The sequence below is a fragment of the Betaproteobacteria bacterium genome (assembly GCA_016720065.1).
Lineage (GTDB): Bacteria > Pseudomonadota > Gammaproteobacteria > Burkholderiales > Rhodocyclaceae > SSSZ01.
The window spans coordinates 572,441-630,111 of record JADJXY010000001.1 but is presented as its reverse complement, the minus strand read 5'-3'; the positions used below and the strand labels follow the sequence as shown (position 1 = coordinate 630,111).

Annotated in this window: 49 protein-coding genes and 7 pseudogenes (2 of these 56 running past the window's edge); 32 read left to right on the top strand and 24 right to left on the bottom strand. The window is 64.5% G+C overall.

Going from position 1 to position 57,671, the window contains the following annotated elements; translation table 11 throughout:
- Positions 1–429, top strand: partial view of a hypothetical protein gene (locus IPM73_03040; protein ID MBK8917057.1) — the 3' portion only. Its footprint begins 201 nt before the window's first position; 429 of the gene's 630 nt are visible here — the last part of the coding sequence; its start codon lies beyond the left edge, outside the window; the stop codon is at positions 427–429.
- 62 nt (positions 430–491) lie between these two features.
- Positions 492–1,530 (top strand): annotated as a pseudogene (locus tag IPM73_03035) (RNA methyltransferase).
- 59 nt (positions 1,531–1,589) lie between these two features.
- On the opposite strand, the pseudogene IPM73_03030 reads toward IPM73_03035, so the two are convergent.
- The 3 genes and pseudogenes from IPM73_03030 to IPM73_03020 form a co-directional block, all read right to left on the bottom strand.
- Positions 1,590–2,289, bottom strand: a pseudogene (locus IPM73_03030) (fumarylacetoacetate hydrolase).
- Positions 2,290–2,423: 134 nt separating this feature from the next.
- Positions 2,424–2,798: an Hsp20/alpha crystallin family protein gene (locus tag IPM73_03025; GenBank protein ID MBK8917056.1), complete on the bottom strand. Its 375-nt coding sequence runs from the start codon at positions 2,796–2,798 to the stop codon at positions 2,424–2,426.
- Between the two features lie 16 nt (positions 2,799–2,814).
- A pseudogene (locus IPM73_03020) lies at positions 2,815–3,252 on the bottom strand (Hsp20/alpha crystallin family protein).
- 126 nt (positions 3,253–3,378) lie between these two features.
- Between IPM73_03020 and hda the strand changes: the two are divergent.
- The 9 genes and pseudogenes from hda (at position 3,379) to panB (ending at position 9,725) form a co-directional block, all read left to right on the top strand.
- Positions 3,379–4,033: pseudogene (gene hda, locus IPM73_03015) on the top strand (DnaA regulatory inactivator Hda).
- A gap of 86 nt (positions 4,034–4,119) precedes the next feature.
- Complete coding sequence (locus tag IPM73_03010) at positions 4,120–4,401, top strand: BrnT family toxin (GenBank protein MBK8917055.1); 282 nt, start codon at positions 4,120–4,122, stop codon at positions 4,399–4,401.
- 9 nt (positions 4,402–4,410) lie between these two features.
- Positions 4,411–4,620 (top strand): BrnA antitoxin family protein, encoded by a 210-nt coding sequence (locus IPM73_03005; protein ID MBK8917054.1) that lies wholly within the window; start codon positions 4,411–4,413, stop codon positions 4,618–4,620.
- 214 nt (positions 4,621–4,834) lie between these two features.
- Positions 4,835–5,498: pseudogene (locus IPM73_03000) on the top strand (HAD family hydrolase).
- Positions 5,499–5,613: 115 nt separating this feature from the next.
- Positions 5,614–6,888, top strand: a complete 1,275-nt coding sequence (pcnB, locus tag IPM73_02995; protein MBK8917053.1) for a polynucleotide adenylyltransferase PcnB — start codon at positions 5,614–5,616, stop codon at positions 6,886–6,888.
- A pseudogene (folK, locus tag IPM73_02990) lies at positions 6,885–7,362 on the top strand (2-amino-4-hydroxy-6-hydroxymethyldihydropteridine diphosphokinase). The gene pcnB and the pseudogene folK overlap by 4 nt, the downstream one beginning before the upstream one ends.
- Positions 7,359–7,706 carry a DMT family protein gene (locus IPM73_02985; GenBank protein ID MBK8917052.1) on the top strand — a complete coding sequence of 116 codons (348 nt, stop codon included), beginning with the start codon at positions 7,359–7,361 and terminating at the stop codon, positions 7,704–7,706. The pseudogene folK and the gene IPM73_02985 overlap by 4 nt, the downstream one beginning before the upstream one ends.
- Before the next feature lie 23 nt (positions 7,707–7,729).
- Positions 7,730–8,857 carry a CZB domain-containing protein gene (locus IPM73_02980; protein MBK8917051.1) on the top strand — a complete coding sequence of 376 codons (1,128 nt, stop codon included), beginning with the start codon at positions 7,730–7,732 and terminating at the stop codon, positions 8,855–8,857.
- A gap of 52 nt (positions 8,858–8,909) precedes the next feature.
- Positions 8,910–9,725, top strand: a complete 816-nt coding sequence (gene panB, locus IPM73_02975; protein MBK8917050.1) for a 3-methyl-2-oxobutanoate hydroxymethyltransferase — start codon at positions 8,910–8,912, stop codon at positions 9,723–9,725.
- A 516-nt stretch (positions 9,726–10,241) separates the two neighbouring features.
- Here panB and IPM73_02970 read toward each other — a convergent pair.
- A complete protein-coding gene (locus IPM73_02970; protein ID MBK8917049.1) occupies positions 10,242–11,279 on the bottom strand; it encodes an IS630 family transposase in 1,038 nt (345 codons plus the stop codon).
- A 16-nt stretch (positions 11,280–11,295) separates the two neighbouring features.
- Here IPM73_02970 and IPM73_02965 point away from each other — a divergent pair, with 16 nt between their 5' ends.
- The 4 genes from IPM73_02965 to IPM73_02950 all read left to right on the top strand — a co-directional run bounded on the left by IPM73_02965 (position 11,296) and on the right by IPM73_02950 (position 14,351).
- Positions 11,296–12,360: an IS630 family transposase gene (locus tag IPM73_02965; GenBank protein MBK8917048.1), complete on the top strand. Its 1,065-nt coding sequence runs from the start codon at positions 11,296–11,298 to the stop codon at positions 12,358–12,360.
- Positions 12,361–12,942, top strand: coding sequence for a PEP-CTERM sorting domain-containing protein (locus IPM73_02960; GenBank protein MBK8917047.1), 582 nt, complete (start codon positions 12,361–12,363; stop codon positions 12,940–12,942). It begins immediately after the preceding gene.
- A gap of 122 nt (positions 12,943–13,064) precedes the next feature.
- On the top strand, positions 13,065–13,889 hold the full coding sequence (locus IPM73_02955) for a pantoate--beta-alanine ligase (protein MBK8917046.1): 825 nt from the start codon (positions 13,065–13,067) through the stop codon (positions 13,887–13,889).
- 78 nt (positions 13,890–13,967) lie between these two features.
- Positions 13,968–14,351 carry an aspartate 1-decarboxylase gene (locus IPM73_02950; GenBank protein MBK8917045.1) on the top strand — a complete coding sequence of 128 codons (384 nt, stop codon included), beginning with the start codon at positions 13,968–13,970 and terminating at the stop codon, positions 14,349–14,351.
- A gap of 133 nt (positions 14,352–14,484) precedes the next feature.
- On the opposite strand, the gene IPM73_02945 is transcribed toward IPM73_02950, so the two are convergent.
- Positions 14,485–15,174: a GIY-YIG nuclease family protein gene (locus IPM73_02945; GenBank protein MBK8917044.1), complete on the bottom strand. Its 690-nt coding sequence runs from the start codon at positions 15,172–15,174 to the stop codon at positions 14,485–14,487.
- A gap of 503 nt (positions 15,175–15,677) precedes the next feature.
- Positions 15,678–16,508, bottom strand: a pseudogene (locus IPM73_02940) (NYN domain-containing protein).
- A 154-nt stretch (positions 16,509–16,662) separates the two neighbouring features.
- Between IPM73_02940 and IPM73_02935 the strand changes: the two are divergent.
- Together IPM73_02935 and IPM73_02930 are read left to right on the top strand one after the other, a co-directional pair.
- Positions 16,663–18,480, top strand: coding sequence for a trypsin-like peptidase domain-containing protein (locus IPM73_02935; GenBank protein MBK8917043.1), 1,818 nt, complete (start codon positions 16,663–16,665; stop codon positions 18,478–18,480).
- On the top strand, positions 18,477–20,774 hold the full coding sequence (locus tag IPM73_02930) for a tetratricopeptide repeat protein (protein MBK8917042.1): 2,298 nt from the start codon (positions 18,477–18,479) through the stop codon (positions 20,772–20,774). The genes IPM73_02935 and IPM73_02930 overlap by 4 nt, the downstream gene beginning before the upstream one ends.
- 98 nt (positions 20,775–20,872) lie before the next feature.
- Here the strand turns inward: IPM73_02930 and IPM73_02925 are convergent, their stop codons facing one another.
- A complete protein-coding gene (locus IPM73_02925; GenBank protein ID MBK8917041.1) occupies positions 20,873–21,493 on the bottom strand; it encodes a TetR family transcriptional regulator in 621 nt (206 codons plus the stop codon).
- Between the two features lie 158 nt (positions 21,494–21,651).
- On the opposite strand from IPM73_02925, the gene IPM73_02920 reads away from it, so the two are divergent.
- From IPM73_02920 to IPM73_02895, 6 genes are all read left to right on the top strand, one after another.
- Positions 21,652–22,917, top strand: a complete 1,266-nt coding sequence (locus IPM73_02920; protein MBK8917040.1) for an efflux RND transporter periplasmic adaptor subunit — start codon at positions 21,652–21,654, stop codon at positions 22,915–22,917.
- 6 nt (positions 22,918–22,923) lie between these two features.
- The gene (locus tag IPM73_02915) at positions 22,924–26,127 is read left to right on the top strand and encodes a multidrug efflux RND transporter permease subunit (protein MBK8917039.1); all 3,204 of its coding nucleotides are present in this window, start codon (positions 22,924–22,926) and stop codon (positions 26,125–26,127) included.
- Positions 26,117–27,784: an efflux transporter outer membrane subunit gene (locus IPM73_02910; protein MBK8917038.1), complete on the top strand. Its 1,668-nt coding sequence runs from the start codon at positions 26,117–26,119 to the stop codon at positions 27,782–27,784. The genes IPM73_02915 and IPM73_02910 overlap by 11 nt, the downstream gene beginning before the upstream one ends.
- 15 nt (positions 27,785–27,799) lie before the next feature.
- Entirely contained in the window at positions 27,800–27,949 is a 150-nt protein-coding gene (locus tag IPM73_02905) for a hypothetical protein (GenBank protein ID MBK8917037.1), read from the top strand.
- 177 nt (positions 27,950–28,126) lie between these two features.
- Complete coding sequence (locus tag IPM73_02900; GenBank protein ID MBK8917036.1) at positions 28,127–28,555, top strand: cytochrome c; 429 nt, start codon at positions 28,127–28,129, stop codon at positions 28,553–28,555.
- A gap of 18 nt (positions 28,556–28,573) precedes the next feature.
- Complete coding sequence (locus IPM73_02895; protein MBK8917035.1) at positions 28,574–29,947, top strand: cbb3-type cytochrome c oxidase subunit I; 1,374 nt, start codon at positions 28,574–28,576, stop codon at positions 29,945–29,947.
- A 109-nt stretch (positions 29,948–30,056) separates the two neighbouring features.
- Here IPM73_02895 and IPM73_02890 read toward each other — a convergent pair whose 3' ends face one another.
- Positions 30,057–30,668 (bottom strand): hypothetical protein, encoded by a 612-nt coding sequence (locus IPM73_02890; protein ID MBK8917034.1) that lies wholly within the window; start codon positions 30,666–30,668, stop codon positions 30,057–30,059.
- A 209-nt stretch (positions 30,669–30,877) separates the two neighbouring features.
- Between IPM73_02890 and IPM73_02885 the strand changes: the two genes are divergently transcribed.
- From IPM73_02885 to IPM73_02845, 9 genes are all read left to right on the top strand, one after another.
- Positions 30,878–31,453, top strand: a complete 576-nt coding sequence (locus IPM73_02885) for a cytochrome c oxidase subunit 3 family protein (GenBank protein ID MBK8917033.1) — start codon at positions 30,878–30,880, stop codon at positions 31,451–31,453.
- Positions 31,450–31,719 carry a cytochrome C oxidase subunit IV family protein gene (locus tag IPM73_02880; GenBank protein ID MBK8917032.1) on the top strand — a complete coding sequence of 90 codons (270 nt, stop codon included), beginning with the start codon at positions 31,450–31,452 and terminating at the stop codon, positions 31,717–31,719. The genes IPM73_02885 and IPM73_02880 overlap by 4 nt, the downstream gene beginning before the upstream one ends.
- A gap of 149 nt (positions 31,720–31,868) precedes the next feature.
- Positions 31,869–32,657: a CbbQ/NirQ/NorQ/GpvN family protein gene (locus IPM73_02875; GenBank protein ID MBK8917031.1), complete on the top strand. Its 789-nt coding sequence runs from the start codon at positions 31,869–31,871 to the stop codon at positions 32,655–32,657.
- Positions 32,638–33,045, top strand: coding sequence for a hypothetical protein (locus IPM73_02870; protein ID MBK8917030.1), 408 nt, complete (start codon positions 32,638–32,640; stop codon positions 33,043–33,045). Before IPM73_02875 ends, IPM73_02870 begins: the two co-directional genes overlap by 20 nt.
- Positions 33,038–34,048: a 4Fe-4S binding protein gene (locus IPM73_02865; GenBank protein ID MBK8917029.1), complete on the top strand. Its 1,011-nt coding sequence runs from the start codon at positions 33,038–33,040 to the stop codon at positions 34,046–34,048. Before IPM73_02870 ends, IPM73_02865 begins: the two co-directional genes overlap by 8 nt.
- Positions 34,049–34,413: 365 nt before the next feature.
- Positions 34,414–36,255 carry a VWA domain-containing protein gene (locus tag IPM73_02860; protein ID MBK8917028.1) on the top strand — a complete coding sequence of 614 codons (1,842 nt, stop codon included), beginning with the start codon at positions 34,414–34,416 and terminating at the stop codon, positions 36,253–36,255.
- A gap of 70 nt (positions 36,256–36,325) precedes the next feature.
- Positions 36,326–37,018: a Crp/Fnr family transcriptional regulator gene (locus IPM73_02855; protein MBK8917027.1), complete on the top strand. Its 693-nt coding sequence runs from the start codon at positions 36,326–36,328 to the stop codon at positions 37,016–37,018.
- Positions 37,019–37,031: 13 nt separating this feature from the next.
- Positions 37,032–38,504 (top strand): CHAD domain-containing protein, encoded by a 1,473-nt coding sequence (locus IPM73_02850; GenBank protein MBK8917026.1) that lies wholly within the window; start codon positions 37,032–37,034, stop codon positions 38,502–38,504.
- Between the two features lie 5 nt (positions 38,505–38,509).
- Entirely contained in the window at positions 38,510–38,986 is a 477-nt protein-coding gene (locus tag IPM73_02845; GenBank protein MBK8917025.1) for a histidine phosphatase family protein, read from the top strand.
- On the opposite strand, the gene IPM73_02840 is transcribed toward IPM73_02845, so the two are convergent.
- The 16 genes from IPM73_02840 to IPM73_02765 all read right to left on the bottom strand — a co-directional run.
- Positions 38,968–40,641, bottom strand: a complete 1,674-nt coding sequence (locus tag IPM73_02840) for a hypothetical protein (protein ID MBK8917024.1) — start codon at positions 40,639–40,641, stop codon at positions 38,968–38,970. The genes IPM73_02845 and IPM73_02840 overlap by 19 nt on opposite strands.
- A gap of 117 nt (positions 40,642–40,758) precedes the next feature.
- A complete protein-coding gene (locus IPM73_02835) occupies positions 40,759–41,958 on the bottom strand; it encodes a glycosyltransferase family 4 protein (GenBank protein MBK8917023.1) in 1,200 nt (399 codons plus the stop codon).
- Positions 41,959–42,110: 152 nt separating this feature from the next.
- Entirely contained in the window at positions 42,111–42,908 is a 798-nt protein-coding gene (locus IPM73_02830; GenBank protein MBK8917022.1) for a glycosyltransferase family 2 protein, read from the bottom strand.
- A 118-nt stretch (positions 42,909–43,026) separates the two neighbouring features.
- Positions 43,027–44,286 (bottom strand): glycosyltransferase, encoded by a 1,260-nt coding sequence (locus tag IPM73_02825; GenBank protein MBK8917021.1) that lies wholly within the window; start codon positions 44,284–44,286, stop codon positions 43,027–43,029.
- On the bottom strand, positions 44,283–45,338 hold the full coding sequence (locus tag IPM73_02820; GenBank protein ID MBK8917020.1) for a glycosyltransferase family 4 protein: 1,056 nt from the start codon (positions 45,336–45,338) through the stop codon (positions 44,283–44,285). Before IPM73_02820 ends, IPM73_02825 begins: the two co-directional genes overlap by 4 nt.
- Positions 45,331–46,140, bottom strand: a complete 810-nt coding sequence (locus IPM73_02815) for a class I SAM-dependent methyltransferase (protein ID MBK8917019.1) — start codon at positions 46,138–46,140, stop codon at positions 45,331–45,333. Before IPM73_02815 ends, IPM73_02820 begins: the two co-directional genes overlap by 8 nt.
- Positions 46,141–46,280: 140 nt before the next feature.
- The gene (locus tag IPM73_02810) at positions 46,281–47,540 is read right to left on the bottom strand and encodes a hypothetical protein (GenBank protein ID MBK8917018.1); all 1,260 of its coding nucleotides are present in this window, start codon (positions 47,538–47,540) and stop codon (positions 46,281–46,283) included.
- Between the two features lie 10 nt (positions 47,541–47,550).
- On the bottom strand, positions 47,551–48,471 hold the full coding sequence (locus IPM73_02805) for a glycosyltransferase (protein ID MBK8917017.1): 921 nt from the start codon (positions 48,469–48,471) through the stop codon (positions 47,551–47,553).
- Complete coding sequence (locus tag IPM73_02800) at positions 48,459–49,658, bottom strand: glycosyltransferase family 2 protein (protein MBK8917016.1); 1,200 nt, start codon at positions 49,656–49,658, stop codon at positions 48,459–48,461. Before IPM73_02800 ends, IPM73_02805 begins: the two co-directional genes overlap by 13 nt.
- A complete protein-coding gene (locus tag IPM73_02795) occupies positions 49,651–51,237 on the bottom strand; it encodes an NAD(P)/FAD-dependent oxidoreductase (protein MBK8917015.1) in 1,587 nt (528 codons plus the stop codon). Before IPM73_02795 ends, IPM73_02800 begins: the two co-directional genes overlap by 8 nt.
- 35 nt (positions 51,238–51,272) lie before the next feature.
- The gene (locus IPM73_02790; GenBank protein MBK8917014.1) at positions 51,273–51,719 is read right to left on the bottom strand and encodes a GtrA family protein; all 447 of its coding nucleotides are present in this window, start codon (positions 51,717–51,719) and stop codon (positions 51,273–51,275) included.
- Complete coding sequence (locus IPM73_02785) at positions 51,703–53,583, bottom strand: hypothetical protein (protein ID MBK8917013.1); 1,881 nt, start codon at positions 53,581–53,583, stop codon at positions 51,703–51,705. Before IPM73_02785 ends, IPM73_02790 begins: the two co-directional genes overlap by 17 nt.
- Before the next feature lie 198 nt (positions 53,584–53,781).
- Complete coding sequence (locus IPM73_02780) at positions 53,782–54,684, bottom strand: ABC transporter ATP-binding protein (GenBank protein MBK8917012.1); 903 nt, start codon at positions 54,682–54,684, stop codon at positions 53,782–53,784.
- A complete protein-coding gene (locus IPM73_02775; GenBank protein ID MBK8917011.1) occupies positions 54,677–56,584 on the bottom strand; it encodes a glycosyltransferase in 1,908 nt (635 codons plus the stop codon). Before IPM73_02775 ends, IPM73_02780 begins: the two co-directional genes overlap by 8 nt.
- A gap of 56 nt (positions 56,585–56,640) precedes the next feature.
- Complete coding sequence (locus IPM73_02770) at positions 56,641–57,483, bottom strand: hypothetical protein (GenBank protein MBK8917010.1); 843 nt, start codon at positions 57,481–57,483, stop codon at positions 56,641–56,643.
- Positions 57,480–57,671 carry the 3' portion of a hypothetical protein gene (locus IPM73_02765; GenBank protein MBK8917009.1) on the bottom strand. Its footprint extends 612 nt past the window's final position, so the window shows 192 of its 804 coding nt (coding positions 613–804); the start codon falls outside the window, past its right edge — the gene reads right to left on this strand; the stop codon is at positions 57,480–57,482. Before IPM73_02765 ends, IPM73_02770 begins: the two co-directional genes overlap by 4 nt.

Sequence of the window (57,671 nt, the reverse complement as noted above, 5' to 3'; positions counted from 1 at the left end):
CTGGTCTCCTACGACCCGGACCAGATTTACCGCGCCATCCTGGGCGCCGCCCGGGCCTGGAAGCCGGCACCATCGCCCCGGACGCCCCAGCCGCCAGCCGGGAGCGCCTGGGCGACTTCTTCGAGCGCCGGGCAGCAGCAGGAGGGGCCGCTTCCGGCGGGGCGGGAATCTGGTAAATTGTGGCCATTCCCTTTGCCGCGCCATCGGCGCCAGCGCTTCATGCACCGGGTCGTCACCAAATACAAGGACCGCAACCGCAACGTGGTCATCGAGCATGGCCCCTGGCATCCCACCCGCCAGGAAGCCCAGCGCTGGGCCGACCTGCTGGCGCAGTCCGGCTACCGGGTGGATATCGAAAGCCGGGGCGCCGAGGAAGGCGGCGGCAGCAGCAACGCCGATCTGGCCCAGGCCCTGGCCAGCATGGCCTGATCCTTCCTCCGCGCCCGTCTTTCTCCCGCGGGTCGCCCCGCCCCGCTGCAGCCCGTTTCCCCATGCGCCTCACCCAGCTTCGTCAGCGCCTTGCCGACCTCGGCGCCAAGCCTTGCCACCAGGATCGCGTCCTGCGCGCCTGGTGCGGTAGCGGCACCCTGGACAATCGTCGCAGCCGTGCCGAGGGATTTTCTGCCCGCCGCGCTGCGGGCCGACCTGCCGGCTTTTTTCGCCCAGGCCGAAGGGCTGGTCCGCCTGGTTTCCGAACACCCCGGCGGCGACGGTTCGGCCCGCCTTCTGGTGGCCCCTTGCCGACGGCCGGACGGTGGAAAGCGTGCGCCTCCTGCGCCAGGGCCTGTGCGTCTCGGACCCAGGTGGGTTGCGCCGTGGGCTGCCGTTTCTGCATGACCGGCCGCGACGGCCTGCTGCAGCAACTGGGCAGCGCGGAAATCGTCGCCAGGTGGCCCTGGCGCGGCGGCAGCGCCCGGTGCGCCGGGTAGTCTTCATGGGCATGGGCGAACCCGCCCACAATCTGGACAACGTGCTCGAAGCCATCGAATTTCTCGGCACCCTGGGCGGCATCGGCCACAAGAACCTTGGTCTTTTCCACCGTGGGCGACCGCCGCGTCTTCGAACGTCTGCCCGCCGGCCCTGTGAAGCCGGCCCTAGCGCTGTCGCTGCACTCCACCTTCCGCGAACGCCGCGCCGCCCTGCTGCCCAAGGCCGCCGACCTGGACCCTGCCGAGTTGCTGGCCGAGAGCGAAGCCTACGCCCGCGCCACCGGCTACCCCTTGCAGGTGCAATGGACCCTGCTGGCCGGGGTGAATGACGGCGACGACGAAGCGGAACGCCTCGCCGCGCCCTGCGGGGCCGCTACGCCATGGTCAATTTCATCCCCTACAACGCCAACGAGGGCCTGGGTTACCAGCGCCCTCGGCGGAGCGCTGCGCCGCCCTGGTGGACACCCTGATGCGCCAGGGCATCCTCGCCAAGCTGCGCAACTCGGCGGGCCAGGACATCGACGGCGGCTGCGGCCAACTGCGCGCCCGGCATCTGGCCGGCGAAGACCTCCCGCAGGTGCCCGGCGCACGGCATTCCTGACCTCCGTCCTCAGCCGCCCCATGTGAAGGGGGAGAAGACCGCCGCCCACCCGCACCCCATCAGCGAAAGCGCACGCTCACCCGGGGATTGCCCGGCAAACCCTCATACACCACCGTCGCCCCACCGCCCGCCACGGGCTGCGTGAGGCGGGAGTAGGAGCCCAGACTCAAGAGATCGCCCTTCCTGAGCAGGATTCCCGCCGCCTCCAGATCCCGGGCCAGCCACAGCGCGGCGTGCAGGGGATGGCCAAGGATGGCCGTGCCGGGCGCCGCCTCGATCTCCCGCCCTCGCCATCCAGGAGACGCACGGTCATGGCGGCCAGGGCCTGCGATGAAGGCAAGGGCAGGGGCGAGCCCAGCACCCCCAGGCGGGCGCCGGCATTGACCAGGACGATGCCGGCGGCGTCGAGGCGGGCGGGATCCTCCACCATCAGATCGGCGAGTTCGATGAAGGGGTAGAGGCGCCCCAGGAAACGCCGCGCGTCTTCCACATCACGGGCCGTGGCCAGGGCCGGGTCGGCCACCTCCACCACCAGATCGGCTTCGAACACCGGCCGGGCGCCACAGGCCACCGGCACCTCCGCTCCTCAGCCAGCAGCATGCCGCGATACAGCGTGCCCCGCACCGGCCGGTCGGCGCCAAAGCGCTTCTGCACGACCGGGTTGGTGAGGGCTGCCTTGTACCCCACCGGCGGCCCGTAGGCCTGGGCGAGAAAAACCGTGAGTTTGTCGCGCCCACAGGCGGCGTCGGCGAGGGACAGGCCGGGCGGCTGCGGCAGCGGCTCCCGTGCGACGTAGCGGGCAGCGAGCGCGGCCATCTCGAGGTCCGTGGGGCAGGAGGCCGTTGCGACACCGGGGCCGGCGGCCACAAACCCCAGGGCGCAGAAGAGGCGCTTCACTCCACCGCGATTTCGATGCGCCGCGACCGGGCCTGCTCGGCCTTGGGGATGCGCAGGGTCAGCACGCCCTGGGTGAATTCGGCACTGACCCGGTCCGGGTCGAGTTCCCGCGACAGACTGAAGACGCGGCGATAGCGCGGCAGGGCCACCTCGGCGTGGGTCGCTTCGATGCCGGCCGGGGCTTCCAGGGCGATTTCGCCTTCGATGGTCAGGGTATCGGCCTCGACGTGCAGGTGCAGGCGGTCCTTGGGCACCCCTGGCAGGTCGGCGTACAAGGTGATCCCGGCGGTGTCCTCGATCACATCCACCGGCGGGACGAGGCTGGCCGCTTCGCGGGGGGTTTGAGCAGGGGTGGCGGAAGTCTGGGTCATGGCGTTCTCCTTCGGGTCATTCGACGGCGATGCGGCGGGGCTGCACCGCGGCGCGGCGGCGCACGCTCACCTGGAGCACGCCGTCCCGGTAGCGGGCACGCACACCGTTGGGATCGATGTCGTCGGGCAGGGTCACGACGCGCCGGAAACGGCCGGCAAAGCGCTCATCGAGATGGGCGGTGGCGCGCGCATCGGCGGGCGGCAGCACGGAAGCGCGAGCGCCGGAGAGGGTGAGGACGCCCTTTCCAGTTGCACATCGATGGCGGCGGGATCGAGCCCCGGAGCAAAGGCGTGTATCTCGACGGACTCCGGCCCGCTGCTTACATTGATGGCCGGGAAACCGCTGCGGCTGCCCCCCGGATGCTGGGGATGCGTCGACATTCTGCTGCACTTCGCGCTGCAGGCGCTCCAGTTCGGCAAACAGGTCGCGGGGAAAAACGGTACGGTAGAACATGAGCCTCTCCTCCTGGATTCCAAGCGGACGCGGCGCGCGCCCATGGAACCGATATGGGTGCCGCCTGCGCGGTTTCAAGAGGGCATCGCCGCGGTGATAAGATTCGCCCCCGCCCCGCCTGCTCCCATGCGCCAGCTTCTCCTCGACCTCCTGCCGGAAAGCCCCCCCAGCCTGGACAACTTCGTTCCCGGCGGCAATGGCGAGACCCTGGCGGCCTTCACCGCCTGGCTGGCCGATGAGGGCGGGGAGTTCTCCTTCTGCCTGTGGGCGAAGCCGGCTGCGGTCGCAGCCACCTGCTCAAGGCCAGCGGCTTCGCCTACCACGACGCCGCCGCCGACCCGGCCCTCGCCGCACTGCCCGAAGCCGCCGCCCTTGCCGTCGATCACGTCGATGCCCTCGATGGCGACGGCCAGATCGCTCTCTTCAACGCCTTCAACCGCAGCAAGGCGGCCGGCGGCCGGCTGCTGACCGCCGCCCCCAGCCCCCGCCCACCTGCCCCCTGCGCGAAGACCTGCGCACCCGCCTGGGATCGGGCCTCATCTACCGCCTGCAACCGCTCTCCGACGCCGAGAAAGCCGCCGCCCTCGCCGCGCAGGCCAAGGAGCGGGCATTGAAGCTCACGCCGGAAGCCATCCATTACCTGCTGCGCCACGCCCCCCGCGACATGCGCACCCTCTCCGCCTTCGTCGTCGCCCTGGACCGCTACACCCTGGAACACAAACGCGCCCTCACCCTGCCCCTGCTGCGGGAATTGTTGCAGGCGCCGCTGGAAGTCAGGTAGGCGCCGACCGCAAGGCAATGTTCACTACGCCCGTACCGCCGGGCTCCGCACTTGCAATAGCACTACATTGTAACTACACTCTTCCCATGAGCACTCTGCACTTCGAGTGGGACGAACAGAAGGCCTCTGCCAACGTCAAAAAGCACGGCGTGAGCTTCGAAGAGGCGAAATCCGCCTTCTACGACACCCGCGCCAAGCTTATCGACGACCCCGACCATTCTGGCGACGAAGATCGTTTTGTCCTGCTTGGCCTGAGCGTTGCGCTAAAGCTCCTGGTCGTCTGCCATTGCTATCGAGGCGACGGTGGTGTGATTCGCTTGATCTCCGCCCGAAAAGCGACGGCCAAGGAAATGAAGTCTTACCCGTAAAGGTGCCCCATGCGAAAAGAATACGACTTCTCCAACGCCAGGAAGAATCCCTACGCTTCTCAGTTGAAGAAGCAGGTCACGATTCGCCTGGATGAAGAATCAATTGGCTACTTCAAGGCCCTGTCAGAGGAGGTCGGTATTCCCTACCAAAGCCTCATCAACCTCTACTTGCGAGACTGCGCAGCGTCCCACCGTAAATTGAATCTCGACTGGAAGTAGGGTATTGGAATCGTTTGGGGTCTGCGCATGCCCCGCTGGCTTCTGGACACGCTGCATGAGGAACCTCTCGACGGCTACGCCACTGGGTGTTCGAGCCATCGCCCGGGAGCGACGCCGGATCAGCCGCGTAGGCCGTCAGCTTTGTAATTCTGCCGTCGGCGACGCGAGCCCCTCGGGCCAAACGTTCCACCTAACCCCCCGCCCCCACCCCCCCATGAACCTCGCTCTCTTCGACCTCGACAACACCCTTCTCTCCGGCGACTCCGATTTCGAGTGGGCCCAGTTTCTCATCGGCAAGGGGTGGTCGACCGGGAAATCCAGGAGGCCAGGAACATCGAGTTCTACGAGCAGTACAAGGCCGGCACCCTGGATATCCATGCCTTTCTGGCCTTCCAACTGGCGCCGCTCACCCGCCACCCGCGGGCGGAACTCGATGCCTGGCACGCCGAGTACCTGGAGCGCCACATTCGCCCGCTGATCGGCGACGCGGCCCGGGCGCTGGTGCGGCGGCACCAGGATGACGGCGACCTTTGCGCCCCTGGGTCACCGCCACCAACAGTTTCGTCACCGGCCCCATCGCCCGGGAGTTCGGCGTACCGCACCTGATCGCCACGGTGCCGGAGTGGGAAGACGGCCGCTTTACCGGGCGCGCCCGGGGCACGCCGTCGTTCCGGGAAGGCAAGATCCTGCGCACCGAGGCCTGGCTGGAATCCCTGGGCCTGTGGTGGGGCAGCTTCGAAAAGAGCTATTTCTACAGCGATTCCCTCAACGATCTGCCGCTCCTGTCCAGCGTCGATACCCCGGTGGCGGTGGACCCGGACGAGACCCTGCGCGCCCACGCCAGCGAAATGGGCTGGAAAATCATCACTCTGCGGTAGAATCCGCGTTTTTCCGCGGCTTTGCCGCACCGAACCGGCTTCCCGTGATCCGCAAACTCATTTCCCGCGTCTTCGGCGGCAAGAAGGCCGCCCCGGCAAGCTCGAACCGGCGGTCATTCCCGTGGCCAGCCACGGCATCACCCGCGACCGCGTCAGTTCCGGCAGCCGGCGGGTGTGCGAGACCCTGCAAAGCCACGGCCACAAGGCCTACGTGGTGGGCGGCGCGGTGCGCGACCTGCTGATCGGCGCCGAGCCCAAGGATTTCGACGTGGCCACCGACGCCACGCCGGAGCAGATTCGCCGCTACTTCCGCCGCTCCCGCATCATCGGCCGCCGCTTCCAGATCGTGCATGTGATGATGGGCCAGGAAACCCTTGAGGTGACCACCTTCCGCGGCATGCTGGGGGACGACGCCAAGACGGACGAGCACGGCCGGGTGCTGCACGACAACGTCTTCGGCAGCCAGGCCGAGGACGCCGCCCGGCGCGACTTCACCGCCAACGCCCTCTATTACGACCCGGCCACCGAGGCGGTGGTGGATTACCACCACGGCGTCGCCGACCTGAAGCAGAAGACCCTGCGCATGATCGGCGAACCGAGGAAGCGCTACCGCGAAGACCCGGTGCGCATGCTGCGGGCCGTGCGCCTCGCCGCCAAGTTGGGGCTCCTCATCGATCCGGCGGCGAGGAAGCCCATCCGCGAAATGGCGGAACTGCTGGAGAACGTGCCTCCCGCCCGCCTCTTCGACGAAATGTTGAAGCTCCTCACCTCGGGCCATTCGGTCAAATGCCTGACCCAGTTGCGCGAGGAGGGCCTGCACCACGGCCTCCTGCCCCTGCTCGACGTCATCCTGGAGCAGCCCATGGGCGAGAAGTTCGTCATGCTTTCCCTGGGCAATACCGACGCCCGGGTGAAGCAGGGCAAGCCCATCTCCCCCGGCTTCCTCTTTGCCACCCTGCTCTGGCACGAGGTCCTGGCGCAGTGGGACAAGATCAAGGGCAAGGGGGAGCTGTCCAATATCCCGGCGCTCTACGCCGCCATGGACGACGTGCTCGACAGCCAGGCGGAAAAGCTGGCCATCACCCGCCGCATTGCCGGCGACATCAAGGAAATCTGGGCGCTGCAGCCGCGCTTCGAGAGTCGCGCCGGCAAGCGGCCCTATGCCCTCCTGGAGCAGCCGCGTTTCCGGGCGGCCTACGACTTTCTCGTCCTGCGTGCCGAGGCAGGGGAAATCGACGGCGAACTGGGCCGCTGGTGGACCGAATTTCAGAACGCCGACGGCGAGGCCCGGGCCGCCCTGCTGCAGCCGGAAAAGGCCGGCGACAAGAAACGCCGCCGCCGTCGGCGCAAGCCCGGCGCCACCGGGAACCCCGCCTCCGACGCAGAATGACCCGCGCCTACGTGGCTCTGGGCGCCAACCTGGGCGACCCGGTCGCCGCGGTGCAGGCGGCCTTCGACGCCCTGGCCGCCCTGCCGCAGACGCGGCTGGCCGCCCGCTCCTCCCTCTACCGCACCGCGCCGGTGAGCCTTGCCGCCCAGCCTGATTTCATCAACGCCGCCGCCGCCCTGGATACCGAGCTCCCGCCCCTGGACCTGCTCGCCGCGCTGCTCGCGGTGGAAGCGTCCGCCGGACGCCTGCGGCGGGAAAGGAATGGCCCCCGCAGCCTCGACCTCGACCTCCTGCTGCACGGCGACACGGTGCTGGTCACCCCGGCCCTGAGCCTGCCCCATCCGCGCCTGCATCTCAGGGCCTTCGTCCTCGCCCCCCTGGGCGAAATCGCCCCCGACCTCGCCCTGCCCGGCCGCGGCAGCGTCGCCGCCCTGGCTGCCGGCGGTGGCGCTCCAGTCCATCGCGCGCCTATGAACCTCCCCGTCCTCTGGCAGACCGTCATTCTGCTGGCGCTGTCCAACGTCTTCATGACCTTCGCCTGGTACGCCCATCTCAAGCACCTCAACGAGAAGCCCTGGTGGGTGGCAGCGCTGATCTCCTGGGGCATCGCCCTTTTCGAATACCTGATCCAGGTGCCGGCCAACCGCATCGGCAACACGGAGCTTTCGCTGGCCCAGTTGAAGATCCTGCAGGAGGTCATCACCCTCACCGTCTTCGTCCCCTTCGTCGTCTTCTATATGCACCAGCCCCTCAAACTCGACTATCTGTGGGCTGCCTTGTGCATGCTGGGGGCGATATACTTTGTCTTTCGGCCCTGAAGATCAATAAAGGAGGAGGCATCATGGGATTGTTTGGCGGGAATTCCCGGGAACTCGATGAAGCACGCGCACGCATCACCCAACTTGAAAACGAGAGCACGCTCCTGCGCAACCAGTTGAGCGACAGCGAAAGCCGGCGCCAGACCTTGCAGACGCAAGTCGATGGCAATACCCGCAATTCGGGGGCCTGGGATCTGCTGCTCAAGAACCTGGAAACCTTCGGTTCCTCCCTGCAAGCCTCCCAGCAGACCCTCGCCCTCCTGGCTGGCGATCTGCGCGGCACCAAGGACGAGGCCATCGTCGCCGCCAACACTTCCGCCGAGAGCAGCGAGCTCATGCAGCGCATCAGTACCGATCTGGGCTCCCTGGCAGCGGATTCCCACGGCACCATGGAAAAAGTGGTGGGCCTGAACGAAAGCGCCAACAAGATCGGCAGCATCCTCTCCCTCATCAAGGAAATTGCCGACCAGACCAATCTGCTGGCCCTCAACGCCGCCATCGAAGCGGCCCGGGCCGGCGAGGCCGGTCGCGGCTTCGCCGTGGTGGCCGATGAAGTCAGGAAGCTCGCCGAACGCACCTCCAAGGCCACCAACGACATTTCCGCCCTGGTGCAGGCCATCAGCCAGGAAACCACCAGCGCCCACAGCGCCATGGAAAAACTGGCCGCCAAGTCTTCCGGCTTCGGCGCCGACGGCAACGAAGCCTCCCAGCGCATCGGCGGCATCATCGACGCCTCGCGCAAGATGGAACGCGACATCGCCATCTCGGCCCTGCGCAGTTTTACCGAACTGGCCAAGATGGACCACCTGGTCTTCAAGTTCGAAATCTACAAGGTCTTCTTCGGCTACTCGCCCAAGTCGGCCTCCGATTTCGCCGACCACACCGCCTGCCGCCTGGGCAAGTGGTACTACGAGGGCGACGGCAAGGCGTGCTTCTCGCGCCTGGACGGCTACGCCGCCATGGAAAACCCGCACCTGGCCGTACATAAGCTCGGCCGCGAGGCGGTGCAGCGTTTCCGCAACGGCGACTTCGCGGGCGGCACCGACTGCATCACCCTCATGGAAAGCGCCAGCCTGGAAGTGCTCTCCTGCCTGGAACGCATGGCCCAGCATGGGGTCAACAACCCGGACATCCTCTGCGCCCCGCACTGAGCGCCTGTAAAAAACTCCCTTCGCCCCCTGACCGCCTGATCCGGAGCTTCCCTTGTCGGCCCAAGCCTCCAGCCGTCGCCTGACCCATGTCGACCTCGCCCGCATGAAGGAAGGCGGCGAGAAAATCGCCGTCCTGACCTGCTACGACGCCAGCTTCGCCCGCCTTCTGGACGATTGCGGCGTCGAGGTCCTGCTCATCGGCGATTCCCTGGGCATGGTCCTGCAGGGCCATGATTCCACCCTTCCCGTGACCCTGGACGACATCGCCTACCACACCGGCGCCGTGGCCCGGGGTTCCCGGCGGGCCCTGATCGTCGCCGACATGCCCTTCGGCAGCTTCCAGGTTTCCCCCCAGGAAACCTTCGCCAACGCCGCCCGCCTGATGGCCGCCGGCGCCCACATGGTCAAGCTGGAAGGCGGCCAGGACATGGTCGACACCACCCGCTTCCTCACCCGCCGCGGCATTCCCGTCTGCGCCCACGTGGGGCTCACCCCCCAATCCGTCCATCAACTCGGTGGCTTCAAGGTCCAGGGCCGCGACGACGCCGGTGCCGCCCAACTGCTGACCGACGCCGTGGCGCTCCAGGAAGCCGGCGCCACCCTCATCGTGCTGGAAGCCATTCCCGCCCCCCTGGCATCCTTGCTCACCGCCCGCCTCGCCATCCCCACCATCGGCATCGGCGCCGGTGCCGATTGCTCCGGTCAGGTGCTGGTCCTGCACGACATGCTCGACGTCGCCCCCGGACGCAAGCCCCGCTTCGTGCGCAACTTCATGGAAGGCTCCGCCAGCCTGAGAGGCGCGGTGGAAGCCTACGTCAAGGCCGTCAAGGACGGCTCCTTCCCGGCGGCGGAGCACGCTTACGCGTAGCCGGCCAAGCCGCCTGCGGGCGGCACCTCACGCGCCGTCGCCACCGATTGCACGCGCGGCTCTCTTCCAGACCCATCAGGCGCAGCACCGGAGCGCAAGACCTCCGGGCGTCGGGGCGCGCCCCCGTGGCCGAAGTCTTTTCCGCTACCCGTCCAGCCCGGGAGGTGTCGGGATTCTTTACACTCACAAGCCCGGCCCTTGCCACCCATTACGCGCAACAAATTGAATCAACATGATTTTCCAATCCTGGCGTAATAGTTGCTTGACATCGCCCCGTGCCGCTGAGCGGCGCCCTTCGACGCAATCAAGGCACTGAACCACCTACATTGGAGACACCATGACCATCAGAACAAAACTAGTGTAGTGTCTCATTAATGCGTATCATTTCATGGGGCTCGCCTATACTTGAAACCCAACGGGTATTGGGGAGGGAATCATGGCGAGAACGCGACTGGTGCTGGAGCCGGAAGAGGCGCATGAACTGACTATTGATCCGGCCAGCTTAAGTTTGAATTTTCAAGCGGCATATTTGACACGCGGATCTTGGAAGAAGCTTTTGACCCGCTCGGGTGATTGTTCGAGTTTGACCATGTGTTCGGTAGCGGCGAGTTTCAATTTGGCCTTGGTGCGCACCGGCACTTTCGTCCCGATGGCATGCTTGAGGTCGGCATTGAGACGCTCCTCAGGGTTCAGCTCCGGGCTATAGCTGGGCAGGTAGAACAGTTCGATCTTGTCCTGACGTTCAGCGGCCCATGCCTTGACCGGTTTGCTGTGATGGACCCGCAAATTGTCGAGAATCAAGAACACCTTCTTGCCGGCATCCTTGATCAGCGCGTCAAGGAATTCGATCAGCTTGTCGGAGTTGAACGCCTCGTCAATGATCATCCAACGTGTTTTGCCCTGATTGGTCACCGTCGCAATCATCGACAGCTTCTGCCGCGTACCGCCTACCGTGTAGGTGACCGGCGTCTTGCCTGCCGGTGCGTAGCAGCGACCGCGTACATCGGTATTGACCAAGGCAGTTTCATCGCCCCAGTGAATCTCGCCGCCTTCCGCCTTGGCACGCTTCTCTATTTCCGGGTATTGCTCATTGAGCCAGGCTTGCACGGCTTCCGGTCGTTGCTCGTAGGCCTTCTTGATCGGCTTCTGGGGGGTGAAGCCCCAGCGCGACAGATAGTTGCCGACACCGCGTACCGATAGTTTGATGCCATATTCCCGTTCGATCAGTTGCATGACCGCAGCACGATTCCAAAGCGCAAATTCCATCTTCAGTTGCTCGGGGCGCTTGTCACAAATGATCTTTCGGATCGCCTCCTCTTGCTCCTCTGTCAGCGTCCGCCCTTGACCTGCGCGTTTGCCTCGCGTGGTCGGCTTGAGGGCAGCAAGGCCACCTTCTTCATACCGATCAATCGCAGACCGAACTGTCGGATACGAAAGCCCACTGAGCTCGACGATTTGCATTACGCCGTAGCCCTTGCGGTGCAGCCGCACCACTTGCTTACGCCGTTCGTGCAGTTGCTCAAGTGTCGAATATCTTGCGTCGTCTTTTTCCATTCGTCCAACATGGGGGCTGACCCATAAATTTCAAGCATTATTGTGCCGAGTCAATAAGCGGTTGCGAGCGAGCACGGTATCCGTTCGGGATCGCCAACGTGCGCGGATTATTCTTTTGGCCGCCGAAGGGCGCACGCAGACCGCGATCAGCGAAGCGGTTGGCGTCACGCGGGTAACGGTGAGTCACTGGTGCCGACGGTTCGTCGCGCATCGGCTGGCGGGCCTGGTGGATGCGCCCGGTCGCGGCCGCAAGCCTGCGCTTCCGGTCGCGGCCGTACAGAAGACCTTGGAGACGGTCACCCGGCCACCGGCCACGCTGGGGCGTTGGAGTTGCAGAACCATGGCGCAAGCGGCAGGCATCTCCAAGGCCAGCGTGCAGCGCCTGTGGGCTGCCAACGACATCAAGCCGCACCTGACCCGCACCTTCAAGTTGTCGAATGACGCGCATTTCGAGGACAAATTCTGGGATGTCATCGGCCTCTATCTCAATCCGCCGGAGAAAGCACTGGTGCTGTGCTGTGATGAGAAGTCGCAGTGCCAGGCGCTGGAACGTACCCAACCGGGCCTGCCATTGGGCATCGGTCATATCAAGACCGCCAGCCACGATTACATTCGGCATGGCACCCTGACACTGTTCGCCGCCCTCAACTACCTGGAGGGCAAATTGATCACGACCATCGCCGAGCAGCATCGGCACCAGGAATGGCTGGCCTTCCTCAAGAAGATCCATCGGGAAACGCCCAAGCACTTGGCGATCCATCTGATCGCCGACAACTATGCCACCCACAAGCATCCGGAGGTCAAAGCCTGGCTGGCCAAGCATCCCCGCTTCCACATGCATTTCACGCCGACCTCGTCCTCGTGGCTCAACCTTGTCGAGCGCTTCTTTCGCGACCTGACCGACAGGATCAGCGAAGGCAGCTTTGCCTCGGTGAAGGAGTTGGCCGATACGATCATCACCTACCTTGCCGAGCGCAACCAGAATCCAAAGCGTTATGTTTGGAAGGCCAGCGGCGAGGAAATCCTGCGCAAGATACAGCGCGCCCGTGACGTCTTGGCCCAACAGGCGGTGACCACCTAAATGTATGGGCATTTGCGAGACACTACACTAGGAGCCGCGGCCCTGGCCATCGCTGCCACCCTTGGGATTTCCGCGCCGGCCTCTGCCGCATTCATCAACATCGATGACCGGGATGCGAGCAACGTCACCATCACCGCCGGCGATTTCGAGGGGGGCTTCAGTGTAAACGGCAACCTTCTGACCATCGGTCTTGGCAATAGCGCCAGTATTACGCTCAGCGACGGTGGCCACGGCATCTCCGGTAGCTGGGTCGACCTTGGCCAGGCTGATGCCCTGCGCATCGACATCATGTTCGCCTTCCTGGCCGATGCCACCGCCGTCACCAGCGGTGTCGAGTTCGGTACCTCGACCAACGGTTCGATGGGGACGCTCTCGGGAAGCTTTGGCGCTCTTCTGGGCGCGCCCTATTTCTCTACCAATGACGCCACCTTTGATCAGAACGATCCCACCACCCGCTTTGGCAACGTCCCCTTCCTGTCGGTCGCTTTCACGCCGGAAGTTCCCGTTCGAGTGCCCGAGCCGGGCACCCTGGCGCTGCTCGGCATGGCCAGCCTGGTGGCCTTCAGCCGCCGTCGCGCCTGATCGCGTTGCGCTCCCGAAAACCCCGCTGCGGCGGGGTTTTTCTTTGGGGCACCCCGGCCTTAGCCGCCGGCCAACAATCCGGTACGATGCTCGCCTCAGGAATTCACCTCCTCCCGACCGCCATGCTGATCCATTCCGCCATCCCCGACCTCCGCGCTGCGCTCCACGACCGACGCGCCCTCGTTTTCGTCCCCACCATGGGCAACCTGCACGAAGGCCACATCAGCCTCATGGAGCAGGCCCGCGCCCACGGCGATACCGTGGTTGCCAGCATCTTCGTCAATCGCCTGCAATTCGGCCCGAGCGAGGATTTCGACAAATATCCCCGCACCTTCCAGGCCGATTGCGAGAAACTCGCGGCGGCAGGGGTGGACGTGCTGTTCGCCCCCACCGAGGCCGATCTCTACCCCGAGCCGCAGCAGTACCAGGTCGACCCGCCGCAAATCCAGAACCTGCTGGAAGGCGAGTTCCGCCCCGGCCACTTCCGCGGCGTCGCCACGGTCGTGCTGAAGCTCTTCAACTGCGTCCAGCCCCAGACCGCCCTCTTCGGCAAAAAGGACTACCAGCAGCTCATGGTCCTGCGCAACATGACGCGCCAGTTCGCGCTGCCCATCGCCATCGTCGGCGGCGAAACGGTGCGGGCCGCCGACGGCCTCGCCCTCTCGTCGCGCAACGGCTATCTCTCCGCCGCCGAGCGGAGCGAGGCGCCCCGACTCTACGCCGAACTGTCCCGCATTCGGGCGGCGCTCTGGGCAGGCCGCGACGACTATGCCACCCTTGAATCAGAGGCCCGCAACGCCCTCGACGCCCGCGGCTGGAAGACGGACTACATCGCCATCCGCCGCCAGGCGGACCTGCTGCCGCCCGATGCCATAGGCGTGCCCCTCGTCGTCCTCGCCGCGTCCCGTCTGGGACACACCCGGCTGATCGACAACCTAGAGATTTAAAGGCTTACAAGGCGATTGACTTCATAATTGCACTCGCTACAATGCGCTTCCCCAACCCCATCCTTGGATCGTCAAGCCATGCAGAGAACGATGCTGAAATCCAAGCTTCACCGGGTCACCACGACCCATGCCGAACTGCACTACGAGGGTTCCTGCGCCATCGACGAAGATCTGCTCGACGCCGCCAATATCCGCGAGTACGAGCAGATCGACATCTGGAACGTCAATAACGGCGAGCGCTTCACCACCTACGCCATCCGCGCCGAGCGGGGATCGGGGATCATTTCCGTCAACGGTTCCGCCGCCCGCAGGGCCGCCCCCGGCGACATCCTCATCATCGCCACCTTCGCCGTGTATAACGAGATCGAACTGGCCAAGTACGCGCCGGAGCTGATCTACGTCGACGGCGCCAACCGCATCGCCCGCCGCGGCCACCAGATTCCCGCCCAGGCCGTCGCCTGAGCGGCAAGCCACGCCCAAAGCCAAACGCGCCTATCCGGCAAGCCCCTCTCAAAATCTGTGGGTTTTTTGAGGGGATAGCCGAAGCGGTCTGACAGAACCCCAGCCTAACCCGCTGGGATTTTTCTTTGCTTGTTCACGACAAACGAGGGATTGCGTGTGCCGAGGGCTGCACGAACTTGATGACGCTTTCGACCTCGTCAAGCGTCGTGTCGAACCATTCCGTGCCTGGTGATTGACGCTTTGAACCACGGGCTTCCAAAGTGGAATGGATTGCATCTTCCATCGCCGCAACCCGTTGGACTTCCCAAACGCCGAGGATGATGGGGTATTCAAAACAGCAAGTCGTCTTGCATTGCTGCATCACTCGGGCTTCGGCGTCGCCTGTAGTGGTTAGACCTACCTTGATGGGAAATTTCCCATCCTTGGGAACGATGGTGGGGAAGGAATAGGCGTAGATGATTCCCGCATCGTCCGATTCAATATCGATAGCGGCGGCATCGGCTTCCGCCATTTCCTCTTCGAGGGAGATGTTCTTGAACATCCCGCCACCCATGTTCTCGAAGACTTTCAGGTTCTCGGCAAGGAACGGAATGTAGAACATGAAGATGGTGCTCATCTTCTCCGTAGCATCGCTCTTTGCTTTCTTGACCTTGATTTCCAACTGTTCGGGCGAGTAGGTCTCGGCAAGCAGTTTTTTCGAAATTTCACGCAACAGGAAAGGCTCGTCGCCGAAGCCCTTGGCGATTTCCGCGACACGGGGCAGCAGTTCGTAGCGGGCGGCGTTGTAGACGTAGGAGCGGGAAGCCTCGAAGGGGATAGTCATGGTTTCGGTCTTGCTGTGCGGGATTCGGAATTATGACAGGGTGTCGACTACCTACTGCTTTTTTGAGCCGACCGTGCGTGAGGGCGCGGGTTTTCTCGGCCTTGTTGTGCTTTTCCAGTTTGGCGGCGAGGTTCACCGCATCGCCGATCACGGCATATTCCAGGCGGCGCCCTTCGCCGATGATGCCGAAGACGCTCAGGCCTCGGGTGTCGTTGCGGGTTTCTTGGTCCGTGGGGACGACTTGCGCGGCGCCCGGGGCTTTTTCGCCGGGGGGGAGCCGGCTTCGGCGCCCGGAGCCGCCGCAACGTCGGCCTCTTGCTCCCCGATCGCAGCCGAATCCCTGGGCGCTTCCCCTTCGCCGACCGCCGACCGCCCCGGCGCCGGGCGGAGGACTGAGCCGGGGCCCCGGCCAGCGCCGGCTCGGCGCTCGGCGTTTCCGTAGTCGGTGCTGCCGGCGCGGCCGCGGGATGCACCACTTCGGGCGCGGGAGAAGCCGCCTCCACCGCCGCGCGACCCGCCGCCCGCGTCACGTAGGCGCCGGATTTTTCATCCCGGCCGAAACCGAGCAGACCCCGGGCCGCCGCTTCTTCCAGCAAGTTGCCGAAGCTGCGGAAACCGTAGTAGGACTCGTTGAAACCCGGATTGCGGCGCTTGATCGCCTCCTTGAGCACCGAGGCCCACAGGCGCTCCTGGTCGCCCCGCACGGCGATGAGGTCGGCAAAGGTGGCGGCGGCGAGTTCTACAGCCTTGGTCTTGCGCGCCTCCATTTCCTCCCGGCGCCCCGCCTCCTCCTCGGGGGAACGACGGCCCTGGGGCTCCCGATTCTCCCGCCGGCTGGCGGAGCGCTGCGCATCGCGGTCGCGCACCAGATCGTCGTAGTAGATGAATTCGTCGCAATTGGCGATGAGCAGGTCGGAGCAGGATTGCTTGACCCCGACCCCGATCACCTGTTTGGCGTTTTCCCGCAGCTTGGACACCAGGGGCGAAAAATCCGAATCGCCGGAGATGATGACGAAGGTGTCCACGTGGGACTTGGTGTAGCAGAGGTCGAGGGCATCGACCACCAGGCGGATGTCGGCGGAGTTCTTGCCCGACTGGCGCACGTGGGGAATCTCGATGAGCTCGAAATTGGCCTCGTGCATGGTGGCCTTGAAGCCCTTGTAGCGCTCCCAGTCGCAGTAGGCCTTCTTGACCACGATGCTGCCCTTGGCCAGCAGGCGCTCCAGGATGGGCTTGATATCGAACTTTTCGTACTTGGCGTCGCGCACCCCGAGGGCGATGTTCTCGAAGTCGCAAAAGAGCGCCATGCTGGCGGTGTCGGCGTGGGCGGCCATGGGAATCTCCAGAGGATGCCGCCCGGTCCGGGAGGCGGAAAGGGCGCAGTATAGCGCCAAGACGGGGGCTGGCCCGCAGCGCGCGCCGCGGGTCGGACTGGCGCAGCCGATGTCATGCGGGTAATATGCGGAATTCATTCACCCAGCCGACTCCATGGCCACCTGCCCCCTCCCTGTTCGCCTCTTCGCCACTGGCGTGCTGATGCTCACCGCCGCATCGGCCGCCGCCCTCTCCGCCAGCGAAGTCTTCCGGACCGCCGCGCCGAGCGTGCTCCCCCTCATGGTCTCCGACGCCGCCGGGAATGCACTGGGCGTACAGACTGCCGTCGTCGTCGGGCCGGGCCGCCTGGTCACGGTGTGCGACCGCATCCTGGCCAGCGACCGCTTCCATCTGCTGATCGAGGGCAATCGCCTCCCTGCTTCCCTCGCCCAGCGCAAACACCGCTCCAATCTCTGCCTGCTGACCGCCGAAGGCCTTGCGCTCCCTGCCCTGCGCCCCGCGGAGGCGACGCCGGCGGTCGGACACCGGGTATTCGCCCTGGGGAACTCCCATGGCTTCGGCGTGGGCATCTCGGAGGGGCTGGTCGGGGGGCTGCGTGAACTCTCCCGCGGTCGCTTCATCCAGTTTTCCGCGCCCGTCACCCCGGGCAGTGAAGGAGGTGCGCTGCTGGACGAGGACGGTCGCCTCATCGGCATCGTCGATTACCGCCTGCACGACAGCCAGAACCTGAATCTGGCCCGCCCCACGACCGAGATCGCCGAACTGGACACGGTCGCGGAAGATGAGCAGGCCGGCATCCGCTATGCCGAAGAGGCCACGCAGGCCGTGCGCGCGGGGGACTGGGCACGCCTCGCCCAGCTTTCCCGCCGGCGCGTCAGCCAGGATCCCCGCGACGGCGAGGCCTGGGCGCACCTGATCATCGCGAGCGAGCAACTCAAGGACGGCGCGGCGCTCGAGTCGGCGTGCCGCAGCTTGCTGGCACTGCGACCGGAATCGGCCTGGCCTGGCTTGATGCTGGCCCGGCATTGGCTGCTGGGAGGCAAGCTTGGCGAAGCGCTGGCCTTCGCCCGTAGCCTCCAGACCAACCATGGCAACGACGCTTCAGTGTGGGCCATGATCGGCGCCGCAGAAGCGGCCAACCGAGCGCTCGATCGCGCCCAGGAAGCGCTCAACCGGGCTCTGACCATCGATCCCGGCCTGGACGCTGCCCACCGGGGAATGATCGCCCTCGCCGACCTGCGGCGGGACTGGAGCGCCGCCGCGAACCTGACCGGACGCCTGGCCTTCCGTTCGCCGGCCGACCGTGCGCTGCGCTCCCAGTACCTCCACTACCTGCTCCTGGCGGGAGAAACACCGCGGGCGCAACGCTTTCTCGACTCCCTCGCGGTGGACGAGCAGGACCATCCCGCAACCTTGTATTGGCGCGGCCGCGTCCTTCTTGCCGCGGGGCGGCCGCTGGCCGCCACGGCGAGCCTGCGCCAGTCCCTGGACAAGGGCATCGATACCCCAGCCGACGCCTGGGGCGCACTGGGTTTCGCCCTGACCGAGTTGCACAGCTTTCCCGAAGCCATCGCCGCCTTTCGCGAAGCACTGCGCGGGGCCCCATCGACCATCGAATGGGAGCGGGGCTTGACCGTGGCCCTCAAGGATGGCGGCCACGCCAGCGAGGCCGTCGCGCTTGCTCAGTCCCGGGTGGGCAAGAATCCTGACGATGCCACGGCCTGGCGGCACCTGGGCTTCGCCCTTGCAACCCAGGACGAAGCGGAAAAGGCTATCGCCGCCCTCAAACGCTCCCTGGAAATCGACCCCAGGCAGGGCAAGGTCTGGGAAGTCCTGATCGAGCAATACAGCATTCTGGGCCGGGGAGAGGACCTGCGGCGGGCCTACCAGAAATTGCGCGACGTTGACGGACCCCGGGCCGACAGCGCCTATCGCGGCTTCATTCTGCCCTACGAAGGGGGGGCACGATGAGCCGCCTCCTCGTCGCCCTCTGCGCCGGGCTGGCGCTCGGCCTGGCTCCCGCAAGCCAGGCGCGGGAATCGGCCGACGCCCTCTTCCGCAAGGTCGCCCCGTCGGTGGTGACCCTCATCGCCCTCGACGACAAGGGGCGCGAGAACGGCCAGGGCAGCGGCGTCGCACTGGGCAAGGGGGAATTCGTCACCAACTGCCATGTGGTGCGTGACGCAGCATCGATCCGCATCGTGCAGGGGAAGGTCACGGCCGAGGGCAGGTTCGCCCTGCGCGACCCCAGCCGGGATCTCTGCCTCGTCAGCAGCAGCACGCTGGACGGACCGCCGCTTCCGCTACGTCCGGTGGCCAGCCTGCGCATCGGCGAAGCGGTCTTTGCCGTCGGCAACCCCCTGGGGCTTGGCGTTTCGGTCAGCGACGGCCTCGTGTCGTCCCTGCCGGACCAGGGCGGCGAGCGCGGCATCGTCACCACCGCGCCCCTCTCCCCGGGATCCAGTGGCGGCGGCCTCTTCGACGCCGAAGGCAACTTGGTCGGCATCACCACGGCCATCATCACCTTTGGTCAGAGCGTCAATATTGCGCTCCCCACGGACTGGATCGAAGCACTGAAAACCCGCGGACTTCCCCCGGAACCCCTTCCCGAATCCCCACCGGAACCACGCTGGTTCGACGAGGCCCAGGCACTGAGCCACAAGGACCAGGCGGAACCGCTGGAGGCCTTTGCCCGTCGATGGCAGCAGGCGCAGCCGGCCAGCGCACCGGCGGCGAGTTTCCTCGGCGAGGCCCTGCGCCGCCAAAACAGGCTGCGCGAAGCGGAAGAGGCCCTGCGGCAGGCCCTCAAACTCGATCCATCCTACCCGGAAGCCTGGCTGGAACTGGTGGTTGTCCTGGACGAACTCGGCCGAACCCAAGAGGCCGATCAGGCACTGGAACGGGCCAGACAGGCGCGTCCCTGGGCTCCGGCGCTCCGCTCCGTGCGCGCCTTGCGCCTGCTTCGCGCCGCGAAACCCGACGAGGCGCTGCGGGAAATCGACGACGCCCTGAGACGGCAACCCGGCAATGCGTCCTACTGGCGACTGCGGGGGAACATCTTTGCCACCATGGGCAAGCAGAATCAGGCAAATCAGGATTTCCGTACCGCTCTGCGCCTTGCCGCCGCGGCAACGCAAAGCTCGGCCAGCCAGCCGGGTGGCCGGGACGACCCAGGGCAGGCCATGACTTGGGTCTCCCTGGGCATTGCGGAACTTCGCGCCTCCCGCCTGGCCAACGCCGAATATGCCTTCCGCAAGGCGACCGAACTGGCTCCCGATCGTGCCGAGGGCTGGACCGGTCTGGGCACCGTTCTCGGCGACCTGAACCGCAGCGAGGAAGCGCTCGCCGCCCACGACCGGGCCGTCCGGATCCAGCCCGTGCTTCCCGAGGCCCGGGTCAATCGAGCGAATTTCAGGATCAAGCAGGGACACCGTGCGGAAGGTCTGGAAGAACTCAGGAGTGTCACGGCACAGCACCCGGAGTGCGCCAACGCCTGGCGGAGTTGGGCCGTGCATCACGTCGCCGCCAAACAGTACGGCGAAGTCGCCCCCGCCCTGGAGAAACTCGTCGCCCTGGGCCAGGCCAACCCCGATGACCGTGCCCTGCTCGGCGAAGCCCTTGGCGCCCTGGGGCGGGTCAAGGAAGCGGAAACACTCTTCGAGGAAATTCTCCGCGCCGATCCCGGCAATGCCAGGATTCTCCTCGCCCTGGGCGGGCAGTTGGGACGCCGGGGCGACCTCGCCCGGGCGCAAACCTACATCGACCGGGCCGTCGTTGCCGACAGCAGCAGCGCCGCTGCCTGGAGCAGCAAGGGTTATCTGCAGTTGAAGCAGGGCGATGCCGAAGGGGCCAGCCGCTCACTGGAAACCGCTGTCCGGCTCGATCCGCAACACGGAAACTCGTGGATCAATCTCGGCGAGGCGTCCATGCGCGCAAAGAACCACGGTCGCGCAATTCAGGCTCTCCTGACCGCGACCCGCTTGCTCCCCGATGCCATCGATGCGCGCATCTATCTGGCCCAGGCCTATCTCGCCAGTCGCCAACCCGAAAAGGCACGGGAGCAGGCAACGGCCATCCAGATGCGCAACCGCCACAACACGGCGGCCCAAGGGATCAACACGCTGGCCTACCTGATGGAGGGAAACATTCCCAAGGCCCGCGAGGCCTACGACAGCGTGCGGAGTGAAAATCCTCAGGCAGCCAGACAGCTGAAGAGCCACGCCATCAGCACCGGGCAACCGGGCTCGCGCGAACTCCCGGACTGAACCCCGCCGCCGCGGCCCCCGGCGGCCCATTGCCGCTGGGGGGCAAAGGCCGCAGGTCTCACGCTGACTTTGCCTTTCGGGCCGAGCCCCCTGCCGCTTCAGCGTACCGCCCTGAGCCCCGCAAGATACGTATCGACCGCCGCCGCCCCGGTTTCGGCCAGGGGGAAGAGCGTGGAATCCAGGGTCCAGTTCACCACCAGACCGTCCACCACCGCCATGACCCCCACCGCGGCGCGGCGGGGATCGAGGCGGGCCGAGAGCGTCCCGCGCTCGATGGCCTCCTTGAGGGCGCCTTCGATGATGTTGAGGTAACGGTTGCCGCACTCCAGGTGATTGTCGCGGCTGGTGGCCATGTCGCCCACGTACTCGCACTTGTGCCAACTGATTTCCAGAATGCGCCCGTAGCGGGGCTCCCGGGCGACCTGCTCGAGAAAGTAGACCGAAAGATCGCGCAAATTGTCGAGGGGGTCGGACCGATCCCGGTCCATCACTTCGGCGAGTTTCGCTTCCAGGGGATCGAAGACCCGCTCGATCATGGCGTCGAAAAGGTCGGCCTTGTTCCTGAAGTGCCAATAGATCGCACCCCGCGTCACCCCCGCCGCCACCGCGATCTCGGCCAGTGAGGTGCGACTGACGCCGTGTTCCTGGAAGACCCGCTCGGCGGCGTCCAGGATGGCGTTGCGCGTCTCCTGAGCTTCTTCCTTGGTTTTTCTGACCATGACCCGTTTCCTCCGGTCGCTGAATGGCCCCATTGTAGTCGAGACTTTACATACATGCACGAATGTATGTATTATTCGTTCCGCTTGCCGAACTTCCTCGATTCCCCTGAGTCTCGCTTTTTCCCGGCTCGCATTCCTTCCTGCCCCAGGAGAAATCCATGTTTCCCCCACCCTCCTCCGCGTTTTTTCGTCCCTTCGCCGTCGCCGGTCTGGTCCTGGCCTTGTCCGCCTGCGGCCCAGGCGAAGGGGGGTCCGGCGGCCACGCCGGCTTTGGCGGGCCGGTGCCCGTGAGCGTGGTGGCGGTGACACCGGAAGCCTTGCCGGTCATCCTGGAATACGCCGCCCAGACCCTGGGTTCGCGCGAAGTGGAGGTCCGGGCCCGGGTCACCGGCATTCTGGAAAAGCGTAATTACAGTGAGGGAGGCCGGGTCAAGGCGGGCCAGTCGCTGTTCACCATCGACCCCGCCCCCTTTGCCGCCGCCGTAGCCCGGGTCGAGGCCGATGTGGCCGCGGCGGAGGCCCGGGCCGCCCAGTCAGCCCGCGACGCAGCGCGCCTGGAGCCACTCCTGGCGTCCAAGGCCATCAGCCAGAAGGAATTCGACGACGCCACTTCCGGCGCCGCCATCGCCGCCGCCGACCTCAAGGCCGCCCGCGCCCGCCTGACCGAGGCCCGCCTCAACCTGGGCTGGACCCGGGTGGAATCGCCCATCGCCGGTATCGCCAGCCGGGCCCTCAAATCCGAAGGCTCCCTGGTTTCCGGGCCCGACGTGCTGCTGACCACGGTTTCCCAGACCGACCCCATGCAGGTGCTCTTCGGGGTCGCCGACAACGAGCGCCTCAAGTTACGCCAGGAGGCCGACGCCGGCCGCCTGCGCTGGCCCGAGGGGGGCCGCTTCACGGTGGCGGTCAAGCTGGCCGACGGCAGCGACTACGGCAGGACGGGCCTCACCGACTTCAGCGACGTGCGCATTTCCCGCGATACGGGCACCAGCGAAATGCGGGCGGAGATCGCCAACCCGGATGGTCTGCTCAAGCCCGGCCAGTTCGTCCGCGTGCGCCTCTCGGGCGCGGTGCGCGAAGGCGCTTTCCGCGTGCCTCAACGGGCCGTACTGGAAGGCCCCCAGGGCAAATTCGTCTTCGTTGCCGGAGCCGACGGCAAAGCAGCCATGAAGCCCGTACAGGTGGCGGAATGGAGCGGCGGCGACGTGGTCGTCACCAGCGGTCTCAGCGCCGGCGAGCAGGTGATCGTCGATGGCGTGCTCAAACTCGGTCCGGGCGCACCGATCCAGCCGACCCCGTTGAAGGACAGCCAGGCGGCCGCAGCCGCCGCCACGCGCGCAGCCGCAGCCACGCCTGCCGCCGCACCGGCCACCGCGCCGGATGCGGGGGAGCAAGCGCCCGCCAGCGCGAAGGCCGGAGGCTAGGGCGCCATGTTTTCCCGCTTTTTCATCGACCGGCCCATCTTCGCCCTGGTGATCTCGATCTTCATCGTGATTGCCGGCCTGGCCGCCATGCGCAGCCTGCCCATCGCCCAGTACCCGGAAATCGCCCCACCCCAGGTCATGGTTGCCGCGACCTACCCCGGTGCTTCCGCCGAGGTGCTGGAAAAGACCGTCGCCGCCCCCCTGGAAACCCAGATCAACGGCGTGGAAGGCATGATCTACATGAATTCCACCTCGGCCTCCAACGGCCGGGTGGAAATCAACATCACCTTCGATATCGGCACCGACATCGACCAGGCGGTAATCAACGTCAATAACCGGGTCAAGCAGGCCGAGGCCCGCCTGCCCCAGGAGGTCCGCCGCCAGGGGATCCAGGTGGAGAAGAATTCCAGTTCCTTCCTCCAGGTGCTGGCCTTCACCTCCCCCGACGGCCGCTACGACGACCTCTACACCAGCAACTATGTGACCCTGAATGTGCTGGACGTGCTGAAGCGTATCCCCGGCACCACCAATGTGCAGATTTTCGGCGCCAAGGACTACGCCATGCGCATCTGGGTCAAGCCCGACCGCCTGGCCCAGTTGCGCCTGACCACCGGTGATCTGGTACGCGCCCTCAACGAGCAGAACGCCCAGTACGCCGTGGGCCGCATTGGCCAGCCTCCCGTACCGGCCGGCCAGGAACTGGCCCTGACCATCAATACCCAGGGGCGCCTGGCCGACGTGGCCCAGTTCGAGAACATCGTCGTTCGCGCCAATCCGGATGGATCGCTGCTGAAGCTCCGGGACGTGGCCCGGGTCGAACTCGGCTCCAAGGATTACGATTTCATCGGCCGCCAGAGCGGCAAGCCGGCGACGCTGGTGGGCATCTTCCTGAAGCCCGGCGCCAATGCCCTGGACGTGGCCGCCGACGTCAAGAAGACCCTCAACGAGCTGTCCACCCGCTTCCCCGACGGCCTGACCGTCGATGTGCCTTACGACACCACGGATTTCGTCCATGTCTCCATCCGCGAAGTGCTGAAGACCCTGGCCGAGGCCATGGCGCTGGTCTTCCTGGTGGTCTATGTGTTCCTGCAGAACTGGCGGGCGACGCTGATCCCGACCCTGGCCGTGCCGGTGTCCCTCATCGGCACCTTCGCCGGGCTCCTCATGCTGGGCTACTCCATCAACACCCTGACCCTTTTCGGCATGGTGCTGGCCATCGGCATCGTCGTGGACGACGCCATCGTGGTGCTGGAAAACGTCGAGCGCATCATGCACGAGGAGGGCATCCCCGCCCACGCCGCCGCTGTCCAGGCCATGCGGGAAGTGACCTCGCCGGTCATCGCCATCGCCCTGGTGCTGTGCGCGGTCTTCGTCCCCATCGCCTTTTTGGGCGGCCTCACCGGCGAGCTGTACCGCCAGTTTGCGGTGACCCTTTCCATCGCCGTGGTCATTTCCGCCATCGTCGCCCTGACCCTGACGCCTTCCCTCTGCGTCCTGATCCTCAAGCACGAGCACAAGTCGGAAAACCGCTTCTTCGCCGCCTTCAACCGGGGTTTCGCCCGCTTCACCCACCGCTACACGGCGGGCGTGGCCTGGCTCATCCGCCGCGGCGCCCTGGGTCTGCTCCTCTTCGGCGGCATGGTCGCCCTGGCCGGCGGGCTGTGGAAACTCACCCCCGGCAGCCTGGTGCCGGACGAAGACCAGGGTTATTACATTACCGCCGTGTACCTTCCCGACGGCGCATCGCTGGAACGTACCGACCGCATCGTGCAGCAGGTGGATGCGCTGATCCGCGAAAATCCCAACGTCGAGCGCACCGTGGTGTTTACCGGCCTCGACTTCATCGGCGGCAGTTTCAAGAACAACGCCGCCACCTTCTTCGTCGTGCTCAAGCATTGGGACCGGCGCTCGGTCCCGGCCAATGCCCTGGTCGGGGAGGTTTACATGAAGACGGCCCATATCAAGGAAGCGCTGGTGCTGGCCTTCGGGCCACCGGCCATCTTCGGCATGGGCAATTCGGGCGGCTTCGAGTTCTATCTGCAGAACCGTGGCGAAGGCGGGGCGAAGGCCCTGGCCACCGCCAGCGAGCAGTTCATCGCCAAGCTGCGCCAGGATCCGCAGTTCGCCCTGGTGTCCTCCATGTGGCGGGCCACCGTACCCCAGCTCAACGTGGATGTGGACCGCGAGCGGGCCAAGACCCTGGGCGTGCCCCTCGACGGCCTCTTCGACACCCTGGCGGCGACCCTCGGCACTTACTATGTCAACGACTTCAACAAGTATGGCCGCTCCTGGCAGGTGCTGATGTCGGCGGAGCCGGCCTTCCGCACCCATCCCGGAGATATCGGCGGCATCTACGTGCGCTCCGAGCGCGGAGAAATGGTGCCCCTCTCCGCCCTGGCCCAGATCCGCCAGGAAACCGGTCCGGAAACGCTGGAGCGCTTCAATAATCTACCGTCGGTAAAAGTCATCGGCGCCGGACTGCCCGGGATTTCCTCCGGCCAGATCATCGCCGCCGTGGAAAAGGCTGCTGCGAACCTGCCGCCGGAATTCAGCTACGACTGGGGCGGCGCTTCGTTCCAGGAAAAGAAGTCCGGCGGCACCTCGGGTATCGCCCTGGCCCTGGGCGCGCTCATGGTCTTCCTCATTCTCGCCGCCCAGTACGAGCGCTGGTCCCTGCCGCTGGCCGTGCTCCTGGCCCTGCCCTTCGGCACCTTCGGGGCGCTGGCCGCCGTCTGGCTGCGCGGCATGAGCAACGATGTCTATTTCCAGATCGGCCTGGTCACGCTCCTGGGTCTCGCCGCCAAGAACGCCATCCTCATCGTCGAGTACGCCATCTACAAGCACCAGGAAGGCATGAGTGCGGCGGCGGCAGCCATCGAGGCGGCACGGCTCAGATTCCGCCCCATCCTGATGACCTCGCTGGCTTTCATCCTCGGCGTCCTGCCGCTGGCCATCTCCCACGGCGCCGGCGCCGGAGCGCGACAGGCGGTGGGCACCGGGGTCATGGGCGGCATGCTGGCCGCCACCTTCCTCGCCGTCTTCTTCGTCCCCCTCTTCTACCGCCTCATCGCCGACCGCAAGCTCTCCGAAGCCCGCAGTACCGAAGCGATGTTCGACGAAATCAAGGAAACCCACGCCGCCGCCCATGCAAAACTGCTCGAACGCGCCCGTCAGGACGAAGCCGCCGGGGGAGACCGCCATGCGCACTGATGTGACGAACTCCGCTCCGGTCGCCCTGAGCCCTTCGACCGAACTCAGGACAGGCCCTTCGACCGAACTCAGGACAGGCCCTTCGACCGAACTCAGGACAGGCCTTGCGACCGAGACGAAGACCGGCCGGTCCACGGACGTTTCCCTGCGGGCGGCAACAGGCGCGCCCCACACGGTGTCGGAACGCCGGGCAACGCTCGGTGAGCGCACTGTCCGCCGCCTCCTGCCCCTGGGCGCCGCCCTTGTGGTTTCCGCCTGCGCCGTCGGCCCCGACTACAGCCGCCCGGAACTCGACCTGCCCAGCGCCTGGTCGGCAGACGGCACGCCGGCCAGCACCGCGGGGGAACGGTGGTGGACCCTGTACGGCGACGCCGTCCTCGACCGCCTGATGGAAGAAGCCCTGGCCCACAATGCCGATCTGGCCATTGCGGCCGCCCGGGTGGCCGAGATTCGCGCTGCCGCCGGTATCGCCGGCAGCGACCTCTGGCCCACCGTCACTGCCCAGATCGGGGCCGACCGCAGCAAGAGTTCCCGCCTGGGCACCTTCCCCCTGCCCGCCGACCAGCCCCTCATCCAGACCACCCACCGTGCCACCCTGGAAGCCAGTTACGAGATCGACCTCTGGGGCCGCTACCGACGTGCCGACGAAGCCGCCCGGGCCGAACTGCTGGCCAGCGAGGCCGCCAGGGAAACGGTGCGCCTCTCTCTCACAGCCTCGGTTGCCCAGCAGTATTTCGGCCTTCTCGCCGCTGCCTCGCGGGAGGCGGTCGCCCGCCGCACCGCCGGCACCCGGCGCGAAACCCTTGAACTACACCGGCGCCGCATGGAAGCCGGCCTGGTCTCCGAGTACGACCTGCGCCAGTCCGAGGCCGAAGACGCTGCCGCCCGCGCCCAACTGGCTGGCCTGGTGCGCGACCGCGAGCGGGCCGAAGGCGCCCTCGCCCTGCTCCTGGGACAATCTCCCTCCCAGGTGCTGGCGGCCCGCAGCGAGCGGGGCAGCCCCGGCCGCCTGCCGGAAGTGCTGGTCCCTTCCGGCCTGCCCTCCGAATTGCTCCTGCGCCGTCCGGATCTGCGCGAAGCGGAGGAAACCCTGATCGCCGCCAACGCCCGCATCGGCGTGGCCCGCTCAGGGTATTTCCCGTCCATCGCCCTCACCGCCTACGCCGGCGGCGAGAGCGTCGCCTTCTCCAGGCTGTTCAGCGGCCCGGCGGCCATCTTTTCCTTTGCCGCCGCCCTCACCCAGCCGATCTGGAACGCCGGCCGGGTCGGCCTGGGGGTCGATCGCGCCGAAGCCCGGCGTGACCAGGCCCTGGCCCGCTACCGCCAGACTGTGGCCGCTGCCTTCAAGGACGTGCGCGACGCCCTGGCAGCCCAGACCGCGGCCCGCGAGGCCCTGGCCGCCGAGACGGTCCGGTCCGCCGCCCTGGAGCGCGCCCTGCACGCGGCCCGCCAGCGCTTCGACGCCGGCATCGCCAGCCGCCTGGAAGTCCTCGACGTCGAACGCAACCTGCTCGCCGCCGAACTCGCTCGCATCGACGCCGAGTACAGCCGCCGCAGTGCCCTGGCCGACCTCTTCCGTGCCCTGGGCGGGGGCTGGACTCCCGGCCTGCCCCCAGACCCCGATCTTTCCATCCGCTACCTGGGGAATCCCCGCTAACCCCTCACTGCCCCCATGAAACGCCGCAAGCGCCTGGCTTGCCCCCGGCCTCCCCGCAATCCTCTCGTCCTCGCCGCCGCCCAGCGCAAGGCAGGCCCCCACGGCCCCTCGGAGAAGGCCCGGCGCCGCCGCGCCCGCGTGGCGCTGAAAAAAGGCGAGGGATGAGCCCGGGGCACCTCCCGCAGCCCCTCACAAATCCCTGATCGAAAAAAGATTTTTGCGCCCCGGGCGAGGAAATATTTGGCTTCCGGCGCCGTTTTCTTTTAGCAGATATCAAAGCCCCCCCTTGGGGCCCGGAACTACCATCGGTCCGCCAAACAATTTCCGAAAGGGGGATACATAATGAGTGGCGCTTTCACTAAATCGATGGCGCGCAATATTTTCTACGGGGGGACCGTCTTCTTCTTCCTCCTGTTCCTTGCGCTTTCCTTCGACACGCACTCCCAGCTTCCCAAGCGCGACATGCGGCAGAACATCACCCCGCAAGTCGCCGAGGGCAAAAAGCTGTGGGAGACCCACAACTGCATTGGCTGCCACACCCTGATGGGCGAAGGCGCCTACTTCGCTCCGGAACTGGCCAACGTGGTCGTCCGCTACGGCGAAGAAGGCACCAAGGCCTTCATCAAGAGCCGTCCCAAGGAGGGCATCGAGGGCCGCCGCAGCATGCCGCAGTTCAACTTCACCGACGCGCAGCTCGACGCCATCGTGGCCTTCCTGAAGCACGTCAATTCGATCAACGACGCCAACTGGCCGCCCAACGTCCAGGGCTGATCGAGAGGAGAACTGAATATGCAATACAAGTCCCAAGCGGTCGCCAAGCCCTACTTCATCGCGGCCATCGCCCTCTTCGTCGCCCAGATCCTGTTCGGCCTCATCCTCGGCCTGCAGTACGTCTGGGGTGATTTCCTCTTCCCGGAAATTCCCTTCAACGTGGCCCGCATGGTCCACACCAACTCCCTCATCGTCTGGTTGCTCATGGGCTTCATGGGCGGGGCCTACTACATCATCCCTGAAGAAGCGGAAACCGAACTGGCCAGCCCCAAGCTGGCGCTCGCCATGTTCTGGATCTTCCTCGTCGCCGCGGGTCTGACCGTAGTCGGTTACCTGACGGTTCCCTACGCCACCCTGGCGTCAATGACCGGCAACGACCTCATCGAGACCATGGGCCGCGAGTTCCTGGAGCAGCCCCTGCCCACCAAGCTGGGCATCGTGGTGGTGGCCCTGGCCTTCCTGTTCAACATCACCCTCACGGTGCTGAAGGGCAAGAAGACCTCCATCTCCATCGTGCTGCTGCTGGGCCTGTGGGGTCTCGCCGTCTTCTTCCTGTTCTCCTTCTACAACCCGGTTAACGTCGTTATCGACAAGTTCTTCTGGTGGTGGACGGTGCACCTCTGGGTTGAAGGCGTGTGGGAACTGATCCTCGGTGCCTTCCTGGCCTTCGTGCTGATCAAGACCACCGGCGTCGACCGCGAAGTGATCGAGAAGTGGCTCTACGTCATCGTCACCCTGACGCTGATCACCGGCATCCTCGGTACCGGTCACCACTACTACTGGATCGGCACGCCGGAATACTGGCAGTGGTGGGGTTCCATCTTCTCCGCTCTGGAGCCGATCCCCTTCTTCGCCATGACCGTCTTTGCCTTCAACATGGTGAACCGTCGCCGCCGCGAGCATCCCAACAAGGCTGCCGTGCTGTGGGCTCTCGGTACCGGCGTGATGGCCTTCCTGGGTGCCGGCGTGTGGGGCTTCCTGCACACCCTGGCTCCGGTGAACTACTACACCCACGGCACGCAGATCACCGCGGCCCACGGTCACATGGCCTTCTACGGTGCCTACGTCATGGTCAACCTGACCATCATCTCCTACGCCATGCCCATCCTGCGCGGCCGTGCTGCCAACAGCAACGCCTCGCAAGTCATGGAGATGTGGAGCTTCTGGCTGATGACCATCGCCATCACCTTCATCACCCTGTTCCTCACCGCCGCCGGCATCCTGCAAGTCTGGCTGCAGCGGGCTTCGGAAAATCCGATGCCCTTCATGGTGGCCCAGGAGAAGATCGCCCTCTTCTACTGGATGCGTGAATGGACTGGCGTGGCCTTCCTGGTCGGCCTGCTGATCTACATCGCCAGCTTCTTCGTCGGCGGCAAGGAAGAAACCGCCTGATCGACGGGGCGCAACACAGCAAAACGGCGCGAAGCGATTCGCGCCGTTTTGCTTTTGGGCCAGGAATTTCCGTCCGCGGCGGCCGGCCCCCGCGCAACGCCTATCGGGATCAGTCCCGGAGCAACAGGGGCTCGATCTGCTCCCAGAAGGCCAGGGCGCGCCGCTTGCGGCCGGCTTCCACCAGGACGGTGCGGTACTTCTCGGCCAGACGGCGCATTTCCACCAGATTGCGGGTGGCGGCGATCTTGCCGCTCAGGAGCCCGGCGTCCGGCCCCAGGACGTCCTCGACGCTCTCCAGCATGACCCGCCTGGCCTCGATCAGTTCGAGGGGATCGGGCGGGGGTGGCGCCTGGGGCTCGGGCTCCGGCTCGAAATGCGGCAACGAGGGGATGGAGAGCGAGACCCCGGTAAAATCGATTTCACCGGGCTGGGGCGCCACGGAATGAACCTCTCCGGCGGTGGACTCGGGTGCCGCAGGCGCTTCGGGTTCCGGCTCGGGGACCGGCTCCGGCTCGGGCTCCGCTTCGATATAGCCCTGGGTCAACAGGAGTTCGAAAAGCTCTTCCCGATTTTCGAATCCCACCTTGGCCAACAGTTCTCCACCCGTCGTATGGCCATCCACCAGAAGCAGCAGGGTCCGCGCCCGGGCGGGAATGTCCTTGCTGCGGTGGGCCAGTTCGGCCAAGCCTTTTTCGGTGCGGAGGAAGATGCGGGTCAACATGGTGAGAGTTCTTTGGCAGCCCATCCGACGGGGGGTTCCCGTCCCGGGACATCCGGTGTCGTCAGGCTCCAGGATCATACCATCGCAGCATATTGGCGATAAGCCCCGTATCAGCCTGTCGACCCTCCCCGCTCCGGGAAAGGCCCGATCTCCCGCTTCTTGGGTCATATCAAGTCCCTGCCGCGACGCGCCGGCTATCATCCGCCCCCATGACTGCCCCCGCCCCCCCTGCCAAACGCCTGCCCGGCGACCTCGCCATCTGGGTCTTCATCCTGGCCGAGATGCTGGCCTTCGCCGTCTTCTTTGCGTCCTACGCCTTCGCCCGCACGAAGAACGTGGAGATGTTCAACCTCTACCAGCAGACCCTGGACCGCAACGCGGGGGCGCTGAACACCCTTCTCCTGGTGACCGGCTCCTGGTTCGTGGTGCTGGCGGTGCAGGCGGCCCATCGCGACGACAAGGCCGGCGTCCCGCGCAACATCCTGCTCGGTTTCCTTTGCGGCGGCGGCTTCCTGGCGGTGAAGGTCTTCGAGTACGCGGCCAAGTTCGGGGCCGGCATCTCGCTGTCCACCAACACCTTCTACATGTTCTACATCTCGCTCACCTTCTTCCACTTCATGCACGTCATCCTCGGCATGGTGATCCTCGCCATCCTCTGGGTACAGGCAAAGAAGGGCGCCTACGGCAGCCACGATGCCCATGGCCTGGAGAGCGGCGCCGCCTACTGGCACATGGTCGATCTCCTGTGGATCGTGCTTTTCCCCCTGGTTTACGTAATGCGATGACACCTTTCCTCAAAAACCCCGCCCATCGCGCCTGGTTGGTGCTCCTCGTCGCCACCGGCATCACCTGGTATCTGGGCGAAGTCGGCGCCGCCGGCACCGCAGCCATCGTCGCCATGCTGGCCATCGCCTTCGTCAAGGGCCGCCTGGTGATCCTCGACTTCATGGAACTCCGGGGCGCGCCGCTGCTGTGGCGTATCGTGCTGGAAGGCTGGCTTATACTGGTTTCCAGCCTCATTCTTCTCGCCTACTGGCTCAGCCTCAAATAACGGGCATGCATCCAACCCACGCTCACCGTAACCGCCGCGACCATGCCCGTTTCCCTCTCCCCCGCCCCCTTCGACAGGCTCAGGGCAGGCTCCTCTCCCGCCATGCAGGCGAGAGGAGATTTCAGAGCCGCTTCCCGCCTGCGTAAACAATGACCGACCATTCCCTGCCCTTCTACGAACCCTCCGGCAACGAGATCGCCCTCTTCGAGCACGCCTACCGGGAGCGCCTGCCGCTCCTCATCAAGGGGCCGACCGGCTGCGGCAAGACCCGCTTCGTCTCCCACATGGCCGCCCGCCTGGGCCTGCCCCTCTACACGGTGGCCTGCCACGACGATCTCACCGCCGCCGATCTGGTGGGCCGCCACCTGATTTCCGACCAAGGCACCTACTGGTGCGACGGCCCCCTCACCCGCGCCGTGCGCGAGGGCGGCATCTGCTACCTGGACGAGGTGGTGGAAGCGCGCAAGGACACCACGGTGGTGCTGCATCCGCTCGCCGACGACCGCCGCATCCTGCCCATCGACCGTACCGGCGAAACCCTGGCAGCCCCGGACAACTTCATGCTGGTGGTTTCCTACAACCCCGGCTACCAGAATCTCCTGAAGGGTTTGAAGCCCTCCACCCGCCAGCGCTTCGTCTCCATGCGCTTCGACTTCCCCACCGCCGAGCGGGAGCAGTCCATCCTCCTCGGCGAAACGGGTTGCGACGCCGATCTGGCCAAGCGCCTGGTGGGTATCGGCAAGGCCTTCCGCGCCTTGAAGGACCGCGACCTGGAAGAAGTCGCCAGCACGCGCCTGCTCGTGTACGCCGCCACCCTCATCAAGTCCGGTTTCGACGTCACCGCCGCCTGCCGTGCCGCCCTGGTGGAAAGCCTCACCGACGACGAGGAGACGGTGGAAGCCCTGATGGAAATCGTCAATGCCACCTTCGGGCGATAAGTTCCGCACCGAGCCCCAAGCCGAAGGCCAGGGCCTGGCGGTGGTCGCGGAATCGCTCTACCTGACCAACCTGCTGCTCGCCCCCGGCATCGCCTTCGCGGTACTGGCCTGGCTGTGGCTCAAGCGCGGCCCGACGGCGCCGCCGCTGGCCCGCGCCCATCTGCGCCAGACCTTCTGGGTCAGTCTTTACGGCGGCATTCTCATCGTGTCGTTCAGCACTCTTTTCATCGTCCTCGGCGGCCTGCACTGGGAATGGACCTGGGTGTTGGTGATCATGTACTTCACCTGTGTCCACTCGACCCTGGTGCTCTTCGGCATGTTCGGTCTCTCCAAGGCCCTGGCCGGGCAGCCTTGGCGCTATCCCCTCATCGGCCCTCGCCATGCCTGAGGCGGCCGCCGTCCTGCCCACACTCGCGATGACCCGGAAGCCCGCCCTGCAGCGTTACCGGCTCTTCGCCCAAATGGCTTTCTTCACCCTGTTCACGGTGACGCCGGTCTTCGACCTCTTCCGCTACGACCTCACCGAGAACCATGCCTATTTCCTCGGCTACGTCTGGGATCTGGGCCTGGACGACCTCATCGCCGGCCGCATCGGCTCCCTGCAGGCGGCGGGCAACATCGTCCTCTTTCTCTTCGTGCCGGTACTCGGCACCCTGGCCCTCATCATCGGCGCGGCCTGGAAATGGGGGCGCCTCTACTGCGGCTGGCTGTGCCCCCATTTTTCCGTGGTCGAGACCATCAATCGCCTGATGCTCATGGCCAGCGGCAAGCATTCGGTCTGGGACAAGAAGTCTACCCCGCCCTGGGAGCCCGATGGCAGCCCCGCCCCCCGCGACAAGCGCTACTGGCTGGCCGTCGCCCCTGCCGCCGTGGCCTTCGCCTTCGCCTGGGCCCTGGTTGGCCTGACCTACCTGATGCCGCCCTTCCAGGTCTATCACGGCCTGTTCACCCTCAGCCTCTACAAATACGAGGTGATCTTCCTGGCTGCTGCCACCACCGTCCTGAGCCTGGAATTCCTCTTCGCCCGTCATCTTTTCTGCCGCTACGCCTGCGCCATCGGCCTCTTCCAGAGCTTCGGCTGGATGGGCAACAAGAGCGCCATGGTGGTCGGCTTCGAACGGGAACGGCTGACCGATTGCGCCTCCTGCCTCAACGGGCGAGGAAGCGCGTGTGACGCCGTCTGTCCCATGCGCTTGAAGCCCCGCAACGTGAAGCGCTGGATGTTCGCCTGCACCCAGTGCGGCCAGTGCGTTTCCGCCTGCGGCACAGTCAATCGCAACAATCCCCAGGGCCAACTCTTGCGCTGGGTGAGCGGCGACGCGGCCAAGCGCAACGAGGCCCGCTTCTCGGCCCTCTCGCGCACCGACGAAGACGCCGGAGGTCGCGCCTGACGGGCACTGATCGAAGCCACTCCCATGATGAAAACCACGCCCATGCCCGCTTCCCTCACCCCCGACCCCTCTCCCGCCCAGCGGGAGAGGGGAGATGGCGGAGACGCTACGCGTCTTTCACAATAATCCTAGAAACCTCAGTTGACCGCTTCATCGAACCCCGGAATGCCTTGTGCCCTGGAACTCCGCGCCCAACCGGATCGCCCACCCTTCGGGTGGCATCGCTACGAGCCCGCTGGCGCATCCGGGCGGGCGCCTGGCTTTGTCGCTCCTCCTTGCAGGCATCAGCCTGCCGCGTCGTCGCTTCGCGCCAGACACCCGCCCGAACGCACCAACGGGCTCGTCCAACCGAGGTTTCTAGGATAATGGAAGAGTTCATCGGCAAACTCTGGCACAACTGGGTGACCAAGGCCGCCGGAGGCCACCACCCGGACGCGGCGGTCAAGCTGGCCGAAGTGGAAAAAACAGCCGGCATTCTCTTCCGCGCTTTCGGCGGCGATCCCGGCCTGAAGGTGGCCGCCGCCACCGCCGAAACCCACGGCGCCCGCCGTTCCTGGTTGCAGCGCGTGGCGGCCAGCGGCGAGCGGGTGGCCCAGGCCCGCCGCGACGACGAAACCCTGCGCCTGCCGCCGGAAATCGCCGCCTTTCCCGACAAGGCCCTGAACCGCGATCTCTACCTGTGGCTGGCCGCCCTGGCAGCCAGCGACGAGGCGCCCGACAGGCCCTGGCTGGCGCGCAACCAGCGGGCGACCCTGGCCGCCCTGCGCGACTACCCCGGCCTCAGGCCCCGCTATGATCGCCTGGTGGCGGCTCACCTGGCGGGGCGCATCGCCCCCGGCGAAATGCTGGCCGACGAGGCCGCCCAGGAAATCGCCCTGCGCCAGGCCTTGACCGACCCTGGCAGCGTGGCGGGCCTGCCGCCACTGACTTCCCGCAAATCCCGCCCGCCCCAGCCGGTACTGCTCTGGCTGATCGACGCCCCCGCCGCCGCCCTGCCCGGCCACACCCCGGAAGGCGACGGCCCGCCGCCCCCCGAGGGCAGCGGCAGCGCCGAGACGGACAAGGAAGCCCACAAGGCCGAGCAGGTGGCCAAACCGGAGAACAAGAACGCCTTCGTCTTCAGCTTCCGCGCCGAGAGCCTGCCCACCTGGAGCGAGTACGTGCGGGTCAATCGCGCCTACGACGACGACCTCGACCCCAATGCCAAGGACGCCGCCAAGGATCTCGACAAGCTCTCCCTCACCCGGGATGGGGAAACCAGCGTTTCCCGGGTCAAGTTCGACCTGGACCTGCCCTCCTCCGCCGAGGACGACGCCCCCCTGGGGCCCGGCCTGCCCCTGCCCGAGTGGGATTACCGTAGCGCCGTCCTGCTTCCCGACCATTGCCGCGTACAGCCCATGATTGCCCGGGACGCCGCCCCCGCAGGGCTACCCCCCGATCTCGCCGCCACCGCCAAGAAACTGCGCGGCCAGTTCGCCGCCCTCGCCCCCCAGCGCCGCTGGATGAAGGCCCAGCCCGACGGGCCGGAGCTGGATGTGGACGCCTGCGTGCGCAACGTGGCCGACCGGGCCTCGGGGCATACGCCGGATATCGGCAGCTATCTCGCCCAGGCCCGCTGCGAGCGGGATCTGGCCTGCCTGCTGCTGGCCGACCTGTCCATGTCCACCGACGCCTGGATTTCCGACAGCCATCGCATCGTGGACGTCATCCGTGATTCCCTGCTGCTCTTCGCCGAGGCCCTGTCGGCCACCGGCGACCGCTTCGGCATCTACGGCTTCTCGTCGCTCCGTCGGCAGAACATCCGCTTCCACCTGCTCAAGGATTTCGCTTCCCGCTACGACGGCCTGGCCCGGGGCCGCATCCTGGCCATCAAGCCCGGCTACTACACACGCATGGGGGCGGCCCTGCGCCAGGCGAGCAGCATCCTGGCCGAGCAGGCCGCCGGCCGCCGCCTGCTGCTCATCATCACCGACGGCAAGCCCAACGACCTGGACCTTTACGATTCCCGCTACGGCATCGAGGACACGCGCATGGCCGTCTTCGAGGCCCGCCGCCTGGGGCTCACGCCCTTCTGCGTCACCATCGACCGGGAAGCCGGCGCCTACCTGCCCTACCTCTTCGGCCCGGCGGGGTTCTGCGTCATCCGGAAGCCGGAAGAATTGCCCCGGCGCCTGCCGCTCCTCTACGTCCAGCTCACCCGTCAATAGACCCTCGGCCATATTGCTTTCAGCCTAATCCGGTGCCAAGATGCCCCGATTTCCCTTGGCCGAGCCGATCATGCAAGGAAGCCACCCCATCAACATCGAGGCGCTGCTCTCCCACGTCCCGCTCTTCAACGGCCTCGCCCCCCAGGAAATCGCCAAGGTCGCCCGCGGCACCCGCGAAATCCACGCCAGCAAGGGCGATATCCTGTTCCACAAGGGCGACCCGTGCAGCGGCTTCCATCTGGTGGTCTATGGCCAGATCAAGCTCGGCTTCACCTCTCCCCAGGGCAGCGAAAAGGTGGTCGAGATCATCGGCCAGGGCGCCAGCTTCGGCGAAGCCATCATGTTCATGGACAAGCCCTACGTCGTCTTCGCCCAGGCGCTCACCGATTCGCTCCTGCTGCACATTTCCAAATCGGTCATCTTCGACGAACTGGAGCGCGACCCCACCCTCTGCCGCAAGATGATCGCCGGCATGGCCATGCGCCTGCATCAGCTGATGACCGATGTGGAGTCCTACTCGCTCCACTCGGGCAAGCAGCGCATCGTCGGCTACCTCATCCGCGAAGTGCCGACCACCGAGCACGGCAAAAACCTCACCGTCACCCTGCCGACCAACAAGGGCATCATCGCCTCCCGGCTCAACCTCACCCAGGAGCACTTTTCCCGCATCCTGCACGAGCTGACCGAACTGGGCCTCATCGTCGTCGAAGGCCGCAAGATCCACATTCCCGATATCGACCGGCTGCGCGCCCACGATCGCTGAGGCTCTCCGCGCCATGGCGACGGAAATCGAGCTGAAACTGGCGCTGCCCCGCTCCGCCGCCCCCCGCCTGGGCCGCCACCCCCTGCTGGCCCCTCACCCCGCGGTCAGCCACACCCTGGAGAACACGTACTACGACACACCGGACCTTGCCCTCCAGCGGCGCGGCGTGGCCTTGCGCTTGCGCCGCCGCGGCAGGGTCTGGCTGCTGACGGTCAAGTCCGCGGAACCGGCGGTCGGTGGACTGGCCGCCCGCAGCGAGTGGGAAGCCGCCGCCCGGCCCGGCGTCTGGGATTTTGGCCACGTCGATGACCCCAGGCTGCGCCAGGAACTGGAAGGCATCGCCCCCCGCCTCACCGCCCTCTTCACCACCCACTTCCGTCGCCGCGCCTGGACCCTGAGCTACGGCCGCTCCCGGGTGGAGGTCGCCCTCGACCTGGGGACCATCGCCAGCGGCGAGCGCAGCGAACCCCTGGCCGAGGTCGAAATCGAACTCCTCGCCGGCGAGCGCGACGACCTCTTCGCCCTGGCGCGGGAACTCCAGACGACCCTCCCCCTCTCCCCGGCCTCCGCCTCCAAGGCCGAACGGGGCTACCGCCTCTTCCTGGGAGAGCCACGGCAGCCCTGCAAAGCGAGAATTCCGACCCTCTCCCCCGATCTGACTCCCGTCGCCGCCTTTCAGGACATCGCCTCGGCCTGCCTCGACCAGTTGCAGCGCAACCTGGCCGGTCAGGCACCGGATTGCGATCCCGAGTTCCTGCACCAGGCCCGCATCGCCCTGCGCCACCTGCGCTCGGCCCTCAAGGTCTTCGCCCCGGTCCTGCCGCAGGACTTTGCCACGTCCTGGTCCGCCGCCTGGCGTCCCCTGGCCGCCGCGCTGGGCGAAACCCGTGACTGGGACGTCTTCGTTGGCGAAGCCCTTCCTCCTATCGTCGCCGCCTTTCCGCAAGACCGCGGCGCCTTGTATCTTCCCGCCGCCGCAGGGCGCTGCGCCGCCCGGGCCTCAAGCGCCCTCCGCCGCCAGCTTGCCGACCCCGACCATCCCCGCCTGCTGCTGGATTTCACCGCGGCGCTCGCAGGCCTGCCCTCCGCGCCCGCCGACCTGGAAGCGTTCGCCCGCGCAGCCATCAACCGCCAGTCCAGCCAAACCCGTCGCCTCGCCCGGCGCCACGCCGTCCTGGACGACGTCGAGCGCCACCGTCTGCGCATCCGCATCAAGAAATTGCGCTACACCCTGGAGTTCTTCGCCACGCTCCTGCCCCGCCGACGCCTGAAGCCCTACCTCGCGGCGCTGACCCAGTTACAGGACGAACTCGGCCTCGCCAACGACCACGTCACTGCCCTGGAACTCCTCCACCGCCTTCCCGCCCGCCACCGCAGCGGCCCCGTCCTCGGCTGGCTCCGCGGGCGCCATGCGCTCCTGCTGACCGAACAAGCCGAGGCCCTGGAGACCTGGCTGGCTCAAGCGAAACCCTGGAAAAGGAAGTAGCGACGATGGATTTGCTGTTGTGGCGGCATGCAGAGGCGGAAGACGGGCCGGACGATATGGAACGGCAATTGACCGAACGCGGAAAAACACAGGCAAGGTCCATGGCGCAGTGGATACTTGCCCACTGCCCCAAAAATTTGCGCGTCCTCTCAAGCCCCGCGCTGCGTTGCCGTCAGACCGCCGAAGCTCTGAAATTACCCTTCGAACCGATCGACAGCCTTGGGCCGGGAGCGGGTACTCGAGCGCTGCTCGATGCCACCGGATGGCCGGCAAGCCCCGGGGCCGTCCTGGTAGTCGGACACCAACCAACCCTCGGCATGGCAGCCGCCCGACTGATCTCAGGACACGATACCCATTGGACCGTACGAAAAGGGGCAATATGGTGGATCGCCCAGCAGGTCCATGGGAGCCGGCCTCGAACAGTACTTCGGGCAGTGCTCCCGCCAGAATTGGTCGAATCCATTCATGGCTCCACGACGTAGGTTGCACCAAATTCGTTGCGTAAGATTTGCCGGGGGTAGGGAACCAGACGTTCTGCCAAATTCTTCTCGGCATCGCGGGTCCGGGCGATGAGCATGACCGTGTTTCCTCGCAGCCAGGGGTCATTCTGGACTAGATCCGCTGCGTAATAACCCCGAAGTTTGACGAAGATGAATGCACGCCCGCTCTCGGCAGCGGGTGGGAGTTGGGTGAGATGCTGAGTCATGAAATCGCCAACCTGCCCCAGGCGAAGGACATTCATGACTATCAAGCCGGCGAGGCTCAGCCCCGCCAGGATTGGCAGCCCGCTACGGCCGCCATGTTGCGTGGAGGCGAGCCGCGCAATACCCAGGGCCCCAAGGACCGGCAGTACGCCCCAGGCCGAGTGGAAATAGCGGTACCCCCAACCGTGCCCCTGGTCGAAACGAATGGCGAAGTAAGCGAGAAAGGTCAGGCCTGCGGAAGCCGCCAGCAGTCGAGTCGCAACCGCCTTGCTGTCACGTACCCCCTGCCAGACCAGCAGCAAGAGCAGCGGCGAAGCCCACAGCCAGAGCTTTATCAGCCCGGCCAGACGAGCATAAAGCACGCTTTCGTCCGGAAGCCGGAGATAGCCGATCATCCGGGAGGCAAGCCCGGAAACCTGCTCCAGGACCGTCGTGTCGCCTGCCGCAGTGGAGGCGAGCGGCGCCACGGCCACCGTAGCCCCGGAAAAGAGAAGTTGATGCCGCCAGAGCATCCACCCGACCCCCAGCGTCAGCACGACCGGCAGGTAGCCCAGGCCGATGCAGAGCAGGTTCCGAAGGACTCGCTCCCTACGAAACACCAGCCAGACAAGCCAAGGCAGGGCAAAAACCGCGTGGGGAAAAGGATTGTGGAGGACCAAAGCAAGCCCCCCCACCAAGCCGGCCACAACAAGTCGCCCTGACGTTGGTGAAAGGAGTAGCCATGCGTAGATCAGGTTCAACAACAGGTGGGCGGGCATCGAATAGAAGGTGATGCCATTGATCAGGAATGCCGGGGAAGCCAGAGCCAGCAACATCGCCCAACCCGGCGCCTGGGGCCAGGAAGTGGCATCACGCGCCAGGCAGCGAATCATGATCAGGCTAAGCGCAACCAGCATTGGGTTGCACGCCCAGGGAACGCCAGCCGCCACGAAGGGCGCGAGCAAGAGTGAGAAACCCGGCCAATAGGCCGACAGTACCGCCCCCGTGGTGCGATTGACCATCAGAAACTGATTCTGAAAGCCGACTGGCAGGAGTTGGTCGAGGAGATCCGGCGGAAAACTGCCATGCAGTTCCCCGGAAGCGAATATCTGCGCTTGAAAGTACGCAGCATACTCATCCATGGACAGCGGATGCCCCTTGTACACGTGGACCGTCGCCCAGGCGAGCGCCATCCACACGATGACTGCGATGGCAGGGGCAGTACGATCCAGAGCCAGTACAAGTCGGTCTGCCCACAACTCCGGACCGCGCAATCTGCTCGCAAGCAGCATACCGCTGATGAGAAGCACCACCAGCGCCCCAGCGGCCGGAAGGTCGTATAGCGTCAGCAGGTACCAAAAAATGCCCCCCTGGAACTCGGCCAGGGCGGCAATCAAGGCCGACGCAAGCATGGTCAACAGGATGCCAAGGCGCAGGTGATTATGGATCGGCACGGCAGCCCCTCGAGACCAACCCCGGCTCATCGTCATCCGATCCCAGGAAGCGCCGGCCGCAGACGATCGGCTGGCGGAATTCTCCCCCCGTCGAATCGGTCCCGCTCGCAGCCGATCTCATTCCTCGCCCCTCATCCGGTTTCCAGGCGCGGGGGCACGTTCGCCCTCGTGCCCCGTCACGAGTTTTCCGATCAGCTTGGCATACTGCCCTGTCGCGCACTCCCAGGACCACCGCTCCCTTGCGAAAGCTGCCACCTCGCTGCGCCGCCTGGGCGACCCATCCCGCCGGCCCGGTTGCTCGGACAGTCGCCCTGCCCAACGCATTGGTGCCATAGCGTCACCCAGCTTTTCAACCAGCAGCAATGCACGGGCCTCCGGGCACCCCGCGGCTGTTTCTTCCCCCACCATGGCCGGCGTTCCACAGGCCATCGCCTCCTGCACAACCAGCGGGAATCCCTCCCCGGTGCTCGGCAATACCAGAACATCCGCTGCCCGGTAGTACCTTGCCAGGCCAGCGCCCGACTCTCCCCGCACCACGAGGACGTTAGGCTGATTCCAGGACTGCGGATCAAGTGGGCCATGCCCCGCAAACACCCACAGATCGTGGGGCAAACGCAATGCCAAATCGTGCAGGATAGCCAGTCCTTTTTTTTCGACAAAGCGACCGACAAAGAGAAATACGCGACGTCCCGACTGATGCGCACGGTGGATTTCCAGACACTCCGGCAAGGGTCCCGAAGGGGAAAAGCAGCTTGTATCCACCCCATTCGGAACGTAGGCCGGCGACGATCTGAAGCGACAATAGCGGGAAAACTCGTCGCGAACCGCTGGGCTGACGAACACCACCTGCTGCGCCATTCCGAGCACCAAACGCCCCAGCGTTCGATTGGCCGAGGCATGGGCTCGTCTGAATAGCGCCGAGGCGTACGGCACATCGCCAACATGCTGCGTGACAATGACAGGAACACCCCTCAAGCGTGCCATCGCGCAGGCACACAGATTGCCGAAATACAGGGCGTCGTGCAGGTGCAACACATCAGCCCGCCCAATCGCTTGCCACAAGCGAATCAGCCCCCGGGGATGCCAGATCGGCCAAGGGATACCGAAGCGTCGCTCCATTCCGTTCCAAGCCCCCACGGGAACGAGTCGCACGCGCTCCCCGAGCCCGCCGGGCAGGACATCCCCGGCACTCGAAACCCAAGTCGCCCGCCAACCATGGTCCTTGGCAAGGCGACCGACCAGTTCGCCCGCAACCTTCTCGACCCCCCCTCGGTGGGTCGAGAAGTAGTGTGTGACCAGTATCAGTTCGCCATTCACAGCTACGCACTCAGAGACTGTGAATTTTTTGGGTGCGCACAATCAAGGCGCAAAACACAGCCGTGGCCCGGGCTATGGCGAATACTGGCAACGCCGAGCGGGCGCGGCCGGGCATGACGAGCGGGAAGGTACGGAATTTTCACTTAAGGCTCTCAGGGTGCCGGGTCGGCCGTCCCTCGCTCCCAGGCAACGACCATGCGTCGCCGCATATGTTTGATGGCGGCGAGAAATTCGCACATTCCCAGGTAGAGCCCTCCCCCTCTCCGACCCTTGCGCCACCTCCGGTAAACCTCCCGCTCTCCTGCGTAGAGCGCCCTCAGGTTTCCGGACAATCCGCTCTCCCCGAAGGAGCGCTTACCGTCGCCACACACGATTAACTTTTCGTTGAGCAGCGCGCACCGGTGCTTCTCGGCAATGCTCAACCAGAGCGCATAGTCCTCGCAAACACACATGTCTTCAGGAAACCCTCCGCAGGCCAAAAGCACATCCCGACGCGCAACGACTCCCGGCGTCAAGAACCAGTTCCGAATCAGCATGCTCCTCAGACCGATGTCCTGTAGCAGCCCGCCCCGGGGAGCGAAGAGAGTGTCGGCCCCACAACCCAGCAAAGCGATGTCCGGATGAACGGCCAGGATTTGCTGCTGACGAGCCAACTTTTCCGGCAACCAAAGGTCGTCATCGTCCAGGAAGGCTACGTAATCCCCACTGGCGATCCTTATCCCGGCATTTCGCGCTGCGGCGGGGCCCCGATTCTCCTGGCGCAAGACGACGAGAGGCAAGTCGGGAGAAGTGCGCTGAAGGCCCGTCAAGTATTCCTGCGTGTCGTCGCGCGAGCCATCATCGACAACGACGATCTCCTCCGGGCGCACCGATTGCGACGCCACCGAGGCGAGCGCAACACGAAGGCGCTCGCGACGGTTAAAGGTCGGAATGACACAACTGAATCGCATCGATGCTCCTTCGCGGCAAACCCGAACCGACGGAACATTCACCCGGACTGAGCGGCGCACCACACCCATCAGCCTGCAAGTGCCCCATGCGCCTCAGCCCCTCTTTCATCCTTGCCGATCATGGGACCAGGGCCGTCCCCAGCGAGAAATCTCCCCGGGCAGCCCGGGCGAACACGTCAAGATACTGCGGCAAAACGACCTCCGGCGCCCACAGAGCGAGCGCCCGCTCACGCGCAGCATGACTCAGGGCTGTGAGCCTCGCTTGATCCGAAACCACCCACCGAATCGCCGCCGCAAGATCGGCGACACAAAACGGCTCTGCCAGAGCACCCGTAACCCGATCCTCGACCAGATCGCTCAGCCCTCCTGTGTCAAAGGTCACGACCGGACAGCCGCAGGCCTGTGCCTCCAGACCAAACTGAGGGAGATTGTCCAGTCTGGACGGCAACACCGCCACATCGGCGGCGGCGTAGATTCCCGCCAAGGTCGCATCGTCGTTGATCAGGCCAAGGTCGAAAGTGGGCAGGGAAAATTCCGCTCGTCGCCCAGGTGTGTCTTTTCCGACGATGATGCACGCAAGCTCGGAGGAGCGCAGCGTGACGGTTGCCGCAGCCAGAAGATCCGCACCCTTGCGAGGATCGGTATCACCTCCCAAGGCGCCGAACACGATCAATCGACGGTCCAAGGGAAGTCCGAGCGCCCGCCTGGCGGCTGCCCGATCCCGCGGCGCGAAGACTCCGGTATCGACAGGCGTTGGCACAATGCGAACGGGCCAGGTATTGGCGAATGCGCTCCTCCGAACACACTCACCCATCCATCGACTCGGCGCGATGACCGGGATGGCACGCCGCCATAATCGCAATTTCCGGCGAAAAACGCGCGCATCCAGATCCCACGCCCCGGCAATCTGCCCGGCACCCGCGACGGTATAGCGAACGAATTCCGATTCGCTCGCATAGTGCTCCGTGCCCAACAGCGGCCACATGTCAGAGAACCGCCACACCACCGGTTTCTTGATTTCGGCGATCTCGCCAATGGAGATCGTTTCCTCCCCTGTCCAGCCGAGCATGACGACATCCGCATCGGTGGCGTTGATTGCCTTGCCCAGCCCACCACGGAAAGCCCCCAATGATCGATCCGCTGCCCTGGAACCCGTCGCGGCGCAAATGATCGCACGAGCCGCCAGACTGCGTAATGCTTGACCAGCAGAGCCATTCCACCCGCGCCCGGGCCCATCGACGAGATCGGAAACTGACTCCCGGCGGGCTACCATGACGCTGACAGATTGGCCACAGGCTTGAAGATGCCCGGCGATACGGAGCAAAGCCTTCCCTGCCCCCCCCTGGCGATCGCTGTAGGTCACGATGAGTATCTTCATGTCAACGTCGACAACAGACCCGCAATGCGATCGGCGATCACTCTTGCCGCATAGCACCGTTCGACAAGCTGCCGCCCATTCGCGCCGAGGCGTCCACGTTCGCCCGCATCGTCTATGAGCGCGACAAGCGCATCGACCCACTCGTCCCTGTTCCTAGGGCCAAGACCGACTTCCGCCTGAGCCAGCACCTCCTTGTTCATGCCCACGGGGGAAACCACCGCCGCCTTCCCGCAGGCGAGGTACTGCAGCATTTTGAAACTGCACTTGCCGCGCGTCCATTCATTGTCCGGCATCGGCATCAGGCCAATGTCCATCCCCTGTATTGCCTGAACCTCCCCTGTGGTGCTCCAGGGCACATAATCCACCCGCGACCCTTGCAGGCCTGAAAATCGCGGCGCCATATTGCTCACGATGCGGAGTCTCACTTCCGAACGCCGTCTCATCACCTCGGCCAGGGCCGGCACAATATCCTGCAGGTAAGCCAGATTTGATCCCGACCCGATCCATCCGAGGGTCAGCGTCGCACGCGGGTTCGAATTGGTGATCGGAACAAAGCGGTCAACGTCCACGGCAGTAGGGACAATCTCAACGCGGCGCGCGTAGTCGGCAAACCACCCCGCCAAAGTGGCGTTGCCAGCCAGGACGAGGGCAGATCGGCGTGCGCTCATGCGCGCCGATGCGCTGCCCAGTGGCCACGTGCACCAGATGGCGTCGTCGACATCAAGGACCAAAGGGGACTTCAGAATGGGCTCCAGAGTGGGCAAGCCGACGACCAGGTCGCGGCTAAGCCAGGTGACATCCTTCCTGTACGACCCCAGAACCCCTGGAACACTGGCTACCACCTTGCACAGCCACAAGATCCCCGTCAGCGGAAACTTGTATCGGAACGGTACCGAAGCCCCGAATCCTGGAATTTCAGCGTACTTGCTGATGGGCGGGCAGTACTCCGTCACACGGACCCCCACCGTCGCCAGGCGAGGAATATGCTGCCGTATACGAAACCGCGAGGACGGAACATGCCATCCGGCGGTGAGCGCCGCCACTTCAAGCATCCGATTTCCTCGCCCAGACGGTCATGCGCCCGGACTGGCGAAGCAAGCCAAGAACCAGCGCCAACGGCCACATAAGTGCGTGGAGGGCGGGCGAGCGCGACACTCCGCGAACCAGTGCCGCTCCAATTTTTTGACAACCTGAATCTTCGAGCAGATGCCCCAGGCTCCCCACCAGATTGGCGGCGGATCGATGGTGAAACACCCCTTGCGGACGCCAACCCGCGGCCAGCAGCAAATTGTTCATGGTCGTCGGCGTGAAATGAAAAAGGTGTGCCGGCACTTGAAGCGCGTACCAGTACCGGCCAAAAATGCGAAACTCGAATGCAGCCGCATTGGGAATGGAAATCACCAGCCAGCCCCCAGGGCGGGTACGACCATGCAGAAAGCGCAAGGCCTCGACCGGATCAGGCAGGTGTTCGAGGGCCATCCACCCAACTACAAGGTCAAAGGTACCAGCCTCGACGGGGAGCGAATCGAGCGTGCCGGTATGCACGGCCAGTCCGTGTTCCCGCGCGCAGGCCGTAGCAACAGGTGAGATATCGACGCCTTCGACCGACCAGCCCCGTGCGCGCATCTTTGCCAGGAATCCGCCGGAAGCGCAGCCAAATTCCAGCATCTTGCCCGGGACAAGGGTGGGCAACCATTGCGATCGCGAATCGACCAGGCGCTGGAGTATCCTCAACAGCCACGGGCGGCGTGGCGCAGGCACGCCAATTGCCACTGCAGACGTCTCGTAAGGGGCATAGTCGTCGGGATAGTAGGCATGGAGCGACGTTGCATCTGGCCGCGGATTGGTGCGCATCAGGCCACACGCGCGACAACGAACCACCGGAAACTGCCCCGGACCTCCACATAGACGGTCGTGCCCTACGGTGACCTGATCCTCACCCGGCGTGCACCCGAGGGGACAAGGCACGGTTTCTGTCCGGACGTTTAAGGTATTCACGGCTTAGGCCACCCTGGAAGACGACGCAGCATGACAGTCAAAATCAACGCGTTGGTCAGGTAGTAGGCACTGCAGGCCACCACCAGCCCGGGCAATCCCAGAATGAAGAACGCCCCCACCTTGAGCGGCGCAAAAACGCAGAAGGATGTTAGAGCAAGCCGTGCCGGAGTAAGCGTATCGCCACGTGCGTAGAAGGCAGCCGATCCTGCCTGCCCCAAGCCACCTCCGATCAGGACGCCCGCCAGCCCCACCATGATCCACCACAGACGGGTAACGTCGTCCCCGGAAAAACGGCCGTGTTCCAACACCCACTGAAGCAGGCCGTGACCGACGACAACCAATGGAAAGACAACGGCAACAGTGATCAAGCTTATCGTAAGCATGAGTCCCCTTACCCTTTGGGCGTACTCGACCGGGGCCTCCGCACACCGTGCAAGGACTGGCAAAGCCGGCGCGACCCACGCCCTATTGATGATCTCGATCACACTGGAGATCAGCACTTGAGCCAACTGGAAAAGCGACAGCGTACCGTCCGCGGTGAGCGACATCAGATTGCGGTCGATGAGTGGATCAGCCTTGGGCAGTGAAGTCCCGACGAGTAGCGGCCGCATCCTCCCCCAGAGTGTCGGGAGAATATCCCCCCGTTGATCGCCGAATACCGGCAAGCCAAAGAGAGGAACGATCAGCAAGCACTGGAGCACGGCCCGCCCGACATTAGCCCAGGCAGCCGATAGCGCGCCCAAAGACGACACCAGCCAGGCGATGATTGCCAGATTCAAGAGCGCTCCGGCAAACGAAGCACGCTCGACCCGCCTGGATCGTCCCGCAGCCTGCGCTCCTGCTGCGAGCAACAGGGCAATCAACGAGACACCAAGTGCCAGCGCCTGGATGCGCGCCTGGGCTATCGACTGATCCCACTGTGAGCCCGAAAAACCCGGCGCGATCAATCGCATCCAAAGGGGCGCTGTCAGGGCCAAGAAGGAGACGGCCGCCAGGGTTGGACCGATCCCCCGCAGCAGCAGGGCCCACACAAGGCGCCGACGATCCGGCGCTTCGTATTGAGCCAGCAGCGGGACCAGCGCGTGCAAGAGCGCCCCCCCCACGATCGCCAGGAATACCTGCGGCACCACAAGAGCAGCAAAATACGCGTCTGTTTCTTCACCCGCACCGATAACGGTAAACAGTAACCACTGGCCGGCCATGCCGCAGGCAAGCGTACCCAGCGCCAGAAGCGCGAGATGCAGTGATTGAATCACGGCTTCCGCACTACTCCACCGACCACCGCTGCGGACGACCGCAGACCCGCCGCAATGCGTCCGCAACCCTATGGGCCAACGCAGGCGGAATGCAGAGGAGGACATCGATGATCGCCAGACGTAGGCCCTCTTCGAGCCGATGTCGCAAGGGAACGACCAGCCCGAGTTCATGATTGATTGCGCTCAGCTCCACTGCCATCCGGCGAGCCGAATCCAGACGAAAAGAGGTCCCTCCGATAGGCGCCGCGGAAATGGTCACTGGCACGAACAGAGGTGAAACCTCGCGCACCACCGAGAGCAGCAATTTGGCGTCCGCCGCAATCCTGTAGCGCGCATCGAAGGGTTCCGATCCGGAGAACAGGCTCACTCGATGGAAAATTGCCCCGTGTGGCGGAAGAACCCAGCGCCCGATCTCCCAACGCCCCGCTATCTCTTCCCAGGCTTGACCGACCTCTTCCAGCACCACGCGCTTTCCGGCAGAGAGATACTGCATGCGGCCATAAACCAGCGACTGGCTCGCATCCGCAGCGTCAAGATAAGGCGCCACGCGACCCAGGACGTCCGGCGCCGCCAGAACGTCACCGGCCCCCAAAAACAGTACCCACTGACCGTGAATATGCGCACAAGCCTTGTTCCACGCATCGTATATCCCGGAATCCGGCTCGCTCACCCAGTAGCTGAGCAAGTCCTTGTTGCCCTCAAGGAGTTGGAACGTACCATCGGTCGAACCACCGTCGATGACGATCCACTCGAAGTCCCGAAATACCTGTTCCCGCAGCGACCGGATGGTATGGCGAAGCATGGCGCCCGCATTGTAGGTCGCGGTAATGATCGAAACCAACACTTCCCCTTTCCCCGGAACCGCGGCTGCTTCCCCGAAGGAGTGGCCCCCGGAAGCCTCAAATGCCTCGCCTTCGATCAAGCCTTCCATGCCCCTGTCTCTTCCCGGACCATATTGAAGAGGAATACGCCAAAAAGTGTATTGACTCCCAGCACGACGATCGTTGACGCGACAAAGGCAAGATGCACAGTGTCCTTCATGTCCCCGCGATTTCTTGCGAGCCACTCGAAAAATATCCAGGCATCGACCAGCCCCCCTCCCAAACAGAGCAGGCCGCCCAGAACCATACCCCGCTCAAGGGTGAAATAGCGCAGCAGCCACCCGAAGAAGGAGTCATTTTCGATGGCTTTGTGCCGGGAATTGATCAGTTGGGCCAGCATCCCGAATCCAACGACATTCGCACCAAGCAGGGTAAGCAGGCTGGCCAAAGCCAAGAAATGAATGCCGAGGCGAAATCCGCCAAGTTCCGCGGGCCCCGCAGCGAGCAATGCCATCCCCAAGACCCCAGCGAAAAAGAGCGCTGCACCCGGCCCCACGTACAGGTAGTCCGGGGCGTAGGTGAGCATGAAGCGCAAGTGGCGCCAGCCGTCCCTGAACGAGCGCAAATGCGGTGGCCGATCCCGCTTGTCGGGAAACAGGCGAGTAGGAATCTCGGTAATGCGAAGCCCGGCACGAGCCGCGTTCACCACCATTTCCGTCGCGAACTCCATTCCCGTCGTGCGAACGGAAATGCGTGCAAAGGCATCGCGCGAGAAAGCGCGCATTCCACAGTGAAAGTCCCCGACCGGTATTCGGTACATGAGCCCGGCCAGCCAGGACAGAACCGGGTTACCAAAATAGCGATGCAACGGAGGCATTGCGCCCGGCTCGATACCGCCCCGGAAGCGATTGCCCATAACCAGGTCTGATCCGCCCCGGACCGCGGCGATGAAATCGTCCATGGCCTCCCAGTCGTAGGAATCGTCGGCGTCGGCCATCACGATGATCCCCCCTCTAGCCGCCCCAATTCCTGCGAGCAGCGCTGCACCGTAGCCGCGGCGCGACTCGTGCACGACCCGCGCCCCAAGGGATTCCGCAATCGCCACAGAACGATCCGTCGAACCATTGTCCGCAACCACGACCTCACCCGTAAGGCCCAGTCGTGCGAAGCACCGCTGGGCCTTCTCGATGCACAGACCCAAGGTCTGTTCCTCGTTCAGGCATGGCATGACCGCCGAGACCATGACGTCATCCCCGGGCGGCCCATCCTCGTCAGGCGCATGCAGTCGATCACCCATCCTCGCCCCGCTTTTCCTCGTGATAGTCGTCATCAATGTTGACTTCCCAGATCGCGGTCTTGTCGCTGCTGCCCGAAAGAATGGCCTCCACCGCAAGCTTCGCAGTCAGCATCGAATGATCCTGGTTGTTGTAGCGATGCATTCCGTTTCTTCCGATCAGAAACAAATTCTCGAAACCGTCCAACCACTCCCTCACGGTTTGAAACTGCTGATAAGCGCCGAAGTAGGCAGGGTAGGACTTGGGAACACGGATAACAGTCCCATCGAGAACATCCGCCGGGTCGACCATGCCGATGCGCGCAAGCTCGGTCACGGCAAGACGCCGCATGTCCTCATCGGAAAGCGACCAGAGATCGTCGCCCTCCTGGCAAAAATACTCGAGACCTAGCCAGATGGTGTTCCGGTCGGCAACCAGATCCGGGCTCCAGTTGTTGAATACCTGGAGACGGCCAATGCGCACGTCGCTCTCCTGAATGTAGATCCAGTTGTCCGGCGGCATGTTGCGAGGATGGTCGCTCCGGGCCTGGGTGTTCGCTTGCATGCGCGCAACGAGCAACCCAACGGTAATGAAATCCCGGTACGGCAATGCTGATGCAATTTCCGCCACCTTCACGGGGGCTGGAGGACTCATCCCGCCGACGAGATCCTTGACCGGCATAGTCGAGACGAAATAGTCACCGACAAAGTGGCTCGCCTCCCCCCCCTCGTCCTGGCAGCGCACGGCTCGTATCACCCGTTCGTCGCGGTCGAATCCAGAAACTCTGCACCCTAGGTGAATCTCTCCCCCCCCCGCGACCACCTGCCGCGCAACTTCTTCCCACAGTTGCCCTGGACCCAAGGAAGGATACAGAAAGCGCTCGACCAGACTCGTCGGCAGATCCTGCCGGTCCCCCACGCCTGCCGGAGCCCGACTGCGCTTCAAAGCATGGCGCAAGGCTGCCAGGACAGAAAGTCCTTTGATCCGCTGCGCTCCCCATTCTGCGCTGATCTCCTGGCAAGGAACCCCCCAGACCTTCTCGGTGTAGTCGCGGAAGAATGTTCGATACAACTCCCGGCCGAAGCGATTGCGCAGAAAATCCTCCAGCGTTTTTTCCGGTCGTCTGGGGAAGGCATTTGCCCAAGCGTAGCTTGCCGCAATCCTGAGAACTCTCGCCCCACCGAGGTTGGACAGGGTGTTGCGGTTCAATTTGATGGGGTAGTCAAAATATTTTCTCAAAAAATAAATGCGCGAAAGGCGACGACGAACCCGAAGCGTCTTGCCGGCCTGCTGTCCATCGACACGAACCGACCGCGTCTTGTTTCTGTAAGCGATCGTCGTTTCCGCAAGCTCAGAATCTTCGTCAGTAATGGGCAATATTGACCGCCACCATTCCATCACCCAGTCTGACTTGGAAAAGAACCGATGCCCGCCAATATCCATCCGGTTGCCCTTGTAATTGACGGTCCGCGATATCCCTCCAATTTCACGGGACGCCTCAAGAACGACGGGATATGCCCTGCCGCTACGGACGAGTTCGAGTGCGGCAGTCAGTCCTGCCGGCCCGGCTCCGATAATGACGACGCGAGGCCGATCCACCATGCCCTCCGCACTTTCAATTGCTCCACACCCTTCGTTCAAAACAATAGCGCCTTTCGAAAAACAAACCCGCACAGGAACGACGAAACCGCAGCGATCAGCTTCGCCATCAACAGCGACAGCGAGAACAATTCCACCCCCCCGGCGATCACGGCCAAATTGACCAGCAGCGCCAGCACCCCGCCAGCGAGGTAGAGCAGAAATTCGAGCGCCTGACGCCTCTCCAGCCGCCGCCGGCGGAAGACAAAAATGAGAGACAGCAGGTAATGGACAACAGCCCCTATGCAAAAACTGATCGTCGCGGCCAGCAGATAGTGCAAAACCGCGGAAAGCAACAGCAGAACTCCGGTGTCCACCAGCAAGGCAAATGCGCTGACCAGAAAATATCGCAGGAACTCGCGGGTGATCGATGGTCCGACAGAACGTGCACAAAGACCACGCCGAACCCCTCCAAAGAGTTCTTTGGCGCTATCGATGGATCTCATCGAACGCTCGACATGAATAGATAAAATATTGCTGTCTGCGGCCCAGAATCTCTTCCTGCACTGGAATCGCGGATACGCCAGACACGAAGAGCGTATCCACGACATAATCGAGCTGCCGGTCGCGGCAAAGAGTCCGCAAGCCGAAGGGCGTCATGGAGGAAAGACTTTCGTAAGCAGCCAGCAGGAAAGGATCAATCGGCGCCTCGGCCGAGCTGTCCCGGCGCAACAGCGATTCGATGACTGCACCGCTCGCAATGGCTGCATCCAACTGCTCTCGATTTCGTGACGCCAAAGCAACCCCGATTAAACGTACCGACAGTAAACGCGTCCTCTCCCGCGAAAATACCATACCCGTGGAATGAAGCGTACCAGCATAACCCGCGGTCCCCAGTTCGAACCACACGCGTTCCGCAGCACGATTCCAGAACACCACGCTTCCCCTGGGAATGAGCCCGAAAAAGCGACTGCGCGCTCCGCTCAGCGCATAGCGATCCTCCAGTGCCCGCTTTTCCGCCGGCCGAGCATCCCAGCTCATCAGGGCAGTGACCGTCAGGGGGACAAGCATCAACGTTGCAAGCCATGGCGACCGAGCCAACAAGCCCCGTCCGAAAAGCCAGGCAAGCACGGCCATCAGACCATATCCCCCCGTGCGCAGGAATCCTAAAAGGGTATCAATCATGGGATCGGGGACATTCACGCTTCCCGACGCCAATGCCCAATCGAGGAAATAGCCGGGTAGCGCCATGGAAATCAGCACCGCTGATACGATCAGCACCACAAGCCTGCGGGCACGCAACTCGGCAAGGAGCTTGGAGAAGGACGAGGGCGCCACGCGATGGACGAGCGTCAAAACGGCGAGCAACAAGCCCCCCCAGGATGGGAATACCAGCCCAAGTGCCGCCAGAAGCAAGCTGGCCTCGCGGTTAGACGCATGTCGGCGCACGAGATGGCGGCACCCCAGGTCGACCAGAGCAACCAGACCTGCCGCATAGGCAAGCCAGAGCGTCCGCCATAGTTGCGCCTGAAGAAGGATGGCGACCTGGAGATACACGCCAGCCAGAACTGACACCAGGACCGCAACCGCAGACACCAAGACGACGAGTTGGTAGAAAGGGCGCAAGCCCCTGTTGCCATGCCGACCGGCAACAATAAGCAAGGCAAAGAGGGAGAGCCAGTGGCTCGCACTGGCGGCGATCCAGTCACCAATAGACACCAGGGCCGCGAGGTCGACATAGGCCCACCAATCGGCATCCATAATTGCCAGCCCACCCGCTGCGCCGGCCCAGAATGCGCCCCCCAGCGCGAGGCTGCCCAGGAGGCTCACAAAGACTTGCCCCCGCACCGGCATGCGCAGCAGAAGACTGACCGCGGCAGGGCCGACCGCCATGATGGGATGAATGCTCATGGCGAGGCCATGCCACAGGGCTCCGGCTACCGTCCTTCCCTTAAGGCAGGCGGCCAACCCAAGCAAGGAGAACGCAATCCCCACCATGCGGGCCGAGACGAAACCCTCGCGGACGAACAGCATGCCCTTGGGGGAGTAACAGATCGGATAGACCAGCAGCAACAGAAACAGCAAGAGACTTGCCGGTTGGCGCAGGGTCGCACGGCTGAAGCCGTAGGCGGAGACGAGAAAGAGCCCCCCCTGGCACAGGGTCGCAACCATGGCCCCCCCCTCGATATCGAAGAGGCTGACGAATTGGGCGAGCAGGGGCGAGAAAAGGGACCAGCGATCCTGCGAGCCGTCGAGGAACCAGATATCCCGCGCATAGCGACCGGGGTCAAGGAAGTGAAGGGCGCCGACCATATAGAGTCGGGCATCGTGGTCAATGCCGATGTAGGGGGTTGCGATGACCAGACACATAGCCCCCGCCCAGAACCAGAAAACCGCGTCCCCGAGCCTGTCTCCGCGAAGGTACGGCATGATCAAGAACCACCAGGGAAGCTACAGCGCCATCCCGCGTCTTTTACCCCGCGGCGAATGGTGCCGCACTCCCTCCCCGCAGGCCGTTTGCCACCAGGGAAACATATCCATCGTGTGCCACGCAAGAACATCGGCGGGTCAGTGCGTAGCCGTAACCAATTGATGAAACACAGACTCGAGGGATACCTTGTGGGTCACATCTGCCAAACGACCTCCGTCCCGGGCAATGCTGGTCAGGACCGCAGGCAGATCGGGGGCCCGAACTTCGACCGCGAAGCGCCCAGGCTGGAGCGATCGCGCCCCGGGCACTGCGGTCGTACCGTGGTAGCGCACCACGAAAAGATCGGCCTGCTCGACCGCCAACTCCTGGGGGGATCGCACTGTCACCAGTTCGCCGCGGTGAATCAAGCCAAAACGATCCGCAATGGATTCCACGTCGTGCAGCACATGAGAGGAGAAAAAGAGCGTTCCGCCATCGTGGCGGTACTGGGCTAGAACATCGACCACCTCGCGACGGCCGATGGGATCAAGCCCGGAGAGCGGCTCGTCGAGGATCAGCAGGCTCGGCGCAATGGCCAGGGCGTGCGCCAGGGCGGTTCGCTGCATCATCCCCTTGGAGAAGGTGCGGATCCGGCGTCGTGCAACGCCTTCGAGTCCGAACCGGGCGAGCCAGTCGAGGCAGTGCGCCGTTTCATTCTCCAGGGAAAGGCCATGGATACGGACTCCCATGCGCAACACTTCAAGCGGCGTCAGATACTCGCTCAGAGACGGGTTTTCCGGGACGTAACCCAGCCCACGCCTGGATTCGGGATCGGCAACCTCGCGACCGTTGATACGCACCGAGCCTGAGGTCGGCGCCACTGCCCCGACCAGGGTCTTGATGGTGGTGCTCTTCCCAGCCCCATTCGGTCCGACAAACCCGAACACTTCACCACGCTCGATGGTAAGCGAAACACCGCGTACCGCTTCGATCGGAGCACGCCGCCAGCCGGTTCGATAAGACTTGCGCAAATCCCGGATTTCGACCACGACTTCAGCCATGGGCCGCCTCCCAGGGGCGCGGCGCGATGACGATGGGTTCCCGCCGCCCGTTGCAATGTTGCGCCCACATTTCGCGATAGAGCGTTTCCAGATCCCGTGCGAAGCGCTTCGTATCGAAGAGCGGCGCGTTCTCCCGGTTCCGCGCCAGACGCTCCCGGGTGGCCACGAGCCGTTCCGGGGAAAGTGCCAAATCGCGCGCGAGACTGAAGTAGCCCTCCAGGTCGCCGGCAACGAGTTCGGCCAACCCGACCGCATGGAGGAGACTCGTCGAGACCGAAGCGGCAAAAGTCTCACCGCGCACTGCAACCAGGGGCACCCCGGCCCACAGCGCATCGCAACCCGTGGTATGGGAGTTGTAAGGTGTGGTGTCGAGCGCCAAATCGGCGAGTTGCAGGCGCCCCAGGTGATCGGCGTTGTCTTTGCAGAAAGCGGCGAAGATCAGGCGCTCACCGGCAACCCCACGTTTCTCCGCCTCCGCCCGCAGGCGCTCGCGCGTGGCATCCGGGTAGTTCGCGAGCCAAAGCACGCTGCCCGCCACCTCCTGCAATAGCCGGCACCAAACGTCAAAAATACGGGGCTGAATCTTGAAGCTTTGGTTGAAGGAACAGAAGACAAATCCCCTTTCCGGGAGCCCCGCTTCCTCGCGGGAAGGACGTGGCCCGATACGGCGGGTGTCGTCGTTGGGCAAGTAGCAGTGGGGCAGGAGAGCGAGTGTTTCGGCAAAAGTATCGGCCTCGTCCAGGGGGCTGACAAAGGGGTCGCCGATCAGGTAATCCGCAAGGATCGGGTGCCCAAGAGTGCCGGGGTAGCCTAGCCAGGTCGCCTGAACGGGAGCAGGTCGCAGCGCAAGAACCTCGGGGCGTCCTTCGACAGTCCACCCAGAAAGATCCACCAGGATGTCGACCCCATCGTCCCGAATCATGCGCGCGACGCGATCGTGTGCCATGTCATAGATGTCGCGAAATACCGTAAATGCTTCTCTCAACCGTGACTCAAGCGGGCTTCCGTCTCCCTTGCCACAAGAATAGGCAAACCACTCAAACTCACCTTTGTCGTGCGCTTCGATCACCCCACTAAACAAGTAACCCACCGCGTGCTCGCGAAAATCCGCGGACATGTAGCCGACCCGCAATTTACGCTTTGCGGGCGCCACGGCGACATCATCCAGCCGCGCACCCGGAACGTCGTTTGCCAGGGTCACCGAAGCCCGCGCCACCACCTGGCTCAGTTCCATGAGCACTTTTCGCGACAGCCCCGGAATCCCCTGATACGCAAAGGGTGAGGTCACGCTGCAGGCACCCGCCCGGAGTTGGCGCCCAAGAGTTTCAAACGAGGAGGACAAGTCTTCCCACTGACACAGTCTCAAGCTGCAAAACAGCTTTTCGGCAAGGAGGCCAGCATCCTGAGGACTGTGCAAGGCGAGTTGCTGGTAACAAACGTAGGCTTCAGCGTAGCGCCGCAGAAATTGCAGCGCCGTCCCCAGAAGGCCGACCGGTTGAGGATAATCCCCCGGGTGCAGGCGAACCGCCTCAAGCAGTGCCGGGACGGCATTGGCATAGTCCCGGACCTGTATCAACGCAGCGCCGAGGTTGCAGAACAACTCCGGATCCTTCGCGTTGAGTCCGATTGCGGTGCGAAACGAGGCCAGCGCCGTCCTGTAGCGCCCCAGGCAGGACAACGAGATTCCTCGATTGGAATGCAGTTCTGCGTCGCGTGGCGCCAACTCCAGGCCTCGGTCGGCGGCCAATAGAGCCTCGACATGGCGCCCCTGACAGATAAGGGCCAGCGAAAGCGCCTTGTACAGGAATCCGTCCCCCCCCATTCGCTTGAGGAGCTGCCCTACGCGTTCTTCCAGAAGCGCATACCTCTCGTGGTGGATGAGACTTAGTATCTCGCTCACGGTCTTGGCAGGTAAGCGATCCCCGCCGCCATTTCTACGCCTGCCCATCCCGCCTCCTACCGCTTATTGTTGTCTTCCAATGCTGGAATCCCATGGCCGTCCAGGACGTAACGCCCTCCAAATGGGTCGACGATCGCGTTCCGTGTCGATCCCAGACTGGCCCACAGTTCCTCCATGCTTGCCGGGCGCCTTCCAGTCCGGCGCTCGAAATGATCTGCTTCCGTTTTCAGGAGACCGAGATTCTCCAGCCGAACGGCCTGTCGCTCCAAATATTCTCCGAAGGCTTTGTTTCGCGCATCCGCAGCCATCGCCCGCAGCACTCGAATAGCGGTATCTGGAGTAGTTCCGTTCCGCACCCAGAGCGCTGCCATATTCTCCAATTGAAGTTGCTCCTGCTCATCCTGGGATCTTTGGGCTGCCACCCGCAGCCAGCGCGCTCCCTCCAGGCTGTTCTTCTCGAAATAATGGGTATTGAAGGCATAGTAGAAAATTGGCCACACATCGAAGGGCCTACCGTCGATGGCCCGTCTGAGAACGTACTGCGCGGCGCCCAATTCCCCGTTCCAGGGCAGGATGGCGGCGCCAATGTAATAGTTATCCTCGTGCGCCGGGTTGAACCAGGCGACGTCGGACTGGACACGACCCAGAATGCGATACCTGTCCGCATCGAGGCGTCTGGAGTCCGCAACCAAAGCACGGATGCTTCCCATGTTGGCCGCCAGATGGCCGTCCCCCCAAGACAGGATCAGCTGCATGATGCGCGGGAGCACAACCTCCATTTCAGGCGTGGCGTCGCCAACCGGCGCGCGATCGAGTTTCCCGATCGCAATCGAAAAGATGAGTCCTGCTGCAAACGCAAAGACGACGGGCTTTATCGCGCCGTTCCAGCGTCGATTCACCCCAGCTCCCGGTACCGAAATGCCCAACACGCGAGTGCCAGGACAATTACCCCGTAAGCAATCGCCGCAAGCCCCCCCCAAAACATGGTCTCAACACCAGGAAACAAGCGATACATGGCCCATCCCCGCCAATCCACGCGGCCGAGGTCAGGGAGCATCCAGCGGACGATATCGAGCAGCGGAGCCAT

What these genes read in the sequence shown, in the direction of transcription:
- IPM73_03025 (MBK8917056.1), bottom strand. Translation starts at nt 2,798, where the DNA reads ATGACCCAGACTTCCGCCACCCCTGCTCAAACCCCCCGCGAAGCGGCC.
- IPM73_03010 (MBK8917055.1), top strand. Translation starts at nt 4,120, where the DNA reads ATGAGCACTCTGCACTTCGAGTGGGACGAACAGAAGGCCTCTGCCAAC.
- IPM73_03005 (MBK8917054.1), top strand. Translation starts at nt 4,411, where the DNA reads ATGCGAAAAGAATACGACTTCTCCAACGCCAGGAAGAATCCCTACGCT.
- IPM73_02985 (MBK8917052.1), top strand. Translation starts at nt 7,359, where the DNA reads ATGAACCTCCCCGTCCTCTGGCAGACCGTCATTCTGCTGGCGCTGTCC.
- IPM73_02980 (MBK8917051.1), top strand. Translation starts at nt 7,730, where the DNA reads ATGGGATTGTTTGGCGGGAATTCCCGGGAACTCGATGAAGCACGCGCA.
- IPM73_02970 (MBK8917049.1), bottom strand. Translation starts at nt 11,279, where the DNA reads ATGGAAAAAGACGACGCAAGATATTCGACACTTGAGCAACTGCACGAA.
- IPM73_02960 (MBK8917047.1), top strand. Translation starts at nt 12,361, where the DNA reads ATGTATGGGCATTTGCGAGACACTACACTAGGAGCCGCGGCCCTGGCC.
- IPM73_02955 (MBK8917046.1), top strand. Translation starts at nt 13,065, where the DNA reads ATGCTGATCCATTCCGCCATCCCCGACCTCCGCGCTGCGCTCCACGAC.
- IPM73_02950 (MBK8917045.1), top strand. Translation starts at nt 13,968, where the DNA reads ATGCAGAGAACGATGCTGAAATCCAAGCTTCACCGGGTCACCACGACC.
- IPM73_02945 (MBK8917044.1), bottom strand. Translation starts at nt 15,174, where the DNA reads ATGACTATCCCCTTCGAGGCTTCCCGCTCCTACGTCTACAACGCCGCC.
- IPM73_02935 (MBK8917043.1), top strand. Translation starts at nt 16,663, where the DNA reads ATGGCCACCTGCCCCCTCCCTGTTCGCCTCTTCGCCACTGGCGTGCTG.
- IPM73_02930 (MBK8917042.1), top strand. Translation starts at nt 18,477, where the DNA reads ATGAGCCGCCTCCTCGTCGCCCTCTGCGCCGGGCTGGCGCTCGGCCTG.
- IPM73_02925 (MBK8917041.1), bottom strand. Translation starts at nt 21,493, where the DNA reads ATGGTCAGAAAAACCAAGGAAGAAGCTCAGGAGACGCGCAACGCCATC.
- IPM73_02920 (MBK8917040.1), top strand. Translation starts at nt 21,652, where the DNA reads ATGTTTCCCCCACCCTCCTCCGCGTTTTTTCGTCCCTTCGCCGTCGCC.
- IPM73_02915 (MBK8917039.1), top strand. Translation starts at nt 22,924, where the DNA reads ATGTTTTCCCGCTTTTTCATCGACCGGCCCATCTTCGCCCTGGTGATC.
- IPM73_02910 (MBK8917038.1), top strand. Translation starts at nt 26,117, where the DNA reads ATGCGCACTGATGTGACGAACTCCGCTCCGGTCGCCCTGAGCCCTTCG.
- IPM73_02905 (MBK8917037.1), top strand. Translation starts at nt 27,800, where the DNA reads ATGAAACGCCGCAAGCGCCTGGCTTGCCCCCGGCCTCCCCGCAATCCT.
- IPM73_02900 (MBK8917036.1), top strand. Translation starts at nt 28,127, where the DNA reads ATGAGTGGCGCTTTCACTAAATCGATGGCGCGCAATATTTTCTACGGG.
- IPM73_02895 (MBK8917035.1), top strand. Translation starts at nt 28,574, where the DNA reads ATGCAATACAAGTCCCAAGCGGTCGCCAAGCCCTACTTCATCGCGGCC.
- IPM73_02890 (MBK8917034.1), bottom strand. Translation starts at nt 30,668, where the DNA reads ATGTTGACCCGCATCTTCCTCCGCACCGAAAAAGGCTTGGCCGAACTG.
- IPM73_02885 (MBK8917033.1), top strand. Translation starts at nt 30,878, where the DNA reads ATGACTGCCCCCGCCCCCCCTGCCAAACGCCTGCCCGGCGACCTCGCC.
- IPM73_02880 (MBK8917032.1), top strand. Translation starts at nt 31,450, where the DNA reads ATGACACCTTTCCTCAAAAACCCCGCCCATCGCGCCTGGTTGGTGCTC.
- IPM73_02875 (MBK8917031.1), top strand. Translation starts at nt 31,869, where the DNA reads ATGACCGACCATTCCCTGCCCTTCTACGAACCCTCCGGCAACGAGATC.
- IPM73_02870 (MBK8917030.1), top strand. Translation starts at nt 32,638, where the DNA reads ATGCCACCTTCGGGCGATAAGTTCCGCACCGAGCCCCAAGCCGAAGGC.
- IPM73_02865 (MBK8917029.1), top strand. Translation starts at nt 33,038, where the DNA reads ATGCCTGAGGCGGCCGCCGTCCTGCCCACACTCGCGATGACCCGGAAG.
- IPM73_02860 (MBK8917028.1), top strand. Translation starts at nt 34,414, where the DNA reads ATGGAAGAGTTCATCGGCAAACTCTGGCACAACTGGGTGACCAAGGCC.
- IPM73_02855 (MBK8917027.1), top strand. Translation starts at nt 36,326, where the DNA reads ATGCAAGGAAGCCACCCCATCAACATCGAGGCGCTGCTCTCCCACGTC.
- IPM73_02850 (MBK8917026.1), top strand. Translation starts at nt 37,032, where the DNA reads ATGGCGACGGAAATCGAGCTGAAACTGGCGCTGCCCCGCTCCGCCGCC.
- IPM73_02845 (MBK8917025.1), top strand. Translation starts at nt 38,510, where the DNA reads ATGGATTTGCTGTTGTGGCGGCATGCAGAGGCGGAAGACGGGCCGGAC.
- IPM73_02830 (MBK8917022.1), bottom strand. Translation starts at nt 42,908, where the DNA reads ATGCGATTCAGTTGTGTCATTCCGACCTTTAACCGTCGCGAGCGCCTT.
- IPM73_02825 (MBK8917021.1), bottom strand. Translation starts at nt 44,286, where the DNA reads ATGAAGATACTCATCGTGACCTACAGCGATCGCCAGGGGGGGGCAGGG.
- IPM73_02820 (MBK8917020.1), bottom strand. Translation starts at nt 45,338, where the DNA reads ATGCTTGAAGTGGCGGCGCTCACCGCCGGATGGCATGTTCCGTCCTCG.
- IPM73_02815 (MBK8917019.1), bottom strand. Translation starts at nt 46,140, where the DNA reads ATGCGCACCAATCCGCGGCCAGATGCAACGTCGCTCCATGCCTACTAT.
- IPM73_02805 (MBK8917017.1), bottom strand. Translation starts at nt 48,471, where the DNA reads ATGGAAGGCTTGATCGAAGGCGAGGCATTTGAGGCTTCCGGGGGCCAC.
- IPM73_02800 (MBK8917016.1), bottom strand. Translation starts at nt 49,658, where the DNA reads ATGGGTGATCGACTGCATGCGCCTGACGAGGATGGGCCGCCCGGGGAT.
- IPM73_02795 (MBK8917015.1), bottom strand. Translation starts at nt 51,237, where the DNA reads ATGGTGGATCGGCCTCGCGTCGTCATTATCGGAGCCGGGCCGGCAGGA.
- IPM73_02790 (MBK8917014.1), bottom strand. Translation starts at nt 51,719, where the DNA reads ATGAGATCCATCGATAGCGCCAAAGAACTCTTTGGAGGGGTTCGGCGT.
- IPM73_02785 (MBK8917013.1), bottom strand. Translation starts at nt 53,583, where the DNA reads ATGTGTCTGGTCATCGCAACCCCCTACATCGGCATTGACCACGATGCC.
- IPM73_02780 (MBK8917012.1), bottom strand. Translation starts at nt 54,684, where the DNA reads ATGGCTGAAGTCGTGGTCGAAATCCGGGATTTGCGCAAGTCTTATCGA.